Raw genomic sequence first — 54759 nt, 5'->3', positions numbered from 1 at the left:
ATCCAAAATCCTCCCGGCATAGAGAGTAATTGGCACCAGTTGACCAATGGCTTCTATGTTGTCCGCTAACGCCTGAAGCTTCTTGTCGCTCAGGAGGGGGAATTTCTCGGCAAAAGGATGGGCGGGAAAAGGTTCATCAATCCCTGGGTAATGGGGCGGGTTGGCTCTGGTATTGCTGGAGGAGGGACTGGTAAACATTGTTTTTAATCATCAGTAATCGGGTGGACTGAACCAGTAATTCCAGCGCTTGGGCATGGGATAGTTTGGTGGCGGCCCGCTTCATCTGTTCAAGTTCAAACTGTTGGGCAGTGGTGAGGGACATAAACCTCCTCCAGTAATTGATTAAAACCTGTAAATTCTTTGCCAGTTTCCACTTGCATCAATAGGGGCGGATCGGTGTGGAAATGGTATTCACACTCTTGCCCATAAAGCCAAAAACTGACAAATTCCAATTCCCCGCAATAGATAACCTTTGGGTTGCCGTTGGTGATGTGAACCAATGCTTTTTGCCCTAATCGGCTGATGATGTCAAATCGTTGCTGTTCAGTCATAGTGTTAGTTGAGAATTAGGATTTCGGGGCATTTCTTTTTGCCGTTGGACATGGAGCGACTGGCAGGAAGCTCGACAAAATTGCAACCGTCATAAAGGCGGCGGATTTCTGGGCAATCGTTGTAACTAACAGCCCATTGCTTGAATGGTTTTAAGCTTTTAAACAGCCGGTGATGATCTTCTGGTTCAAAGCTCATGTCCCCGGATTTGCCATACAATCCCCCAACTGCGTAATAGGGCGGGTCGGCGTAGACAAACCTGTTTGGGTTGATGTTGTCCAAGAAAAATTCAAAATCTTGGTCGTAAATATGCAACAAATTGGATAAATCCAACGCCTCTAATTTTTCTATTGAGGAAATTGTGAACCTACTCTTTGCGGCACAAGAGCTAAAACCACCACTCAGAGTGGCACCGGAGAAAGAACATCGATTGACGTAAAAATAAGCCGCCGCACCGAGGCTGTCGTCATAAAACAAGGTACTGCGATCCTTGTAAAAAAGATCCCTAGGATCGCTATGCTCCACCTTTTCCCAAACCCAATCGATCACTTCCTGGGGCCTTTTCTTCATCCACCACCAGAAATTTTGCAGGGGCAAAAAAGCATCGTTTCCGATTACTTCCTGTCCCCGATCCATGCAAGCTAGTTCAACATGACCACCGCCAAAAAACGGGCTGACCACCACGGTGTCTTGGGGGATGTGGGGCAGGATTTGTTTGATATACCGGCTCTTGCCGCCGGGATAACGCAATGGGGATTTGTTCATCGCTTAAACTCCTAGGCGGTTTTTGAGGGTGACTTTTTTGCCGTCGGCAATATGCTCAACGGAAACGTACTTTTCCATCACTTCCACCACCTGGGATGGGAGGGGTATTTCGCTGGGTTCAAAAATGTGGCCAATGCTGTTGGCGTGGATACGGTTATCCCCTAGCCATGAGTTGTGATAAATGCGCCCAACGTTGACTCCTTTTTTGAGGGCGTAGCTGTTGATGTTGGTGACATAAATCTCGGCTAGAAATTCCGGCGGGGAAATGTAGCAATCGGCTATTTGGTCGCTCCAAATCTGAATCAGTTGTCGGTCTTTTTTGGAGTTCACAGGCGCAATGGCAAGGTGATGAATTTCGATTAGGTCAATCACCTCGGAATTGTGGAGGTCAGGGAAACCGTTGCCGGAATCCCACTCTTCAAGATTCAATTCGACGGCCACATATCGCCATCCTTGGCGGGCTTGGGTTTGGGCAGAGTGGCCAAAGCCTTTAACTTTTTTAACGTTGCGCTTTTTGGGCTTGATGATGGGGCGAGGTTTCATAGTGCGTAGGAGGTGAGATTTTTGAGGGTGCCCATGGATGGGTCAAAGAGGACTTTGGCAGTCACTCCGCTTTTGCCGTCTCTGTTTTTGGCAATGATTAGCTCTAAAATCCCTGAATCAGGGGTGTCGGGATTGTAGTACTCGTCTCGATACAGCATGATAATCACGTCCGCATCCTGCTCAATGGCTCCCGAGTTTCTGATGTCGGACATAAGGGGGCGCTTGTTATTCCTGGCTTCCACCCCACGATTCAGTTGAGAAAGGGCAATGACTGGACAACCAAAAATCTTGGACAAGCTTTTCAAGGCGGAGGAGTAGCGGCCCAATTCCCCAGACCTGTTGTCACTCCCCTGATCGCCGATTAGTTGCAGGTAATCGACCACAATCAGCCCCAGGGAACCGTGCTGGCGACACAGGCTATGGCATTGGGATTCGATGTGTTGAACAGTGACGCAACTACCCGGGGTGTCATCGATGTAGATGGGTAGAGTTGAGAGGCGTTCGGCAGAAGCAACGAGGTCGTCAGATTTGTCAATGGGAACAGCGTTAGCGGTTAGTTGGGCTTGGGGAATGCGGGCCTCTGCTGCCCAAAATCGGCGGACGATGGAAAGGGCATCCATTTCCATGGAAAACATAGCAACGGCGGACTTCTGGGCCATCAACCTGGAGAAGAATTGCCCCACAAAGGTCTTGCCCATGGATGGCCGACCAGCAATCACGATTAATTTGCCCGGCCTTATTCCACCACCAAGGCATTGGTCGAGGTAGCCCAAGCCAGTGGGAACGCCTGGACTTGAGCCCCCCTCTAGCTCCTGGAATGCAACTGGGAGAAATTCGCTAATCGGTTTCAGCCCTTTGGCGGTGGACGTATCGGCGATCGCCGCTGTGAGCTTAGAGTCTGCCACTTTTTTCACTTCATCCCAGGGAATAGATGGATCCAGGGACATGGATTCCAGTTCCCGAAGGTCAGCAACAAACTGTCGTCGCTTGTATTTCTCGATGACCAGAGCTGCAAAGCGGTCAATATTTACGGCTGAGATGGTGCGGTCCAACAACTGAGTTAACTTCGCCATGCCCCCGATCGCCTCTAGGTGATGGTGGTCTTGGAGGTAAGTAGCCACAAACATCAAGTCGGTGGGCTGACTTTGGCTATGGAGGGTCACCATGGCCCGATAAATCACCCGATGGGCATGGACATAGAAAGCATCCGCTTCCAAAACATCCACAATTCTGGCGATCGCTGCTGGGTCTAGTAATATCCCGCCGAGAATGGCTTCCTCAGCCTCGATATTTTGCGGAGGTAGTTTATTGTCCACGGCTAGCCTCCCTTGCTTCCCGTGCTGCTTTTATTGCCTTTGCTGAAGCTTCCCGGTCGGGGATTGGCTCTATCTCCACAATGCGGGGCTGTTTTTTTTGCGGCGGCGGCGGGGCAGATTTGTTTTTTCTGAAATAATCTGCAAATTCTGTCCAAGGCTTGCAAGCAAGTTCGCTGCCAGGGTTTTGATACAAGTTGTTAGCAATTTTATTGGCGTATGCCTGGGGGTCATTTTTGTCTGAATTGGCTTGGGACAAGTATTTGTGAAATTCTTCCCAGACAAACACAGCGTCTTTGCCAAGTTCTTCTGCCAAGCTTCCCCATGGACCCTCTGTAATGAAATTTCTAACGCCGCTCATCTGCCTGGAAACTTTGACCACTTCTCTGGCCAGTTGCCTTGCCTGACCGTTGTAGAACGGATCATCAACAGCATCATCATCAGGTGAAATTTCCCATCTTCCTGATGTTCCTTTACTTGGATTCCCTTTATTGATTCCTTTGTGTCCCTGATTTGGGATAGGTGGTGTCCCTGATTTGGGATAGGTGGTGTCCCTGATTTGGGATAGGTGGTGTCCCTGATTTGGGATAGGTTCGGTATCCCTGATTTGGGATAGGTCAGGTAGCGGAATCCATTGCTCCCGTGGCGTTAACCAGTAATTTGAGGTCTTGCCCTTGTGGGTTTCCTTAACAATTAGTTGGTGTTTGAGTAGGGTTTTGATCGCCTTGTATGCGGTGTCACGATTCATGTGACAAGCTTTGGCCATGTTGTCTATCGACTCAAAACATCCATGTCGTCCACCGGCTCGGCGGGCAATGCGCCCATAAATGCGGAAGGCATAAGGGTCAAGCCCAAAATCATCTAGGTCTGATGTAATGAACGCCCCTGCGTCCCGGCCATCGTTAATTCGGTTCATGGATGATTTCCTCCGTAAAGCAATTGCAGCCACCTAAAGCCTCGGTAAATAGATCCCCTTGGACGGGCTGGGATTGAATATGCTTGCGCCAGTCTTCTAGGGTGATTCCCTGGGTTTTTCCGTTCACCGTTTGACGGAGGATGGCAACATCATCCCGGCCTAGGCATTGTCGGAATTGACGCTCCTTTTCTTCGTGTTCTAGATAAACCTCTGGCAGCTTCTCTAGCAGGTTGCGGTAATGGGCCAAGCCGGCCTTGACACAGAACCCTCCGCAGTTCGCATGGGCAAAACCGAGGTCATATAGGCGGGGTCTTTTGAGTCCATGCCGGGACAATTCCTGCATGATCGCTGTCCTGTCCGCCCAGCCAAACTCATCCCAACACAACGGGGCTTCAACCTTGAACGGCTCCCAATTCTGGGCGATCGCCGTTAATCGGTGGATTTCCTCAAAGCCAATGCCGAAGTAGAGTGTAGTGGTGGACGGGTCAAATTGCATTGATTTAATCCATTCCTGGCAGGGCTTTATTTTCAACAGGAAAGAGCAACCCTTTTCACCTTGGCGGTGGGATAGCCATTTGTTTTCAAAGTAAACATCCCATGGGGTTCTGCCATCTTTTAGGCGAATTAGCTTGCCTCCCACCACCAGGGCCGACTCTTCAAGAAAGCGGTAATTGTCTTGGTCCTCGACACCTGTATCAGCAAAGACTAAATAAAGGTTTTCGGTGCCGTATTTCTGGGCGACTCGCATGGCCGCCAACCATGAAGCAGCACCAGACGAATAAAAAGCAATATGGTTCATAAATCCTCCTAATTGCGGGTACTTGGTTTACGTTTTTTGCGGTTCTCCCAACGGCGATGATTGTTTTTGGATGCCCGATCATGGCTTGCCCGCTGAAATTCATCCTCTGCTTCCTCCCATGCTTTGAGATTCACAAAGCGGAGGCGCATTGATGGATGCCAAGCCCATACCGTGCCAAATTTGTAAATCTGCGGATATTGCCTGATGCGATAGGACATGGACTGGGGAGTGGTGTAAAGAATCTTGGCGGCGGCGGACATTTTCACCCAACCTTTTTTGATTTTCATGGGCTACACTTCCGCAATAAATACTTGGCCGCCTTGCTCTACCAGCACTTCAGCGGCGATTAAATCCCGCACCACCTTTTTGGCCCAGCCATAACTAATTCCAGTCTTTTCGGCAATTAGGTGTCGGTCACGAACGCCGCTGGCGACAAGTTCGATAACAATCATTTCGGTGCGGGCTTCCCGCAGGAGGGAGTGGGGGATAGTGGGCTGACGGCGAGGGCTTACCATTCTTAAGCGGCGGCTTTTAACGTAGTGGTGTTTCCAGGTCATAATGTGAATCTCTTGTTTTTGGGGAGGGCTACAAAGCCCCCCTTTTTTTTGTTGGTTAGCGTTTGAACGGGACAATTACTTCCTGTGGTCTTTCTTCCTCTATTCGTTTGGCGATTTCGTTAATTGCCTTACGCACTAGGCAGGAATGCCAAATTAAATCAGCGGCACAAAGAACTTTAGAGCGTTGCATTTTCGGGGAAGCCTCCTTGCTCCAGAATCTTGGCGGATTGGACAGTGAAGCGGCGGACAAATTCGGTGGGATTCATCCCCAGGGCGGAGGCTTGGCGGGCAATCAATAGGTAGTCATCCTGGGCGAGTTTGATTGAAATGGTGCGGGGTTTGAAATGGGCGTACACTAAGCTTTCTCCTTGGCTAGTTGTTGACGAAATGTTTCAATGTGGATTCGATAATTGCGGCCCATTTTTTGGTGGGCTTTTTTGTAGCTCCGAAGCTTTAATCTGTCCCGGATAAAGGTGGCAGAAACTCCCAAAATTTGGGCGGCTTCGGGCACGGTTTTCCAGCCATTTGCTTGTTCCTCCAATGCCTGGAGGCGGGCCCGCAATTCATCAATTTGTTGTTGTTGCGATAGAACTTTGCTCATGGCTACACCCAACTAACGGACTTATACCCCCGGCTTTGGCAGTATTTTTGCCAGGGTTCAACGGGTTGGCAGGTGAAGTTTTTCTCCCAAATTTTTAGGGCTTCCTCTGCTTCGGCAAGATTTGTCCACCGGCCAAATTTCAAGTTGTCCGGCAAAAAATAAACGGTGAACCCCCCATAGCGGCTGGCAATATGGGTTTTCACTAGCTCCGGTCGGCGATCTGGATATTTCGGGCGATCGGTAAGCATTGGTTAGCCCTCCTTCGTGCGACAGTTGCGACATTCTTTATGGACAAGCTGGAAATAAGCCAGCGCCTTGAGGGCTTTTGTGCCCCGGACTGGCAGATGCACAGTGATTTTTTCGTTACAAAACTGGCATTTGTATTCGAGAATTGCGCTTTGGGGATTTGTTAATATGCAACTCATTTTTTAGCCCTCAATAGTTTGTAGATAGATGCGGAATAGGTAAGGGCAGTTGGTCAGGCTGTAGTCAACTAAGCCAGTGACAAAGGATTTACTCAATTCGCTTTGTCCATTCCCGGCCCAATATTGATAAGCAGCAAAGGCTGACTGGATTTCGTGGGGGGCATATAGTAATTGCTGGGCCATTTCTTTGGCGGTGATTGCTCCATGGGAAAGGGAGTGACAGGTGAACACGCCATAGAGTTTTCCTTGTTGTTCCGCCTGTCTGATTTCAGCGGCCATGGGTGGTAAGTCGGCAGTGATAAACATTGATTTTTCCTCTTGTTTTTGGATGGGCTAGTTGGAGGGTAGTTATCCCTCAAAACTGTTGTTAATTTCGAGAATTCTTTGGTAGGCAACGGCGGCGCATTGGGGCACGACGGTATTGCCCAAAACTTTTAATTGCTGTCTAGCCAATCGGCTGGAAAACCTTGCATCCAAAGCACGAATGGTGGATGGAGGCGACGGGTTTTGTCGCCACCAAGAATCACCGCCGATAAGTGTTTGGTTTGTCCTGGTTTGTGGGCCACCAGTCCGGCTCGTTCCTGTGCCAATGGGGTAGGCAATAACGAACAGTCGCTTTCTGGCATGCGGCGCACCCATTTCTGATGCACGAAGACAACACCATTCCGCATCAAACCCATTTCGGGCCAGACTGCCGAGAATGCGTCCGAAGCCTCGCCCAAGCAAAGCTGGAACGTTTTCCAGGAGAAGGAATCTGGGTCGAACTTCGCAAGCAACCCGCAAGGCTTGATAGAACAGTCCTGTTCGTTCACCTTCCAGCCCTCTCCCGTGGGGATTACATTCGGAAGCGTCCTGGCAAGGGAAGCCTGCGGTGATGATGTCGAACTCTCCAAGCCGGGGATTGTAAGTTGTGATGTCATCGTGAATTGGTACTTCAGGAAAATTACGCTTTAGTATTTGCTGGCAAAACGGGTCAATCTCAATCATTTGAGTTGTCTTGATTCCGTACCAGGAGGCTGCTAGGCTGAAGCCTCCAATGCCAGCGAACAAATCGCACTGATTCATCGAACATCCAGCAATCTGCTGGGGGAGAATTCGTGTAGAAAGATTCGTCCGCTATCCAGAGACACAGCCTCCACTCGAAAATGTTTGGCAGTATGGGATATGCCCGTAACTTGCCAGGTAGAACCACGGCGATGAAGTGCAAACTTATCCCCGGGACGTAACTGGCAAGCGGGAATTTTAGGGGTTTCCATCGCCCTGTGATAAGCCTTGGCTGTTCCAAAAACCGCCATCGCCACCCTTAATCCGGCGATCCACTGTTGGGCTCGATTTCGGGTATAGGTGGGAATTTCACCCGGGGAAAATTTGCTGTCCATTTTTGATTTTTTGATTTTGCTTGTACTGGAAGTTGCTTAAATTCCTGGCGATCGCCTTTCGTTCCTGTTGGGCTTCTTGGCGATATTTGGCTAGGATTTCGTGGTAATCAGGGTCGCTGGGGGAGATTGGCATGGGTTTCCTCCTTTTGAAATTCCATGGCCCCGCAGTGGAGGCAGGTCCACACTGGTTTGGTGGAGCCGGGGAAGTCGAGAAAAAGGCAGTCTCCCCCACAGATTGGGCATGGTTCAGAGTTAATTGGGTTAGTCATTGGCAAACCCCACTACAGGAATAGGAATGCCATGGTCGGCATAAACTAACCCGCCTTTTGAATCCACAAGATCCGAGCTACCGTCAAAAACCAAAATTTGCTCAACTGTGAAAACTTCCTTGGCTCTGGGCAGATAAATAATCATTCCGGGCTTGATATTTTGGCTTTGAATAATCATGCGTAAAACCTCCAGAGGACAAGGGCTACGGCCATGGGTAGATTCAGCACCAGGGTGATTCCGAAGATGGAAAAGAAGTCAGTCATGGGTGTTTTCCTCCAATTACCCGATCGCCGTAGACGACATGGCCAAAGGGCTTAAAAACTTTGCGGAATCTGCGGTAATTCAGTCCGAAGTAAACCAGGACACAATCAAAATCAGCGGCTAGCTTTTGCTCTCCGTGCTGGTTGATAAAGCCAATGCGCCGATTCTTTCCAGCCCCCCAGAAGCAAATGGCCGTGGCGTATTGCTCAATCAATGCCCCCGTTCCTTTGTTGTGGACAGTGCCACTTTTCAGAAGGGCGATCGCCTCTGGGACAAGCTCCAGGTCAAGCCCAATACAAAGCTTTTTAAGGAATGGCAGTGGTTTGGAGTAGGGGGGGTTCAAAAACGTTTTCCCTTGCCACGGACAACTAAGGCTGTCGTCATCACGGGTGAAATGATTCTTGGCAGGAACGGTTTTTGCTTCATTGGCGCAGGGGTCGAGGTCTATTACCCCTAGCACTTCCACCACTAGGTCAAGGATGGGTTGGTCTTTGGTGTTGGGAGTGTAATTTTCGTCGGTGGGCTTAGTCATTAGTCCACCTCCTTATGTAGCTTGATCGGCAATTCCTTGGGGCGACTAAGCAGGTTTTCTTTGAAGTAAACGGCTGTGCCAGACTGCCGAGCTTGCCAGAGAATGTTTTCCACCCATGCCCATTCGGGAGTGAATGTCACTGTTGGGCCGTTGGTTTCTCCACCGATCGCCACCATGTCAAACATTCCGAGGTCGGTAAATTCGAGATTGGTTAGCAGTGGTTCAAGAGACAGCCATTTGACTGTGGCGTTAATGTTGGCAAAAGCATCCTGGGCAACTTTTACCCGTTTCTGTTCATCAACTGTGGTCCCAACCCAGCAGTTATCAGGAAAAGCACCGCCCAACTTGTCGCCAATTTCCTGGAGACGTTGAGGATATTTGGTCAAGAATAAATAGTTCCATTCCGGGTATTTGATAACCGAATCAAAGACATTCAAAATCCAGTCATCGGGAACCCATTTGCCAAATAAATCAGCCATGGAACAGACAAAAACATTCTTCGCCCAGAGCTTCGCCTGCTCTAAGTCCAGTCGGCGATCTTTGGCTTTTTGAACGATTTCTTGTTCAGTAAATTGGTGAGCGTGTTTAGGCGCATCCAATCGGTAAGGGTGAAAGACTGGCTCAAATCCTTTGGGGTAAACCGCCGCCATTCGGTCATTGGTGGCAATGCGTTCGGCATAGCAATAGTTACAACCATGGAGGCAACCAGTAACCGGATTCCATGTTGACCAGGCCCAATCAATGGATTCGTTGGCAGTATTGAATGAAGGCGGATTCTTGGGTTTGTTATGCCAAACATGGATGGTGTAGCCATTTTGATTGATGGTTTCAATCGGGTTCGGCTCAGGCTCAGGAGGCAAGGCTGATACGCTTGATTGGTCGGCCGTTGCCTCCGATGCAGGCTTTGGGATAATCGTCACCTTCCCATCAACTTTTCCGGCGGTGAAGTTGTTAGGATCTGGCTTGAATTTGGTGGTGGAAATTTTCTCCCCAACCTCTTTTAGTTGCCCTTGGGTTTCCTTTTTTCGGCGATCGGCTTCCTTGGCGGCTTGGTTGATGTCAAGCTCTTTATTCTTGACCTTTTCCGCTAGCTCCGGGGCGTGTTCCTGAATCTTTTTGGCTTTCCGCACATAGTCCCGGTTTGTGCCAATGGTCTTGGCTACTTTATGAGCCGTTTCCCGTTCTTGCCTTGGCTTAACCTGATCGCCCATTTCCACTGCAATTGTGGCCGCCGTTTCGGGGTTTAAACTACTAAGAGGTTCCACAAAATTTTGTGTAAGCTCTTGTTTTGGGTGATTCTCCCCGTAAAGTTTTCCAGCCTCAATCCTGGACTGTTTAGCCTCCTCCTCAAAAATGGCGTAGAGTTCCGTGGCTTCAGCCGCAACCATGGCTTTTTGTTGTGAACTTAGATGGCGACGTTCAGCGTTTTCCGACAGGACATACTGAATGGGATCGGAAGGATTAAACTCCTCAATATGAACGTCTTTTTCCAGAACGATAGAAGCACAGATACGGTTACGCCCATCAATCAAAAGCCGGTCTTTTGTGACCTTAATGGCGTTCTGAAATCCGTTTTTGTCGGCATCTTCCACTAGGCTGGCAAATTCATCCTCTGCCATAAAGGGAAGTAAGTTAGCCGCCCGATGAACACCATTGAGAGAGTAGAGAGAAATTGCCTTTTCTAAAAGGTCTTGCATTCGTTGACTATGCGACATCTTGATTGTCCTCCCATTCTTTTTTTGTCAAAAACAACTTGCGAATCAGGGACTTAAAACGCAAGGAGTCCGACAGCCAAGCTCCTTCAACACCGTGGGTCCAATCCTTAAACGCCTTTTCTATGTCGTTTGCTACGTCCTTTTCCCACTTGGCGGGACAGGTCACTAGGTAGGCCCATTGGCTTTTGTCGTTTCGCAATGAAGCCAAGTAAGCGTTATGGCATTTAACCGATTTGACCGCCTTGGCTAATACCTGCACATAGTCGAACCAGCTTTCCCTGTTCTCAAAATCAAGCCGTTTTAACCCACCAACGTTGCATCCCATAGTCGTTAGGCTGGTGGTGTAACGGGGCAAAACCTTTAATAGTTCAGGGGTGATAGCCCAATCTGTGACTTTATTAGGATCGTTGTGAACAAAGCACGGTGAACTGGGCTTGCCCTTCGACTTGATGATTTCTGCAATCTCGGCGATCACAGAGGGGTCTTTGCTGTCACCATGAATCAAATAAGTATTGTTTGTAGCCGGGAATGCCTTTTGCAGTTTGTCGAAGGTTGCCCGGTCTTTTTCTACCAGGATTACTATTGCCGATCCTTCCCCCCGCCTTGCCCGAATTGTATTGGCGTGTTTTTGGAGAATCTCTGGACTGGAATAGCCACTGAAATAACTTGGTGTTCCATCCCCTGCACATAGGTCGATGAAAAAGTAGGGAGAGCTTAGGAATCGAGTCTTGGGTGAGTTGACCGAGAACACTCCTGCCAATCGCCCTACAACCCTATTCAGCAAAATATGTTTGCCAAGAGTTCTATCTTGGCTTTGTCCAACAGCCATTAGGCGATCCCTCCATAGTTGGTTTTGAAGTTGTTCCAGCGGCGTAGTGCCGTATGGAGTTGGTTTTCTGTTTTCTCCCACTCAGTTCGATTTGGAACGGGTGGAAGGGTTGGGAGTAGTCGAGCGTTGTTAGTCATCAGATTTCCTCGCAAATTTTCTAATGGTTGCCAGCCCATGCTTTTGAATTGCCTCCCGGATAAACTCAGAGCGATTAAGAGAAAGCAAGTCTGCCGCCTCCTGCGCTAGCTGTATATCCTGGTCAGACAGCCTGAGCGTTGTGTATCGCCGCTTTATGCGACTTCCTTTGTGACTCATGTATGGTTCATCGTACAAGACTGTCGTATCGTACATAAAACACCTGCCAACCGTCAAGGGTTTGTGCTAAAACTTTTACAGGAGGTGTCTTATGTACAACACACTAGAAAAACCCCAGCCATCCGTGCGTCCCTTGCAAACAACGGATAAAGGAAAGAAAGATCTTGGAGAAAAGCTCCGAGTTTTTCGAGAAGAAAAAATGAAAATGTCTTTAAGGACTGCCGCCGATTACATCAGCGAGAAAACCGGCTACCCTTTCTCGTTCACAACATTGGGTGGTATTGAAAGAGGTGCTTGCAAAGCTGACGCTGACACCCTTCTCTTGTTTGTTCAGTCCGAGTGGGGTGGTATGTCGTTGAGCGAAATGTATTCTGTTTTAACTGATCGCCGTTTGGCCATGTGCGAAAAATCTGCATCGTACAAAGTCAACAAAAACAAAGAGGCGATCGCCGTTTGAGGATTATCAAATGGATGAAGATGGGACGCTAGGCAGTATCGAACTTGTAAAGCTAGCCAAACAAGAAACCAAGCAATTGATCAAGGCGATAGAAATTCAAGACATCGCCATGGGGAACAGTGCGCTTAAATCCCTGAAAAAAATACTGGATGCTTCCGTTAACGCTGTTGACTTTGATGAAATTTGGCACGACGGAGAGATCGAGTATGCCAATAAGGGATTCTGTTTCACCGGGAAATTTCTCTATGGAGACAGAGAAAAATGTCAGCAAGCAGTCATAGATAGAGGCGGAATAGTTCTCAAAAATCCAACATCCAGATTGGACTACTTGATTGTTGGTGGTGAAAAGAATCCTGATTGGGCCCACGAAAATTATGGGCGGAAAATTGAGCGGGTATTGGAGCTAAGGAAAGATGGCGGCACCCAGTACCCGCTAATTGTTTTTGAGCCTGATTGGGTGGCAAGTTTATGAAAAAAATAATTGGACTAGCCACAGGTGTGGCGATCGCCGTTGGGCTGTTAGAAGGGAAAGTGGCAACGGCCCAAGCCAACGATGGGAGCATAATGCCGACAGAATCTACCCGCATTCGGATAAGACAGCGGGCGTGTGATATGTATCGGCAAGGTTATAGCCAAGGAGAAATAAATGAGGAAGCAAAATATATTGCCAGAGTTAACGCCCCACCGCCACTGGAAAGCCAGTTTGTTCAAGAAATATCCCAGAGCATTGCAGATTTATTTGTTGAAGGGGAGGTGGTTATCGCCCTAACCAAAGAGTGTACCAATCGCCAATGACAGACCCGATCGCCAGCTTCGCCGTCTTAGCCATTCAACCAAGAATAACGCCGATGGAATAACAGGCGATGGCGGCACAGAAGAGACCAATAATCCAGAGGAGATTGCGTTGCTTGCGAGAAATAACAGAATCGTAATCGTCCAAAGCATCAACCCAGGAACTGACAATGTAACCCTTATGAACTTCTTCCCCTTGCTTGAACCACTTATCTTCCAACAACACCGAAGGATGGGCCATGGGTCCAACGTTGGAACCCTTGAGAGAGACAGCACAGAAAACAATAACCGTAAAAGCCAGGGAGCAAGTAGAAAGGCGAAACCAAGGACTGAGATCCGCTGCCAATCGAATCAAGACAGCAGAAAACCCAATAAAAATCTGCATCTTGGCATCCAGACCTTTTAGGTTAGCCGATGTTTTTTGAACACAAAACTCTGTGTATTTGTAAATCGTATCGAGTGAATTACCCATGAACCAAGAAACCCCAAACTCCGATAAATCCAATAATACTCCCCCACCCAAACCGGAAGTTAACAAAATTCAACCAGAAGCCGGGGACAAAAAACTTTATGGCGACAGAGATACTGCCAACTTCAACGAACGGAAAGCAAACTAGTCACCAATGACAGACCCGATCGCCAAAGCCAATGCCAGATTAGACCGAGTAAAAATCAGACAGAAGAATAATCGGCTATATTTGCGGGCCACACTGCCAGCGAAGGATGGCGGCGAACGATGGAAACAAACGGATGTGGCGACGGGGTGCCCTGCCAGCGAGAAAGGATATAAAGCGGCATTGGCCAAAGCCCAGAAGATGGAGAGCGACCTAATATTTGAACGATTCAACTGGGACGATTGGCTAGGGGAAAAGGAACAACGGTTAGTGGTTCCCTTGCGGAAAAATATCGAAACAATAATAAAAGGATTTGCCGATCGCCATTGGGAGATAAACCCCAGGACAGCAGCAAAGGAGAAGTATTTTTATAACGATTACGGGATTGCGTTTAACCAGTTGCCCTTGGATGAACCACTGACAGTGGCAGTGCTGAGGACGGCCTTGGTGCAGAGTGAGCCAGGCACCAGGGCCAGACAACGGAATCACCACGCTTATACCTGCTTGGCTAAATTTGCGGGTTTGGAGTTGCCAGAGGACTGGCCCAAACTGAAAGGAAATTACAAGCCAGGGGAAAGGCGTATCCCATCAGACCAAGAAATCCTAGAAGTGTGGGACAGGTTGCCACCAGGGAAATGGCGGTGGGCCTATGGCATGATGGCTGCCTATGGCATCAGGAACCACGAATTAGCCCGCTTAGACCTGGATCAATTCCCGATAATTTCCGTTAGGGAAGACAGCAAAACTGGGCGGCGACTAGTGTACCCATTGCACAAGGATTGGCCCGATCGCCTGGGGTTGGAAGTATTCAATCCGCCCAAACTGGATAGCGATGTTAATCCCGTTAATGGACACCGGGTAAATCAAGCCTTTACCAGAAACAAAATCCCTTTCACTCCCTACGGACTCAGACACGCCTACGCCATCAGGGCCGCCCGTTTGGGCATCAGTCCGGCAATAGTAGCCAAATGGATGGGCCACAGCCTCAGTGTTCATTACAAGACCTATCAGCGCTGGCTAGACCAGTGTGATTTTGACAAGGTTTGGGAGGGACTAGAATAAAAGTGATCGCCTCAATTACATAACAATCATATGAAATATTCAGAATATGAATGCAAAATCTCGGATCTATAAGCCAATCTCAACGGATTTCTGAACCAGTCGGAGGGAGAGATAATTGTCCAGCAAATACGGCAACTCGAAATCATGGCGGAACAGTATGGACTGTATAACCACTAGGGATAAATTAGGGAAGCCTAAAACCCAAATTCTGAAACCCAAGCCGAAGATGGGATTTGAACCCACGACCAACTGATTACGAATCAGCTACTCTACCACTGAGCTACTTCGGCACGACCTAATTCCTCTGCAAAATGATAACATTTTCTGTACCAGCTTTCCTGGGGAGAATTTATGCCGCCATTGGTCGTTGCACATTTGGGGCCAAGGGGAACCAACACGGAAACCGTCGCCCTGGTTTATGGGGAAGAGCATCAGGGGCGCACTGGGCAGGCGGTGAAATTTTTGCCCTGTCCTAGCATTGGTAAAACCCTGGAGGCGGCGGCCCAAGGCTTAGTAGATGTGGCGATCGTGCCGGTGGAAAATTCGACGGAAGGGGGCATTGCCATTACCTTGGATGGCCTTTGGGCGGCGGAAAATTTGAAGATACAACAGGAATTGGTGCTGCCCATCACCCATGTTTTGCTCAGCCGGGGAAAACTTTTAGCAGATTTAACTAGGGTTGTGTCCCATCCCCAGGCCCTGGGGCAATGCCAGAAATGGTTGAGCACCCATCTTCCCCAGGTGAGTTTAGTGCCGGCCAACTCCACCACCGAAGCGATTCAGATTATTGGCGATGATCCCACAGCAGCGGCGATCGCCTCTCCCAGGGCCGCCACCCTCTTTGATCTCCCTGTACTACACACAGACATTCAAGATTACCCCGACAATTGCACCCGCTTTTGGGCGATCGGGGCGGAGGGCCATTTAACAGGGAGCCATACCACCCTGGCGTTTAGTGTGCCCCGCAATGTGCCAGGGGCCTTGGTTACCCCTTTGGAACTCCTAGCCCAGAGAAAAATTAACCTCAGCCGCATCGAGTCCCGCCCCACGAAACGATCCCTGGGGGAATATGTTTTCTTTATGGACTTGGAAGCCAGCCAAACGGAACCCAGACTCCAAGAAGCTTTAGAAAAACTAAAACAATACACGGAAGTGCTAAAAATTTTTGGCAGCTACCCCACAAAAGTCCTACAATTGGCCGACCTCCAGCATTTCCACCCACCGGGTTGGCCTAGTCCCTTGCAACCATAGCCCTTTGTTGATTTTTCCAATCCTTGTTGTTTATGAGTGATCCCGTCGCCTCCATCAAAGCACTACTTGATTCAGAAAGTTTCAGTGATAAAGTTCGGGGTTTGAATCAACTGCGGGCCCTGGAGCCAGCCCAAGCATTTCCCCTGCTGAAACCTTTGGTCAACGATGCCAATCCCCGCATCCGCTATGCCGCTGTTAGCCAAATGGATCCGGTGGGTAATGCTGATTTGGAACAATCATTGCAAATGCTGCGCGATCGCCTGTTTAACGATCCAGAAATTGACGTGCAATCGGTGGCGGCGGATGTAATCGGAGGGCTGAAATTAACCGCAGCCTATCCCGACCTGAAAAAAGCCTATGAAGAAACCCCGGAATGGCTCCTACAGATGAGTATTGTGGCCACCCTGGGGGAAATGGGGGATAGCCGGGGCTTCGACCTGCTCAAAATTGCCCTCAGCTCGGAAAATAGCTTAATTCGCACTGCGGCCATTAGCGCCTTGGGGGAACTGGGTAACCCCGATGCCTTTCCCCTGTTGGTGCCCCTAGCCCAGGACGAAGACTGGCAAGTGCGTTACCGGTTGGCCTTGGCGGTAGGTCATCTGGAGCATCCCGATCGCCAAAGCTTACTGCAACAGTTAGCCCAGGATAAGGCAGAACAGGTGGCCAGCACAGCCCGGGAATTATTGGCCGCCTAGGCTGGGTTAAGCTGGAAAGTCCCTTGAACATGCCTGGGTTTATTTATGTTTTTCAGTGTTGTCATTCCCACCTATAATCGTTTGCCGATCCTGGAAAAATGCCTGCGGGCCCTGGAAAAACAGACCTTTAATCAAGACTTAATCGCAGGCTATGAAATCGTGGTGGTGGATGACGGCTCCACCGATGGCACCCTAGCTTGGCTGGCAGAACGTCGCCAGGAATTGCCCCATGTACGGTCATGGGAGCAGGATCACCAGGGTCCCGCCGCCGCCCGTAATCTGGGAGTGAAGCATGCCCAGGGGGACACCATCATTTTTATTGACAGTGATTTGGTGGTGACGGAGGTCTTTCTCCAAGCCCACGCTGAAGGTTTACAACGGGGCAAAGCACAATACAACTCGGATCGGGTTTTTACCTATGGGGCTGTGGTCAATACCTGTAACTTTGACTCTCCCGAATCAGAGCCCTATAAACTAACCGATTATTCTGCCGCTTTCTTTGCCACCGGCAACGTGGCGATCGCCAAGCAATGGTTACTAGAAGCAGGTTTATTCGACACCGGCTTTCAACTGTACGGCTGGGAAGATTTGGAATTGGGAGTCAGACTGAAAAATTTAGGACTCAAACTCGTTAAATGCCCCCGGGCAGTGGGTTACCATTGGCATCCTCCCTTTAGCCTGCAACAAATCCCCAAATTGATTGACCAGGAAGTACAAAGGGGACGCATGGGGGTTTTGTTCTACCAAAAACATCCCACCTGGGAAGTGCGGCTGATGATCCAAATGACTAGGCTCCATTGGTTGCTGTGGGGATTACTTTCCTTGGGAGGACGCTTGAATGAAAAAACAATGGCTCCTCTCCTCCAATGGCTCATTGACCATGGTCGACCCCAACTAGCCCTAGAGATCGCCCGAATTTTCCTCAATTGGTATAACGTCCAAGGGGTATATGCCGCCTTTGCAGAAAGCCAAAGCTCCCATTAAAACAGGTTGAAGCCCTGCAAATCTGATGGGTTTAGTTGGGTTTATGGGCAAAATATCAACAATTTTTCCCCGACTTACAAGGTTAATTCTTAAGAAATTTTGACTTAGGGGCACCGCTTTCCCAAAATTCCCTATCATTTAAGCTAATCCTGCTCATTCAATTTAGTTACACACTGTTACAGTGAATTGAGTCTTTTAGCTCAATAAAGGCTGCTTTTCCCCGTTGGTCAACCGGACTAACAACCCGTTACTGCTGAGCTCCTTGGTCAGAATGGGTATTTTCTAACTTAACTGTCACTTTGGAGACATTACATGGAAACTTTATCTTTGGTGTTGGGGGTAATCATCGGGCTAGTCGTTGGTTTTGCCGGTACCTATTTCACCCTGGTTACCAAACTTCAGAAAAAGTTGGATAGCACTAAAAGCAAATTGGGCCGTGCCAAAAGTGCCAGCGAAGATACCGAAACGCTCCAATTTCAGTTGGAGGCTCAAAAGGGAGAAACCCAAGCCCTCCAAGCTAGACTGGAGTCCCTGGAGTCCAACCATCGTAACCAGCTAGATGAGCTCCAAGCAACCCAAGCAGCAGCCCTAGCCCAGTTGACGGCGGAAAAAACAGCCCTAGAAGATGAGCTTAATTCCCTCAGGGAAAGCGGGCCCGCAGAGGGACAGTGGCCCCCCGACCAAAGCGATGAAGTTGTCGCTCTCCAAGCTCAGTTACTGGCCATGGAGCAGGAACACCAAGCCACAGTCCAGGCCCTCCAGAATCAATACCAAGCTGAAATTGAGGCCCTCCAGCAGTCTTCTCCCCCAGTACCAGAGCCTTTGACGGAGGATTTTGCTCCCCCGGCGATCGCCGAATTTACGGAAACCCCAGAGGCCGAATTTGTGCCGGCGGCTGAACCCGTCGCAGAATTCATGGAGGCCACCGTTGCCGAAGAAACAGCCCCGGATCAGGAAGAAAACTGGGTTGATGACTACGCCACTGCGGAACTAGAAGTAGAGCCCCTAGACCAACAGGAGCAACCAGGGGAACCGATGGCGGAGGAGGAAGGTTTTTCTACTTTTGATGCCCCTCCCACTGAAACCACCGACACAGAAGCGGAAGCTGACTTAGAAAATTGGGTTGATGCTCCCGCTGAAGCCGAGTCCTTCGAATCCTTTGATGGCGACCAAGTAGAAGCTTCCCTGCCGGATATGGATTTTGGCGAGGGGGAACAAAATCTTGGCCCAATGGATTTAGAAACCGAATTACCAGACATCAGCGAGGAGGGCATCACCGACCCCGGACAGCAATCGGCAGAGCTATTTGGCGGGGAAACGCTAGAAGCGGCGGCAACGGAACAAAGTGATGACCAATTTCTAGCCGAATTGAGTGGCGAAGAATCAACGCCAGAACTCCCTTTATTCACCGAGACGCCGGCGGAAACCCTGGGGGAATTGGAAGACTTCGGTGAAGATCTTTCCTTTACACCCGACTCCGGTGATGACTTGAATTTGTCTGAAGATTTACTGGCCAGTCTGGATACAGGCAGCCCAACCCCCGAGCTAAACACTGAAGAAATTCTGCCGGGGGAAGGAGGTGCTGAGGCCGATGACCTTGACTTTCTCTTGGAATTACAAACAGAGGATGCAGAGCTTTTCCCTGGGCAGAATGAAGATGAGTTCCTACCGGAATTTTCCAACGAAGAGCCCATCAGCGCCGGTTTTGCCAGCATGGAAATATTAGCTGAAGGGAGTGGCGATTTTCCAGACCTGTTGGAGGCCAACCCGGAAACCCATGGGGGAGATCCTTTCGTTAATATTTTGGATGAAGACCCTAATTCCTCTGACAACGATCTACTAGCCCTACTGCAAATCGATGAAAGCAGTGCAGACCAAGCTAAGTTACACCAGGGCGACGATGACGATCTTTTTCCCGGTTTAGCGGATATGCTCGGCGAAGACCCCTCCAGTGGCAGCGGCGAATTGGATGATCTGGATGCCCTGTTGGGTGATACTAGTTCTTCCGGCGGCGATGCTGGAACTTCAGTTTCCCTGGACGATTTTGACTTCGGCTCTAGCGATCACGATCCCTAAAATTTTTCCCCAACTTTACTCGTAAAAAATTGACCATAAAGCGGATAAACCCAGTGGGCCTATCCGTTTTTTTTGGCCGGGATAATTGGTTAATCAACTAATTCGCTATTAAATTCGTTGTAGGTGCGCTGTTTGAGCTCAACGGACTCCGACCGGGGCAACAGATCAAACAGATCCCGCAGCACATCATCCACCACTTCAAATTTCAGCACCCCTTGGGCATCAAATATTTTTTTGCCGTTTTTATCTAGGATCACCGTTTGGGGAACCCCACCGCTGTAATAGTAACCAGGTTCATCTCGACGGAAACGTTTTTGATCGGGAATACCATCAACAGATACGGGGATAATGCTAGCGACCCGGCCGTAAAATTCCTGCATGCGGGAAACAATGAAGGCATATTGTTTGCAATCTTTACTGTCATCGAGGTAGTAAACCAAAATGACTGGTAACTCACGCTCAAAGGATTCTTTCAAATTTAAGCGGGGCGGCACCAGGGAACCATTGCCAGCATAAACGACAAAAATGTTGCCATCGTAACGGTCATCTTCCAAAGCGGCGATCGCCGTACCGTGATCGGCCAAGGACAAAGGCAGAGTGCCCCAAAGGCCCAACAGTAGAACAGTAAAAGTAAAGGTAACTACGAGAAAGCGGCGACAACGGGCCAACCAAGGCAAACACACAGACATAATCATCGTGGAAAAAACTCAGTCTAAAATAGGGCAAAGCCTTTTCCAATGTAAACTTTCCCGTGTCTTCTAATTCCTATTCCAGCCAATCTCGACCCAGGCCGGGAGGATTACCTTCCCCTTTTGCGGATAGCTATTACGGTGTGTTGGAACTGCACCCTGCCGCTTCCCCGGTGGCCATCCGTCGAGCCTATCGGGAGTTGAGCAAGCGTTACCATCCAGACACTACTCTGTTGGCCCCGGACATTGCCACAGTCAAATTCCAGCGCTTGAATGAGGCTTACGCCGTTTTAAGCAATCCCGATCGCCGTTCTGTGTATGATTTGCAAATCGGCTATTCCCGGTGGAATGTAATTCAAGTACCGCCGGATCAACCCCAGGGGCAAAATTCAGCAACATCGACAACCCTAGGGAAAAATTCAGCCTATCTGGATGCCAGCGATCGCCCTTTGTCGGCGGGGGAGTTTTTTGCTTTGGCTCTGTTGGGGCTCACCTTGGGGGGATGTTTGGCCTTGGCCCTGTTGATTGCCTGGCTGAGGGGAGATCCTTTGATAATTCCCAGCTTGTTACCATGGTTTATCAACCTGGGATAAGGGAGTTTAATTACAACCCAAACCGATCCCGTTGTCCCTGACGGGTAGACTGTCCTGATCCAGGCCAACCGAAGGCTCCATCCCCCATTGATCTGAAGTTAATTTTAAAAAATCCTATGGCGTCCTCCCATCTTTTTTCCTGGTCCCAACGCTTGACTGTCATGGCTGTAACCTTTGCCTGGGGTCTGAGCTTGCCGGTGTTAGCCCAAACCAAGTCGGCGGTGCAATGGTACAACGATGGGGTCGATAAATTGGCGGCCCAAAATTTCTCCGGGGCGATCGCCGATTTTACTGAATCTCTCAAACTCAATGACCAGGATGCCGATGCTTATTACAACCGGGGCTATGCCAAACACGTTTTGGGACAGTACCAAGCGGCCATTACGGACTACAACCAGGCTATTAGTTTAAATCCCCAATTTGCCTATGCCCTAGGTAACCGCTGTTACGCCTATTTTTTATTGAGTCAGTACGACAAAGCCATTGAAGATTGCAGTAATGCCATCGAAATTAACGCCAATTACGCAGATTTCTACGTTTATCGGGGTAATTCCCAGTCCCAGTTAGGCAATGAAACCACGGCGATCGCCGACTATAACGACGCCATCCGTATTAATGCCCAACATGCCAACGCCTATTACAATCGGGCCCTGACCCATAACCGTCTCAAGCAAGACCAACAGGCCCTGGCGGACTATAACCAAACTATCCAGTTGGATCCCAATGCGGCTGAAGCCTATTTCAACCGGGGCCTAACCCAATACCGTTTGGGGGATGAATCGAAGGCGATCGCTGATCTGACCAAGGCGGCCTCGTTGTTCAGTGCCCAGGGGAAAGGGGACATGGCCCAAAAAGCGGAGGCTATCCTCACCCAAATCCGAGCCATTGAGGCTTAGCTTGTACTCTTGAAAATCTGTGACCAAAACTCGTCAACTCAACAGGCTTGCACTAACACATAGGGTTGAACAATTAGGGTTTGAAATTCCCGTTCTGGTTGATCATTCCAATCGGTTAATTCCTGCTCGGTTGGTTTATGGATCAGTAATTCACTAATCCAATGATTGACTTGGTTAACTTCATCCTTGGCGATCGCCAGGCCGACGGAGAGCAAATCTAAACTACCATCCACCACAATCACCGCATCCCTTTTGGCATGGGGAACGATGGTGCCCCAATCCATGGGGGCCAATTCTTCTTGTAACTGTTTTTGAATATCGGTCATTGATTTTGGATCAATAATGTCTGTCGGTATTTTGCCAATTGTTAGCATTTATTAAATTGGGCAAGGCTATCGTCCTAGGCTCTCTCTAAGCACAAGCAAGCATTAGTCTCAAGTTTACTAACCCCTAACTTTGGGGTTTTAACTTATCGCTGTACTGCTGGCGAAATTTACGCAGTTTGGGCAAATCGTGGACTAACACATAGGGATGGGCTGGGTTGCGTTGGACAAAATCTTGGTGGTAGTCCTCCGCCGGATAAAAAGCGTCAAAATCATTCACCTCCGTGGCGATCGCCTGGTCAAAGGCCTGACTTTCCTCTAGCTGATCGATGTAGGCTTGGGCCACCTGCTTTTGTTCGGGAGTGGTGGCAAAAATGGCCGAACGATATTGACGACCCTGGTCTACCCCCTGACGATTGACCTGGGTGGGGTCGTGGCCAACGGAAAAGAAAATTTTCAACAGTTCGCCGTAACTTACCTGGGCGGGGTCGTAGACGATTTCAATGGATTCCGCATGGTCAGTGCCGCCGCCGCTCACCCTGGCATAGTTGGCCGTCGCCTCAGTACCGCCGCTGTAGCCCGTTCTTACATCCGTAACCCCCCGTACTTCCTCGAACATGGCTTCCAGACCCCAAAAACAGCCCCCGGCAAAAATAGCCCTTTCGGTTCCATTGTTGGGACTAGATACCAGAGCCGTATCCACCACCGGATCCGGGATGACCTTAGAAAAAGGATTGATTAAGTAACTACCCACGGCGATCGCCACGCCCACCAGGGCCAGGGTGAACCAGAAACTACGCCGACGCAGAGATTGAGCCAGATTGACACTAAAAACTAACAATTAAATAACCTCCTTGGAATTTGGCCCCGGCCACTGCTTTGCCCCGTAAGTTACCGGGGAGGTCGATGTTGCGCCGTTGATCCCCTGCCTCGATGGTCAATTCCGGCCCCGACTGGGTTAACTTCACCTGACGCTTATCAAAGCCGGGCAAAAATATCTTTACTTGCCGAGCATTAACGTCAATTTCCAACGGTCGGGGGGCAGACCCCATGGCTTGGGGATTGGGTAACGCATCCATGAGAGGTTGCCAATTACCTTGGCTATAGGTAGGTAAAGCTGCAACGGTCAACGGATCGAACAGATTGGGATCTAAGCCACCATTGCCCAAGGGAGTTTGAATTACTCCCTTCACCGTTACCCCCACTTGCTGGGCCCCGCCCCAATAGCTCTGGGCTGTTTTTTGGGCCAGGGAGTCATTACTAGTTACTAGATAGGCTGCAAACCGACTCGGATCGGCGATCGCCGTTTTACCCTGCTGGAGCAAATTCTGGGGGCCATCGGGGTGGTTAAGCATTTGGTCTGGACTCCAGTTCACACTCAGCACCGCACTGGCCACTGGTTGCACAAAGGGGGAAAGGGTCTGCACCACTTCTGAATCTGCCAATACTTTCTGGAAGCGCCGCCAATACCAACTGGCAATTTCGGGAATGCCCAACATCCTCAGGGTAGAGAGGTTGCCGGGGCCGTCGTAAATCAGCACGTCATAGCGACCGCTGAGTTCGTATTCCCGCAGGGCATTGAGCACCAACACCTCGTCCATGCCCGGCAGCACCCCTAACTCTTCCCCATAGATATTTTTCAAAGCCGGCGATCGGAGATATTGGGCTTCCACTTCCTTGAGCTTTTCCCAACCCCTTTCCAACAGATGGGTAGAACTAAGCAGCAAACCATCAATGTTCGCCTCCACCCCCTGGGCGGTCTCCGACAGGGTCGCCCCCCATTGCCACGCCAAACTAGGATCTTGCCCCAGCACCAGCACCCTCTGACCCGCCTGGGCCAGCTTTTTAGCCGCGGCGATCGCCACCGTCGTCCGGCCAACGCCACCTTTTCCTAAAAAAGTTAGAACTAATGCCACAGCAATTTCCTAAAATCTAGCGAAAACAACCAATATTCCCGAATCAGACCGCAAAAAATACCTCAACGGCGATCGGAAAGGGTAGTCAAAACCAATGGGGGAGAGCGAAACCAATTATTAAATGGCTTTGAGTTCGTCCTCAAAAAACCAGGTGGCGGTGCGGTCATCAAAGGAAACCACTGCCCCGATGCCACTGCCATCCGTCATTTTAAAATCCTTAACGACACCGACTTTACCCAGTTTACCTACCACATCGGGGGAAACCCGGTCCCGCAGACGGTAAACCTTAACTTTTTGACCTATTTCAATCGTCATATTGCTTAAATAGTGGCTAAGTAAAGAAACATTGCAATCCCCCCCAGTTTAGCGGAATCTGCGCCCTCCCTTGCCCCTAGACTGGCGTCAAATCAGCAAAAAAATTGCGCCAGCATTTTGGCAGGAAAGCAGGGGAAAGCAACAGGGCCATAGATTTCCCCCCGATCATTGACGATGGCCCATCTCTGGCAATGATTTTGCTTGCCAATTATGCAGCTAACCTATTAACCCACAGAAGCCAAACGGAAAGCGGCCCCCAAACCAGCAGACATTTCAGCCGCGGTAATCTTGCCATCGTGGTCCCGGTCTAAAGCATCAAAAACCACATCGGTGCCGGCCCATTCTTCCCTGGTAATAAAACCATCCCCATCTAAATCGTAGGCATGGAAGATTTCCTCTGCCCCATGTTTGATGTGCTCTTGGCCGTCCAGAACCTTTAACCGTTCTTCCAATAAGTGCTCCAAAACTTCTAAAGCTTTGGTAAATCCGGCAATGCCTTCGGCCAGTTTTTCCGACGCCATGGGATCTTCGGCATGCATTTTGTCGAAGGTGGCCTTGTCCATGGCAATTTTTTCAATGTCCTGGGGCACTGTGGCTGGATCAAGTTTGCGGGGCAGATCCTCTTCGGTGTTGCGCAATTGGTCTAATAGCTGGGGGGAAATGGTCAACAGGTCACAGCCGGCCAATTCGGTAATTTCGCCGATGTTGCGGAAACTGGCCCCCATGACTTCAGTTTTGTAACCAAAGCGTTTGTAGTAGTTGTAAATGACGGTGACGGACTGCACCCCAGGATCTTCATGGCTGGCATATTCTTTGCCGGTCGATTTTTTATACCAGTCTAAAATGCGCCCCACAAAGGGGGAAATGAGGGTGACTTTAGCTTCGGCACAGGCGATCGCCTGGTGGAGTCCAAACAGTAAGGTGAGGTTGCAGTGAATGCCTTCTTGTTCCAACACTTCCGCCGCCTTAATACCTTCCCAGGTGGAAGCAATTTTGATCAGAATGCGCTTTTTATCAATGCCAGCTTTGGCATATTCCCCAATCAGGTAGCGGGCTTTGGCAATGGTGGCTTCCGTGTCGTAGGAAAGACGGGCATCGACTTCCGTGGAAACCCGACCGGGGATAATTTGTAGAATTTTGACCCCAAAAGCCACGGCCAAACGGTCAAAGGCTAGGCGGACAATGTCTTTGATGGAGGCATTTTCCCCCGCTTCGTCCTTAGCTTTGAGCAGGGTGCTGTCCACAATTTCCTGGTATCGGGGCATCTGGGCCGCCGCCGTAATCAAAGAAGGATTAGTGGTGGAATCCCTGGGGGTAAAGGTTTCAATGGCTTGGATGTCGCCGGTGTCGGCCACCACCACCGTAAATTGTCGCAGTTGTTCGAGGAGATTCTTACCCATAATGGCAATTAAAAAAGTTCAACGTCTTTCCCTCCAATGGTAATGGTGATTCCTGAAAGCGAGGCCTTGATTTAGGCTGATGAAAAATGTTTAACTGATTTTTCCATGCTGTCATTGTGAGCCAGCCCCGCTCCAGTCGCCCTAGGGCTGGGTAATTTCAGCAACAATGGTCAGTTTAAAGACCCACCCTGGGGAGTAATGATAAATTCTGCCAAAATTATCCAAATCTAGGCGTAAACATTTTTTGTACTGCTACCGCAACCTTTGCCATGGGCCAAAACTTAATCAAAGAACAATTACAAGGGGTTAACCTGTTTCTGATCGGCATGATGGGTAGTGGGAAATCCACCGTTGGCCCCCTATTAGCGGAACAGTTGGGGTATCGTTTTTTTGATGCGGATGTGTTGATTGAGCGGGTGGCCGGTAAGGCGATCGCCGACATTTTTGCCGAGGATGGGGAAGATACTTTTCGGGATTTGGAAACGGAGGTGTTGGGGCATCTGGCCGCCCAGACCAGAAGTGTGATTGCCACTGGCGGGGGAGTAGTGCTCAGACGGCAAAATTGGAGTTATCTGCACCACGGCCTGGTCATCTGGCTCGATGGTTCACTGGAGTTACTCTTAACCAGGCTCCAGGGAGATGAAGGCAGACCCTTGCTCCAAGTGGAAAATCTAGAAGAACGGTTAGGAGATTTAATTACCCAACGGCAACCTCTCTACGCCCAGGCTGACCTACGGTTTCCCCTACAGGCAGATCAGGACCCCCCGGCGATCGCCGCCGAACTGTTGGCCATTATTCCAGGGTTACTTAAACCCCAATGCAGTGCGGAACAGAATTGACCAAAAAATGTCGCCATGGCGGCCATGGTAAGATGATTTACTGACCTTTGACCTCCCGGAGAGGTGGCAGAGTGGTCGAATGCGCCCGACTTGAAATCGGGTTTGGGGAAACTCAACGTGGGTTCGAATCCCACCCTCTCCGCTTAATTGACTTGAATGAATCGGAATCTAATCCAGGGCGCTCTGGCAACGGCACAAGCAAATCCTGGGTAATTATTTTATAATCTAGTTTTTTTAAGAACTTTTTACGGAGTTTCAGCCTTAAAGCATCTTTATTCATCCTGACACCAACCGTTTTAACATCTAGTCTTTAGCCCGCAATTTAGGAAACAATGGTGAAGCCCCTCCGCTTAAACGATCGCCATCAGCAAATTCTCCGAGCCACCGTTCAGCACTACATTGCCACTGCCGAGCCTGTGGGGTCTCAAACCCTGGCCCAGGAGTATCAATTTGCCGTCAGTTCCGCCACCATTCGCAATGCCCTCGGACAACTGGAAAAAGCGGGTTTGCTTTATCAGCCCCATGTGTCCGCCGGCCGAGTTCCCTCCGATTCCGGTTACCGCATCTACGTAGATAATCTCCTGACCTGGAGCGATCGCCAGAGCCGCACCGTTAAGCAAAAGTTAGAAAATGAAATTAGCGGTGATAATTGGCACTTTGAAGCCCTAATCCAGAGAATGGGGCAAATTTTGGCTAGTTTAAGCGGCTACATCACCCTAATTACCTTTCCCCAAACGGAAACAGTGCAGTTGCGCCATCTACAATTGATGCTATTGCCTTCTGATCAAATACTAATCATTTTAGTTACGGATAGCTACCATACCCATTCCCTCACCCTGGATTTACCCGCCACCATGGAAGCAAAGGAGGAAGGGGAATTGGAACAGGAATTAGCAATTTTTTCCAACTTTCTCAACGCCCAATTGCGGGGTAAAAACCTTTCTGAGTTGAGCCATTTAAATTGGCAAGAACTAGACCAAAAATTTAGCATCTATGCCGATTTTCTCCAGGGTTTGCAACAACAAATCAAGCCCCTCCTGCAACGACGCATGGCTGGGCCCCTAGTAGTCCATGGAGTTTCCAAGGTAATTCAGCAACCGGAGTTTTCCCAGTTGGAACAGGTGCAAATGCTGTTGTCTTTGTTAGAACAGGAACAGGAGCAATTATTTTCCCTCCTATTTGACCCTGATGACTGTTGGGATAGTCTGGGCAATTTGGGCCAGGAAGCCAGTCTACTGATGGGGGAAATGGCCCCCCGGTCCCGTCCCGTGGTAACCCTCCGTATTGGGGCAGAAAATCCCTTGGAATCCATGCATCCCTGCACCTTGGTGTCGGCGATTTATCGTCAAAAAAAGGTACCAGTGGGAAGTGTGAGCATTCTGGGGCCTACCCGTATGGTGTATCAACAAACCATTCCCCTGGTAGAACAGGCCGCTGAATGTTTATCGGAAGCATTGAGCAAAAATTAGGCAGAGCCCCAGGCAACAGGTTAGTAACTTTTTCGAGTGCCATTAACCGTTCTACAAGGAACTGGAATCCAAACTTTGGCCAGCTTCTGGCGATAAGGGCAAATGTAAACCACATTCCTGTTTGAGACCGTGGAAACGGGTGTCCCTTTCATCTTCATCGTGGGCCGTCAGGGGCCGGCTAGAATGCCAATCCCCCACCGATACATAGCCTTGGTCAAAAAAGGGATGGTAGGGTAGATCGTGGGCTGTCAGGTATTCATAAATCATCTTAGAAGTCCAGTCCAAAATGGGTAATACCTTGTATTGATTGCCCTGGAGATCCACTGGTTTTAAGTTCTGACGGTGGCGGGTTTGGTCCCTCCTTAACCCCGTCAACCAGGCGATCGCCTCTAACTCTTTTAAAGCCCTCTGCATCGGTTCTACCTTGCGAATCTGGTCATAGCGATTGAGGGATTCCACATCCTTCTGTTGCCAGAGTTTACCGTAGAGCGCTTCCATGCGGGCCGGACTGAGGGGAGATTGGTAAACCTTTAAATTCAACTGCAATCGTTTGGTCAATTGATCGGCAAACTGATAGGTTTCCAACGGCAAATAGCCCGTGTCGATCCAGATAACAGGAATACTGGGCGCAATACTGGTCACCAAATGGAGCATCACCGCCGCCTGAATGCCGAAACTAGTGCTCATCACCAAGCCGGGGCCAAAGGTCTGGGCAGCCCAGGTAATGATCTGTTGGGCGGTGGCATTTTCCAGATCCGTTTGTAGGGTAGGTAGATCGAGCTTAGTCAGAGTATGGGACATCAGTGAGTGATGGAAAATATTTGGGTAAAGGTATTAGGTAACGGACAAAGCGCTGGCGGAGTTAGGGGGTGAGCATGGAGCTTAGATTAAACTCAACTCCCTTACTTATTGAGTAGTTACGGCCACTATTTCAGCCACGTCAGCCACTAATTCTGAGCCGAAGCCGCCTTTTGCTGTTCAGTTAGTAGTTCCTGGTCCCGGCGACGTTTTTTGGCATAGAGTTGAATTGAAGTGGCCATGGCAATGACCAAAGCCACAATTAACCAGGTGGTGGCATCCAGGGGCAAATTACCCTTAAACACTGCCAGTAGGACAATTACCACGAGCAAAATAGTCGGGGCCTCATTTAACGCCCGGAACTGTTGCCCACTCCATTGGGATTCTCCCTGGGCCAGCTTTTTCATCACCCGGCCACAGTAGAAATGGTAGAGCAAGAGTAAAGCTACAAAGGTGAGTTTGATGTGGAGCCAACCGGATTTGAGAATTTCTGGTTCCGTTGAAATGAGACCGATCGCCATGGCTACGGTAACCACCATGCCAGGGGTAGTGATGATGTTGTAAAGCCGCTTTTCCATCAACTCATACTGTTTTTTGAGGATAGTTTTGGCTGGTTCCGGCTCCTGGTCTGCTTCAGCGTGATAGACAAAAAGCCTTACTAAATAAAATAATCCAGCAAACCAAACAACAATGCCAATCAGGTGGAAGGCTTTAAACCAGTAGTAGGCCATGGTAAAAGTTGACGGTGGACAAAGAAGGGAGAAATACCAGCACTTGGGCATTCTCCAGGGACAGGGTAAGTAATCAGCCCATACCCAAGGGGGCCATTATATCGCCTTGCCCAGTCCCAAATCATTTTGCATTGCCCTATTCAAAGGCAAAGTCTTGTTCCCGACCCCGAGGAGACTTGGTTCAGCCATCAAATCTCTGCATTGACAATGGTGGAAACCAAGGGAGCGCATCAAAGCCGGTTGCATTGAAAGTGCCTTAACCATTTAAAGCCAACATGAAGTCTGAACCGCTGGCCATTGAATTCCCAATAAATTAGCAAAATTAGCTCACTTTTAGTGCAATTACTGCAAAATATTGACAACTTTTTGTCACCAAGTAACGCAAGTGAACAACATTCATCTACGCCCATATCACCCTTCAGATTTAAACAATATTATTCACATCTTCACTGAGGCTGTCCATCAGTTAGGAATTAAACATTATTCCCTAGCCCAACTGAGTGCTTGGGCCCCCTCCAAACCAGACCGGCAACGGTGGCACGATCGCCTGGAATCCATGGTGGTGGTGGTGGCTGAGCAGGGGGCAACAATTGTCGGCTTTATTGGCTACGATGGCGCTGGACTAGTTGACCTGCTTTTTGTCCATCCAGCCTTTACTCACCGGGGCATTGCCACTATGCTGATTCAAGCAGTGGAGCGGTTGGCCCTTGCTAACGGGGTAAGTCAACTTCAGACCAAAGCAAGTATGGTGGCTCGGCCATTTTTCGAGTCCAGAGGATTTGTGGTGATAGCGGAAGAAACCGTTACCATAAGGGGAGAAAATTTACGGCGATTTGCCATGGATAAAATCATCAAACCAACTCAATAGATTGTGGGACTAATGCTAGAACTCGTCCCTAAGCAAAAAGATAGGTAACCAGTTCCCCTGTCTTGTCAGACTGTGATCAAAAGAACATCTAGGTCTATCTAAGCTTGTCAGTATCTTTGGGAAAAATTAGGAAAATTTATCACATTTTAGATCATGATTTAAGTATTTTTCCACCAAACAATAGAAGATAAAATGCGAATTAATAATACTTTTTTCAACAGCTTGGTTGCTTTTCGATTAATGTTCTGGCAAAAGCAAGTCATAACGGCGATCGCCATCTATGGAGCCACCTACATTTCCCAATTATTTATTACCTATGCGGGCACTGCTTCATCGCCAATTTGGATTCCCACCGGTGTTGCTGTCGGCTTTTTATCCATTTGGGGCTATCCAGTCTGGCCGGGCATGTTGGGGGGATTGCTATTGGGGGAAGCCATGGCCCTGCATGCGTTGGAAAGCACCGCCAATTTGATGTTAACCGTGGCAGTTACCGGGGTAGTCGGTTTAGTCAATCTTTTTTCAGTCTACCTTAGTGATCGCCTCACAGCGGACAATTACCTATTTTCTAAAATCAAAAATATTATTAGATTTATTATTTTTGTTTGCTTTGGCAGTCGTTTACCCGCTGCCATTATTTGCTCACTTTTATTATATTCATTTGACAAAATTCCTTTCAATTTATATTCTGAAGTTGCCTACACCTGGTTATTGAGCGATGCCTTTGCGCTGTTGATTATCACTCCTTTTATTATTGCTTGTAATCATAACTTTAAATCGTTTATTAAGTTGCTACAAGAACAATGGCTAGAAGCAATCAGCATTGTTTTTTGCGTTTTATTAATTGTTAAAATTATTGCCAATGGTTATCCCATTGAATATCTACTCATTCCCTTCCTGCTTTGGTCAGCCTTTCGCTTCACCGAAGTTGGTTCTTCTTTATTAACAATTGTTGTTTCTGCTCTATTAGTATTAATCCTTGCCCTAGACCAAGAAAAAATCGCTATCAAAAATCAACTTTTATTGTTGCAGTCGATTTTGGCCTGCATTAGTATGACCACCCTGATTTTAAATGCGGTTCTCAGTGAAAATGAAAGATCAAAAAATCAACTGTTTACTACCAATCAAATATTAATAGAGCAAAATCAAAAACTCCAAGAACTCTATCAACAAAGGGAATTAGAAAGAGCCCAAAGGGAAAAAATTCTCATAGAATATAATGAATCGCTCCAAAAGCAAGTTGACCTAGTCAAAGCAAAAGAAATAGCTGAAAGTGAAGCTAAGGCCAAAAGCACTTTTGTGGCCAATATGAGCCATGAACTGCGTTCTCCCCTCAATGCCATTATTGGCTTCTCCCAGTTAATGTTGCGTACCCAAAACTTACCAATGGAGCAATATGAAAATGCAGGTATTATTCAACGTAGCGGAGAGTATTTATTAAATTTAATCAATAATATCCTTGATTTTTCTAAAATTGAAGCCGGCAAAACCCATTTAAACCGCTATCATTTTGATCTTTATCTCCTACTGGATGACCTGGAGGATATGCTCCATCTCAAAGCAGCTAATGAAGGCATAGAACTAATTTTTATTCGCGATCAAGATCTACCCCGATACGTTTATGGTGACGAAATTAAGCTAAGACAAATTTTGCTAAATCTCCTCAGCAACGCAATTAAATTTACAGTGGCAGGGGAAGTAGTGCTAACTAGTAACTTTAGGAATGTGGAACAAGGGGAATTGATCGATGAAGAGACAGAAACGGAACCCAAAAGTAAATATTGGTTAGACTTCACCATTAAAGATACGGGCAAAGGCATTAGCGAAGTGGAATTAAGTCATTTATTTGAAGCTTTTTCCCAAACAGAATCGGGGCGAAATGCCCAAGAAGGCACGGGATTAGGCTTAGCAATCACCCGTCAATTTATTAAGTTAATGGGAGGGGAGATTACCGTTAGTAGTGTGGTTGACCAGGGGACCACCTTTAGCTTTTCGATTTTAGTTGATTTGGGGGAAATAACTTTAAGTCGGGAACCCAACTCTGCGAAAAAAGTTCTCGCCCTCACCCCGGGACAACCTGTCTATAAAATTCTGGTGGTGGATGATAAGAGTGTGAATCGTCAATTACTAATTAAACTCCTCGCTCCCTTTGGTTTTGAGATCAAAGAAGCTAGTAACGGCCGGGAGGCGATCGCCCTCTGGGAAAGCTGGGAGCCCCATTTAATCTTTATGGACATGAGAATGCCGGTGATGGACGGCTATGAAGCAACCAAACACATCAAGGGTCAGGTCAAAGGCAATGCAACGGCGGTGGTGGCCCTAACAGCCAGTGTGCTAGAGGAAGAAAAGGCAATTGTGCTTTCGGCCGGATGCGATGATTTTCTCCGTAAGCCGTTCCGGGAAAATACCATTTTTGACGCCTTGACCAAACATTTAGGGGTAACATATGTTTATGAGTCAGCCCCAGACAAGAACGATGGCCAAGGAGACACAGCATTGAAACCAGAGAGTTTGCTAATTATGTCCCAGGATTGGTTGACTCAGTTATCTCATTATCTTTTGGAAGCTGACACTGAGCAAGTAATGAAATTGATAGCGGAAATTCCAGCCTCAGAGTCAGAATTAGAGCAAAATCTAACTAAATTGGTGCGTAAGTTTGAATTCGAAAAAATTCTCGATCTAATTGAGCCGTTATCGTAGTAATTGTCATGGAAAAAGCAGATGAAAACAAGGGAAATATTCTCTTGGTAGATGACTTACCCAACAACTTGCAATTGTTGAGTGATTTACTGATTAATTTGGGCTACACAGTGCGGAGCGTTACCAGTGGTAAAATGGCCCTGAGAACTTTGCAGGTTAAACGTCCAGATTTGATTTTACTGGATATTAAAATGCCAGACATGGACGGCTATGAAGTCTGTGCAATGATTAAAAAAGAAGAGGAGTTACAGGATATTCCCATTATTTTTATCAGCGCCCTGGGGGATACCTTTGATAAAGTTAAAGCTTTTGAATGTGGTGGCGTAGACTATATCACCAAGCCTTTTCAAATTGAAGAAGTGGTGGCTCGGATTGAGGGTCAGCTTACTATTCAAAGGCAACGGGTCGCCCTCAAAAGAGAGGTGAGAAAACGCCGGGAAGCAGAGGAAGTCCTCTACCAATCGAGGGCCTTACTTTCCAGTGTCTTAAATTCTGCTTTAGATGGTATTGCAGCCATGCAAGCGGTGCGTAACCCCCAAACGGGGGATATTGAAGATTTTCGCTGTTTGGTGATTAATCCCATTCTTTCCAAAGCTTTTAACCGCAGCCGGGAAGATTTAATTGGTCGGGTACTGCTGAAGCGTTTTTTACAGCGTTTAGATCCTCAACTTTTTGATCAATTTGTTAATTTGGTCGAGACAGGTACTTTCTTAACCCAAGATATTTATTTTCCCATTGCTGATTCTGATTGGTATCATTTTGTGGCGGTGAAGTTAGGGGATGGTTTTGCCGTAACGGTGCGAGATATTACTGATCGAAAAAGAATGGAATTGGAATTACAAGCAGCTAACCAACAGTTGCAATTATTAGCCAATATTGATGGTTTGACCCACATTGCTAACCGCCGTCGTTTTGATGAGTATTTAGCCCAGGAATGGCAAAGACATTGTCGTGAACAAAAACCATTGGCTTTAATTCTGGTAGATATTGATTATTTCAAAGCTTACAACGATTTATATGGTCATCAACAGGGGGATGATTGTTTGCAAAAAGTAGCCCATACTTTGGTGGATATTGCCAAACGCATTACTGATTTGGTGGCCCGTTACGGCGGCGAGGAATTTGTGGTGGTTTTACCTAATACGAATCAGCAAGATGCTTTGGCCATGGCAGAAAATATGATCGAGGCGATCGCTGCTTTGGCCATTCCCCACGAAGGTTCTTCAGTCAGTCAATATGTGACCATTAGCACTGGCATTAGTAGCATAATTCCCACCGCAAAAGACACCGTTGAAAGGATCATTAGTGAGGCAGATCAGGCTTTATACAGTGCTAAATCCCAAGGACGGAACCGGGCTTGCTTGGGGTGATTTTATGTCCTTAAAACTCTTTTTCTAGACATTTTAACCACTGATCAAGCATGAAAATGTTGAAATCCTTGTTGCAAAGATAGCTTTTCCTTTACCCCATTGCCAGAGGTTAAAAATACCTCCGTTCCTGCAACGATTTGGCCGATGACTCGAGGACAACGGTCAGGGGGTAAATCCAAAGGGGCGATCGCCGTTAGCCATTGTTCTGCTGCCATGGGAGGTAGAGCTAGGACCAATTCAAAATCTTCACCGCCATAGAGAGTCCATTCCCTGGCTGTTTTCAGGCCGACCCAGTCGGTTAATCCCTGGGGAATGGGGAGTTTTTCTACCCACAATTCTGCTCCCACTTGGCTGGCTCGACAGATTTGCAATACGGCATCAGCAAGGCCGTCACTACTGTCCATGGCACCAATGGTAGTTTCCAAACTTAGAAGAGAAGGCACTAGGTCTAAGCGGGGTTGGGGATGTTGGTGGGCCCTTTGCCATAAATTTCTCTGTTCCGTAGTTACCAACTCTTCCCGATGGCTATGGAGTAGGCAGGCTAAACCGGCCCGGGAAGCTCCGTGGTCTCCCGTGGCAATGAGCCAATCCCCTACCTTGGCTTGGTGACGATACAGGGCTTTACCCTGGGGTACTTGACCCAAAACCGTAATGCTAATGGTTTTTACTGGCGATCTGGAAACATCTCCCCCCAGGATAGGCGTCTGCCAAGGCTGTAAAGCAGCGGTTAAACCTTCATAAACTGCTAAAACCCAGCCCAAAGTAGTGGAGGGAGGTAATGCCAGGGCCACGGTGATACCAATTGGGGTAGCTCCCATAGCCGCTAAATCGGATAAATTGGCCGCCGCTCCCCGCCAACCAACATCAAAGGCCGAGGTGGTCTGCTCACTGAAATGGACATTCTCCACCAACATATCCGTGCTCACCACCAGGGCATCTTTACGAGGTAAATCCACAATGGCGGCATCGTCCCCGGTTAATTCTGCAGGGGAAAATTTTTGTAATTGGGTCAATAGGGCCTGTTCTCCCAACTCCCCTATGGTTTGCTCCGGCTGGGGCGGGATGGATCGGTCGGGTGGAAATGGTTGGGACAAAGACAGAGACGAAGTTTAGGTTTTCGATGAAAATTTGGCAGAAGCGCCCATCAACCATTAAAACAGGGACAGTGTTGATTTTTGAGCGTCTTCTCCTACCATGACTCTTTCCTCCGGTTTACCTCTGGGCAGTTTACGGCGTGTGCACCACATCGCTTTGAACGTTAAAGATATGGAAAAATCCTGCCATTTCTACGGCCATATTTTGGGACTAAAACCTTTGGTGGGGGAAGAGGTGCCCGTTACCCTTAAAACCATGGTGGAAGAAGGAAAAGTAAGCAATTTCATCACCCCCGACGGCACCGTAATTGACCTGTTTGCGGCACCGGATTTATCTCCCCCAGCGGTGGATCCCCGCCAATCCTTCACCCGCACCGATCACTTGGCCTTTGACATTGCCCCGGCCCAATTCGACCAGGCGATCGCCGTGTTGGAAGCCCATGGGATAACCATTGCGTCAGGGCCCGTGACCAGACCGACGGGTAGGGGAATTTATTTTTACGATCCAGATGGCTTCCAGGTGGAAATTCGCTGTGATCCCATGGGTTTATAAACGGATCTTGACAGTAGCGCCCTTAAAACTAGTAAAGCCATTTCTTGGCCCGTTCGATATGTTAAATCTGGAGAGAGATTTTCCTTCCTAGGCTCGCATGTTAGATAAACGCTGTAGCGGTATTTTGCTCCATCCCACCTCCTTGCCCAGTCGTTTTGGCATTGGGGATTTGGGGGACGGTGCTTTTCGGTTCATTGATTTTTTGGCGGACGCAGACCAGAGTGTGTGGCAAATATTGCCCCTGGGCCCTACCGGCTTTGGCAATTCCCCCTACCTTTGCTATTCTGCCTTGGCCATTAATCCTTGGTTGATTAGCCTCGATCGCCTAGCCGAAGAAGGATTTTTGCCTCCGGGTTTACTAGACCAAGCCCCCCCATTTACTAATCCCCGGGTGGATTATGACCAGGCGATCGCCTACAAATCCCAAGTTTTAAAACAGGCCTTTGCCCAGTTCCGTACCAACATAGACCCAGCCATTGAGCAGGAATTTGCTGAATTTTGCCAGGCCCAAAGTCATTGGCTAGAAGCCTACTCCCTGTTCATGGCCATCAAAGAAGCCCACAATGGAGCCGGTTGGCACCAATGGGATAAAGATATCGCCTGGCGGGAACCGGAAGCCCTGAAAGTCTGGGGCGATCGCCTGAAGGCAGAGGTTTTGTACCATCAATTTTTGCAATTTCTTGGTTTTCGCCAATGGCAAGAGGTCAAAGCCTACGCCAACCAACGGCACATAGCCATTTTTGGGGATCTACCCATCTACGTTGCCCACGACAGCGCTGACGTTTGGGCCAATCCGGAAAACTTTTGTCTCGACCCCGAAACCGGAGAAGCGGCCATGATGGCCGGGGTGCCACCGGACTATTTCAGTACCACAGGGCAACTTTGGGGGAATCCGGTGTATGATTGGGAAACCCTCAAAGCCACAGGATTCGCCTGGTGGATTAAGCGCTTCAAAGCCAACCTGCAATATTTGGACATTGTCCGCATTGACCATTTCCGGGGTTTTGAATCCTACTGGGGAGTGCCCCAGGGGGAAGCCACTGCAGAAAATGGCGAATGGTATCCAGCCCTCGGCCAAGAATTTTTCCAAGCTTTGGGCAAAGCCCTTGGCAATGATTTGCCCATTGTGGCCGAAGATTTGGGAGTCATTACCCCAGAAGTGGAAGCCCTGCGGGACGAATTTAACTTTCCCGGCATGAAAGTCTTACATTTCGCCTTTGACTCGGACCGGGGTAATTCCTTTTTACCTTTTAATTACAGCAATCGTAATGCAGTGGTCTACACCGGCACCCACGACAATGACACCACAGCGGGTTGGTTTTATGCCCGCTCCGAGGAAGATCAACAAAAGGTTCTAAATTACCTAGGTTGTATGTGCGAGGAAGGCATTCATTGGAGCTTGATTCGTCTGGCTTCTGGCTCCGTGGCCAATCTGGCTATTTTCCCTCTCCAGGATATTTTGGGTTTAGGCAATGACTGCCGCATGAACTTACCAGGTACTGTGGCGGGCAACTGGGGTTGGCGTTACCATCCTGACCAACTCAACGATTGGCTATCGGGGCATTTGAGTTTCATCACAGAACTTTATGGACGGCGCATTTACCATACGAACTAGGGTCAAACCGATTAGATTCAAAGGGAAAGAACCCTCTCTGAGCTAACCTCCATTGAAACAAGGCTCGGGCTTTCCCCGTCTGGGATAGGGGAAGTTTACCCCAGGGGTTATGCTCAACTACATTTGGTTTGCAATTATTTTGCTGTCGGTGGTGGCCGGGACAGTAACGGGCAAAATTGACGCAGTGACCGAGGCCGCCATTGACAGTGCCGGGACAGCAGTGGAACTTTCCATTGGCTTGATTGGCATTATGGCCCTGTGGTTGGGCATGATGAAAATTGCCGAAGCGGCGGGTTTAGTGGAACTAATTGCCAAGTTGGTCAGACCCATTACTCTCAAGCTATTTCCTGATGTGCCCCCCGATCATCCGGCAATCGGTTCCATTGTGCTGAATATGTCCGCCAATATTTTGGGACTAGGTAATGCGGCCACTCCTTTGGGCTTAAAAGCGATGCAGGAGTTGGAAGAAATTAACCCCCGCAAAGATACGGCCACTGATGCCATGTGTATGTTTTTGGCCATTAATACCTCTAGTGTGCAGTTAATTTTGCCTGCTACGGTGGTGGGCCTAATGGGCACTGCGGCCAACGACATTTTTTTCTCCACTATTTTAGCTACCACTTGTTCCACCGTCACAGCCATTATTGCAGCTAAACTTTTGGCTCGATTAAAAATCTTTGCTTTGCCACCCATATCGACCATCGAAGAAGGGGCAAATCTATAAATTTAAAAATTCTATAAACTTTTCTTGGACAACTTTATCTTGACATTCAGATCAGCTAAAAAATACTCTGATTAGTCGCTAAAATTTGGCAGCCAGTCTTCAGCCAAAATTTCTTCCATCGTAGCAATAGGTTCTGGGGGAAATAAATTCTCATTTAAGCCAGTCTTGAGACTGGTGATTTGCCGAGCATCTTCATAAATTTCTTGGGCAATTTCTCGAAAATAAGGCCTCAAACTAGGACTACGTTTGAGCAAACGTTTGAGTTGTTTCCGCTGTTCCAAAATTGTCACTTTCCATCCCCTTTGATTGTATTCCCGCTCCTGTGACCAATAGGCTAATTTTAGTAAGTGTTCATAAATGACCAACAAGCGACTCTCTAACTGATGCTTCTGTTCGTTGCCCAAATCCTGTAACTCCTCCACTAAGCTCTGCCAGTCTAGTCTGTCAATATCTCCTTGGTGGATCTGATTAATGGTATTTTCTATCCATTGATAGAAGTCAAGCTCGTAAATTTTAGTGGGCAATTTGGTAGCATTGGACATTGGACTTTCCCGATCTAGGAGTCTGTTTACAAAGTTTTAGCTTTTCCTCTAAGAACGTGTTTGAAAAGCCCCCCTGACCCGCCAAATTTGGGGGGAAACAGAGGCAAAGTCCCTGAGTATTGCCGGAGCTTTAGGGGGCAAAACAAGACTTTACAAACAGGCTCTAAATACTCCAGTGCTTAAAAAAAATGTCTGGTTTTACAAAAAAACAGGGGCTAGGGCGAACTTTTAAAGCATATCCTAAAGCTTCTTGACTATGATTCTAGCAAATGAAAAAAGGTTTGCGTCCAAAGCCTTGTTTAAAAACGGCTTATTTTCCGAGCTCTAGTGGATAGATCAGAATCAAGCAAGAGGAGTTTGAATCTAAATATCAACTAGTCGGTGCTCAAAATGCAAACTTCGGTTGTTCCATCTAATCTGCAACAATTGCCCGTCTTGATGCGTCAATGGAAGTCCTGTTGTTGGCCCAGATATTTGATGCTCGAATCCGTCGCCGATATTTTTAACACCGGAGCAAAATATGTTATTCCCTTTTTGCTCTGTGGCATTCCCTTTTATGGCCTAGTAGTCAAAAAAGTCAAAGTTTACGAAGTTTTTGTCGATGGAGCCCAGGAAGGTTTCACCATTGCCGTGCGCATTATTCCTTTCCTGGTGGCTATGCTAGTGGCGATCGCCATGTTTCGAGCTTCCGGCATGCTGGATCTGTTGCTGACGGTGCTTAGTCCAGTATTAAGCTTGATCAATTTTCCGCCCGATAACTTGCTTTTGGCCTTAATGCGTCCCCTTTCCGGCAGTGGTTCCTTTGGCTTGTTTGCGGATTTGGTGAAGGAACATGGCCCGGATTCTCTCACTGCTAAAACTGCGGCCACTATGTTTGGCTCTACGGAAACCACCTTTTACGTACTGGCGGTTTACTTTGGCTCAGTGGGCATTAAAAAAATTCGCTATGCCCTTCTGGCGGGGTTAATGGCCGACGTAGTGGGCATTTTTTCGGCGGTTTATATCTGCCAATTTTTGTTTGGTTAATGCTTATTGAATTAAACCAAACCCAGTTAATTTGCCATGGTATTTTGGCAAGCTTGGGCACAGAGATCCGCCACTTGCAAAGCATATAAACTTGCATCTAAATCCACGTAGAGGGGTTTACCCGTGGTTAAATAATCCAACACCCCTTCCGTATCCTGTTTGAACAGTCCCCGACGACTACCAACGGTAATTTCAGTTTCCGTTTGGGACTGAATTAGCTTCCCTGTTTCCCCGACGAAAATCAGAGTACCTCGATCGCCGTGGAGGGTAAAAGTCCGCTCGCTCTGATGAAACACTTCCCCTTTGCCGTAGATAACCTCCGCTTTTAAGCCACAGTCAAACTGAAGATAAGCTGTTGCTAAACAAGCGCGAAAATAATCTGGATCAGGTTGGGTCCAAAAACGACATTGGGCATCCACTTTCTGCACCGTACCGAATAAATCGGTGAATCGGCTGATGCGGGACAGGGCCGCCACCAGGGGAAAGCCGAATTGTTGATGGTGATAAGTCCAGCGCTGGGGAGCAGGATTTTGTCCCATGATGGTGCTGTAGCGGGCGTAGAAAACCTCGCCAATTTTGCCTAGGTTTTGGCGAATGGCTTGGTGTACTCCCCCCAACAGTTCAATATGTTCCACATGGAGTAATTTGTCCTTTTCCTGGGCTAATTGTTGTAATTTTTTGCCCATGGCATAGGTCAGAGCCAGGGGATATTCCAACACCACATGCTTGCCCGCCTGCAAGGCCGCTTCGGCGATCGCCCCGTGGAGCTGGTTAATGGTGGCAATGAGTACTAAATCTATCCCTGGGTCATTAACCAATTCCTGCCAAGATTGCCGGGGACTAACCCCAAAAGTATCCGCAAATTTAGCCGTATTGGCCTCACTGTTCCCCCAAAAGCTGACCAACCGACTACGGCGATCGCCTTGGAAAACTTCCGCTCGGCGTTGGGCCGCATAGCCAGTACCGACAATTCCTACCCGCACCGGCGTAGCAACAGCAAAATTTTCAGACATAGTACCTTGGGAAAAATCAAACAAGACCGGTTCAATCGATAGCTGCGAACTTGTCAGAGCTATTCCGTCAAGCCGTGTTGCAGGGCAAAACGAACCAACTCAGTGCGGCTATTGGTACCAGTTTTGGTAAATAAACGACTTACATACTTTTCGACGTTGCGGACACTGGTCTTTAACTGGGCCGCAATTTCCTTATTCATTAAGCCCTGGGAAACCAAATCCAAAACGCTCTGTTCCCTGGGGGTAAAATCCAGCTTGATCGGCGATGGGGTGGTGTGGATGCCACTGGGTTGGCCAATTTGCTCCTTCAAGGCGCGGATTTCTTGGTAAATTTCCTGCAGCTTAGCCGACTCACTGCCCGCATCGCTACTGGCCTGTTGGCGGGCTAGCAAATTGCGGACGATCGCCTCCAACTCATCGGGGTCAAAGGGCTTGGATAGAAAAGCGTCACAGCCAGTTTGATAACCCTGAATGCGATCGCCAGTCATACCGCGGGCCGTCAGGAACACCACCGGCAGGGATTGGAAGCGGGCATCTTCTCGGAGCTTTTGCAAAAACTGATAACCATCCACCTGGGGCATCATAATGTCGGAAATTACCAAGGCGGGCAAATGGTGCTGGAGGTAGTCCCAAGCTTCTGTGGCATTGGCTGCTAAGTCCACCTTAAAATCACCACTATCTTCTAGGAATGCCTGCACGGATTCCCGTACACCGGGTTCATCATCAACTAACAACAGGGAAATGGGTTCTGCCATGGCGGTAATGCAGTCATGCAAAGGGAAACAGGGCCGTTTGGTAGGAGGCGATCGTAGCAGGTTGCCAGACTGGCTGATTCCTCCCCCCATCAGCCTATCACGGGGGATAAACTCAGGAAAAACTAGCCTTTGGGGCATTAAACCCCAACCTATCCAGGGTTGGGTCGATCCATCCTAAGAAACCGTTGAAAAAACTCCATGCCAGTCCCTAAAGTTTGCTGGGGCTGGTCATCGCCCAAAAATTAAGGGTGTGGAAAAGCTTTTTGAACAGACTCTTAGGTAAAATCGCCCCTGTTAAAATGGCAAATAGTGAAAATTTCTGTAAATCCTTGCTAATGCGTATTTGGAGACGATGAAATATCCCACCTGGTTACGCCGCATCGGCGGTTACTTATTGGCTTTTGCAGTGGGCACTGCTTTTGGTATCGTCAATTTGCCCCATGGGGTGGCAGCGGCGGACGACTTGACCCCAACTTCCATGGTCACAGCCCAGGCATCGGTGCCCATTAGTACAGAAAGCTTTGTGTCGGCGGCCGTATCCCGTTCTGGACCAGCGGTGGTGCGCATTGACACGGAAACGGTGGTAACCCGTCGCACCGACCCCATTTTGGATGATCCATTTTTCCAGGAATTTTTTGGTAGATCTTTCCCTGTGCCTCCTCGAGAAAGACGCATTGCTGGCCAAGGTAGTGGCTTCATTATCGACAACAGCGGCATCATCCTCACCAATGCCCATGTAGTGAATAGCGCTAGTAAAGTGGTGGTGACTCTGCGGGATGGTCGTACCTTTGACGGCCAAGTGCGGGGCACCGATGAAGTGACAGATTTGGCCGTGGTGAAAATTGAGCCCCAGGGTTCCGCCCTACCAGTGGCCCCCCTTGGCACTTCCGGTAATCTCCAAGTGGGGGATTGGGCGATCGCCGTGGGTAATCCGGTGGGACTGGATAACACAGTTACCCTGGGAATTATTAGCACCCTTGGGCGATCGGCTGCCCAGGCGGGGATTCCTGATAAGCGGGTGGAATTTATCCAAACTGACGCCGCCATTAACCCTGGTAATTCCGGTGGCCCTTTGCTCAATGCCCGGGGAGAAGTGATTGGTATTAATACCGCCATCCGAGCTGATGCCACTGGGATTGGGTTTGCCATTCCCATTGATCAAGCTAAAGCGATCCAAAATACTCTCGCCGCTGGTGGTACGGTCCCCCATCCCTACATTGGGGTGCAAATGATGAATATCACGGTGGACCAAGCCCAGCAAAATAATCGTAATCCCAACTCCCCTTTCATTATTCCGGAAGTGAATGGCATTTTGGTAATGCAGGTACTCCCTGGAACCCCTGCTGAAAGGGCCGGTATCCGTCGGGGAGATGTAATTGTGGCGGTGGACGGTACCCCCATTAGCGATGGTGCCCGCCTCCAGCGCATAGTAGAACAAGCCGGTCTAAACAAAGCTCTCAAACTTGAACTGCTCCGAGGCGATCGCCGTTTAAGCCTAACCGTACAAACTGCCCAACTTCGTAATCCCACCAGTTAAGTTTCCCGTACCTCACCCATCCAACTTTCACCATGAAAAGACGTTACCTTTTAGAAGTAGGCACCGCCTCCCTAGGGGGCATCTGGCTCTCTCAGTATTTAGGATCCGCCCAGTCGAAACAACAGCAACCTCTACCCATGACTAAGACTCAAGAAACCTTCCCCATCACCAAAACCGATGCCGAGTGGCAAGCCCAGTTGAGCCCGGAAGCTTACAAAGTGTTGCGTAAACATGGCACCGAACGGGCCGGCAGTAGTCCCCTGGACAAAAACTACAAAGCCGGTATTTATGAGTGTGCGGGTTGCGGCACCCCCATGTTTACCTCGGAAACTAAATTTGACTCTGGTACGGGCTGGCCCAGTTTTTACCAACCCATTGAAGGGGCAGTGGGCTACACCACCGACCGCTCCTTTTTTATGACCCGCACCGAAGTCCATTGCAGTCAGTGCGGCGGCCATCTAGGTCACGTTTTTGACGATGGCCCCCAACCCACCGGCAAGCGCTATTGTATGAACGGTGTTTCCCTCAAATTTGTCGGAGCTTAAAACTAGTTTTTATGGCGATCAGTACCGTCTAAACTGCATAGAAGTTCCATTGCTAGGATTGGTGAACAGTGTAATTTTTTAACAATCTGTTGACCATTCCTATGCGACTTGCAAAACCCCCATAGACTATGAACAGTCATCCCCTCCTCAAATTCGAAGTTTCTCAACTCAGCATCGCTGAACGCATTCAACTTGCGGAAGACCTCTGGGACAGCATTTTGGATTGTGACGATAAGTTATTTTTGATGGATGCTCAAAAGCAAGAGCTTGATAGCAGATTGGCAAACTATCAACAGGACACGACCACTGGATCAAGTTGGGATGAAGTGAGACAAAGACTTGGTATTTCTCAATGACTTACAGAATTATCATAAAAAAACATAAAATCTATTCTTCTCTGAAATAAATATGTAACACTTATTTTTCCCTTTCTTTCAAAAATTTTACCCTTACCACTAGTTTTGTAATTCCGTGGCCTCTCACCGTTCCCAACCCCACTCCGTTCGCCGTTATCAGAAAGTTAAGCCCCGCCAATCTTCTAAGGGCGGTTTGGTGATGGGAATGATACTGCTGGGTTTGGTGGGGGGAGCCATGTGGTATTTCAGCCCCAGCGGTGGTTCCAAAAGTTTGCCGCCCGTTAACCTAGGGGCGATCGCCGATAAGTTGCCCCAGGGCATTAACCCCAAAACCCTTGTAGTAACCCAACGGGTGGACAATCCCATTGCCGGTAATACTGCATCTTTTTCTGGAGATGGAGGAGAAAGGTTAGATAATTTGGCTCGTACAATTGTTTACCAAGGTAATTCCGTTAAAGAATTGGCTGCCTTAATCAGTCCCTTGGCCAACAATGACTGGGAAAAAGCCCGCTTAGCCTATAGCTGGATTACCCAAAATATTGCCTACGACGTGCCCATGGCCGAAACCCGCAACATTGATGACCTCCGACCGGAGACGGTGCTTGCTCGGGGGGAAACCATCTGCTCTGGTTACTCCAATTTGTATCAGGCCCTGGCTAAGGAATTGGGGCTAGACGTGGTAATTATTGAAGGCTTTGCCAAAGGGGGAGATGTAATTGTGGGGGATGACCCCGACGTTAACCATGCTTGGAATGGGGTCAGCATTGACGGCCAATGGTATTTACTTGATACCACCTGGGGAGCGGGCATTGTTAATGACGGTAAATTTGAGGCTAAATTTAACCCGACCTATTTCGCCACGCCGCCGGAACAGTTAATTGTTAGCCACTTTCCCCGGGAAAGCCAATGGCAGTTACTGTCCCAAACCTACGATCGCCAAACGTTTGATACCATGCCAGCCCTCACCCCCAGATTTTTCCGAGATGGCATTGCGTTGGTCAGTCACAAGAAAAATAACATTGTGGCCGGCGGGGATTTGGAAGTGACCCTCCGCACAGGTAGCGATGTGCAAGTGCTGGCCCAATTGATGGATAACAACGGCCAGCCCCTGGATAAGCAATATACCCTCAGCCAAAATCACCGGGGGCAGGTGACAGTCAATGCCGCCTTTCCCCAACCAGGAGATTATCAGTTATTAATTCTGAGCAAAAATTCCCAGGAAGAAACCTATTACCAGGCGATCGCCTACGATGTGACCGCCCAGGGAGTAGGACAACAATTTCCCCGCACCTATGGGACGTTTAGCGAAAAGCAAGTGCGATTAATTTCTCCCCTGGGGCGGACTTTACCCCAAAACCAGGCCAGCTATTTCCAGATTCAAGTGCCGGGGGCAGAAACAGTGGTATTGGTGGACGAAAATCGAAGGGAACTAATTCCCCTTAATCGCACAGGAGATATTTTCACCGGCTCGGAGATCATTAGCTTTGATAACGTAACCGTAGCGGCCCACTTTCCCGGCAGTAACCAGTTTTGGAGCTTACTGGAATACGATTAGTTAGCTCGTGTTGTAGTTGTAAAAGCTGCCCTAACCCAGGGAGGCCAGGGGGTCAGGAATGGTATCGGAGGGCGCTTCAAATTCCCCGATTAAAACGTATTCCAACCGCAGTTTTACCCAAACAATAAAAGACTTATTAGTGGAAATAATCGCTACATTTTTTTCGGGAGCTTTTGTCTTCGCTTCTGTCAGTTCCGGTGCATTGATAAAGGCTGGTTGAATTACTTGCCAAAAGTCAATTTCCTTATTTTTTTCAGCATAATCCCGCCGCCGTTCTTTGAGTACTTCTTCAAAGGGTTCCTCTTCCAGGAGAAACTTCTGACTTGCCAAAGCGTAATAATAGGTAGCCATATAACTTGTTTTATAACTAATAAATACTAACTGACTATGCCAATGGAGAGGGCTGTTAATGCCCAACTTTCCACCCTACCATGGGCTTGACGCTAAAATGGCAGGCCCAACATGGCCAATTTCATTTCCCGCACCGCCCTTTCTATACCTACCAGAATGGCTCGGCTCATGATGCTGTGGCCAATGTTCAATTCTTCCATGCCCGGTAATTCCGCCACAGGGCGCACATTCCAATAGGTCAGTCCATGGCCGGCATTGATGCGTAGCCCCAGTTCCAGCGCAATATCACAGGCGATCGCCAGGGTGCCCAATTCATGGGCTTGGTCGTCGGCAGTGGGGGCATTGGCATATTTACCCGTATGCAGTTCGATAAATTTGGCTCCAGTTTGGGCGGCGGCTTTTAGTTGGGGAGGATCACCATCAATGAAGAGGCTGACGGGGATATTTTGCCCTTGCAGTTGGTCTACTACTCCAGCTAGATAACTCAAATTACCGGCCACATCTAGGCCCCCTTCCGTGGTGACCTCTTCCCGCCGTTCCGGTACGAGGGTGACGTAGTCTGGCTTTAATTGGAGGGCAATTTCCACCATTTCCTTGGTGGCAGCCATCTCTAGGTTTAAATGGGTACGCACCGTTTGGCGCAATATTTCCACGTCTCGTTCTTGGATGTGGCGACGATCCTCCCGTAAATGGGCGGTAATGCCATCGGCTCCAGCTAGTTCGGCCAACACAGCGGCGGCGATCGGGTCTGGCTCCACCGTTTGACGGGCTTGGCGAATAGTGGCTACGTGATCGATGTTGACCCCCAATGTTAGCAAGGCAAACCTCTCAATGATTTTGTTGATCTAAGCAGACTTACTATTTTAAGGGAATTTACGGCCAATCCCTAGTTGCAGTCATAGTCCATGGCATCGGTGGAAATGTCTGATTTAATAGGGGGGTTGGCATAGTATCCCCCTTGCAGAGATCGGTATGGAAATTGGTGTTCCCAAGGAAATTAAAGACCAGGAATTTCGGGTGGGGCTGACCCCCAGTAGTGTGCGAGCATTGGTGGCCCAGGGCCATGAGGTCTTTGTGGAACAAGGGGCCGGAGTAGGTTCTGGTTTCCCCGATGGGGCCTATGCAAAGGTGGGAGCCCATTTGGTGGCAACGGCCAAAGAAGCTTGGCAGAGGGAATTGGTGGTGAAGGTGAAAGAGCCTCTACCCAGGGAATATGAATATTTAACCCTGCCGAAGTTGTTGTTCACCTATCTCCATTTAGCAGCGGAACGTGCCCTGACCGAAGCTCTAATTAAATCCGGCATTACGGCGATCGCCTACGAAACGGTGGAACTAGCCAATGGTCAATTGCCGTTGTTGGCTCCCATGAGTCGCATTGCCGGGCGGTTGGCGGTGCAAATGGGGGCCCATTACCTGGAAAAGCAACAGGGTGGCCGGGGAGTTTTATTGGGGGGCGTGCCCGGAGTCAAAGCAGGACAAGTGACTATCCTCGGGGGCGGCGTTGTCGGTACGGAGGCGGCCAAAATGGCGATCGGGCTGGGGGCCATGGTAACTATTTTGGACGTTAATGTGGATCGTTTAAACCAATTAGGAGAATTGTTCGGCTCCAGGGTGGATCTGCGCTATAGCAATGCCAGCGAGATTGATAATTTACTACCCCACACCGATTTGTTAATTGGAGCGGTGTTGGTAACTGGAAAAAAAGCCCCTGTGCTGGTCTCCCGATCCCAAGTGGAGCAAATGTTACCAGGGGCAGTAATTATGGATGTGGCGATCGACCAAGGGGGCTGTGTAGAAACCTTACGGGTAACATCCCACAGTGAGCCCAGTTATGTGGAGGTGGGGATAGTCCATGTGGGTATTCCCAATATGCCTGGAGCCGCTCCCTGGACAGCTACCCAAGCTTTAAATAACAGTACTTTGCCCTATGTGTTGAAACTGGCCAATCTAGGGGAAAAAGCTTGGGAAAATGATTTACCCTTAGCCAAGGGAGTTAATGTCCAAGCAGGAAAATTAGTGCAATCGGCGGTGCAAACTGTCTTCCCTGATCTGTAATGGCTAGTTTAGATCAACAGGATTTGCCCCTAGCGAATACGCTGAAAAACCTTGCCCAACAGCGGGACACGCCTTTTTACGCACCGGGCCATAAACGGGGTCAGGGTATTGCCCCTGGATTCAAACAATGGCTAGGGCCAGCCCTGTTTCAAGCTGACTTGCCGGAATTACCAGAGTTGGACAATCTCTTTGCTCCCAGTGGGGCGATCGCCAAGGCCCAAGAGTTAGCGGCGGACTTATGGGGAGCAGAACGAACCTGGTTTTCCGTTAACGGTTCTACGGCAGGCATTGTGGCGGCAATTTTGGCCACCTGTGGGGATGGGGATAAAATTCTTCTGCCTCGGAATGTGCACCAAGCGGCGATCGCCGGAGTCATCCATGCCGGAGCCGTACCAATATTTTTAGAACCGGAAGTTAACCCCGATTGGGATTTGGCCCTGGGAATTAGGTCAGAAACCCTGAGCAAAGCATTACAAGAACATGGGGATGCGAAAGCGGTATTTTTGCTCCATCCTACCTACCATGGCGTTGTAGGAGACCTACAAAAATTAATTGAGTTAAGTCATGGAGTTAACCTGCCAGTCATTGTTGATGAAGCCCACGGTGCCCATTTTGCTTTCCATCCATCCTTACCTAGACCCGCTCTAGAATTAGGGGCAGATATTGTCATTCAATCCACCCATAAGATGTTGGGCGCTTTAAGCCAGTGCGCCATGGTCCACGTCCAAGGTAATTTGATTAACACCCAAAGAATTGGCCAATGTTTACAATTAATTCAATCCACCAGCCCCAGTTATATTTTACTCGCCTCCCTCGATAGTGCCCGGCACCAAATGGCCAATGTTGGTCGGGAAATGATGGCAGAAGTGTGGGAATTTACCCTCCATTACCGACAACAATTAAAGCAAATTACTGGACTAAATTTATTAGAAATTGCTCAACCTAGCCCCGGAGCTTTGACTCTCGATCCCACCCGCATCACTGTGGATGTTACCCCCTGGGGAATGTCAGGATTTGAGTTAGATGATCTGTTGCGGGAAAAGTTTCAAATTACGGCGGAACTGCCCACCCTAAGACAACTAAGTTTCATTGTCAGCATTGGCAATCAAGCCCAGGATTTAGCTCGTTTATTGCAAGCCTTAACTCGATTGGCTCCCACAAATTTTCAACAACCTTTTCACTTAACTTTACCTGCGTTACCTAGTACAAACCTGGCTATGATTCCCCGTCGGGCGGCCTACAATGCCCAAAAATTGGTACCAGTTAATGAAGCCATTGGGCAAATTAGTGCCGGTCTGCTTTGTCCCTATCCCCCCGGTATTCCCGTCCTTGTTCCTGGAGAAATTATCACCCCAGAGGCGATCGCCTTTTTGACAGAAGTTTTAAGTTTAGGCGGTACAATCAGCGGACTGGCTAGTGAGGAATTAACCCATTTAGCTGTGGTAAATTAAACCAAGATTGATAAATTAAAAATCAGAAGTCTTGAACGGCAATGGCAGGTTTACCACTACAAATATCTGGATGGTTATTCGGCTTTGCATATTACTCTTATCCTTCAGAAAGTTACTTTTATTCCATGTTGGCGATCGCCTGTGAAATCAGACTGTCTTATTCTTCGGTTAAATCACTGATGCCAGTAATTGCGTCCAGAATAATCGTTAACTTTGCCTGCAGTTGATTGAATTGATGATCCATTCGATCTAATCGTGATTCTAGATGATCAAATGATCAAACTGATCAAACCGAGCGTCCATATGCTTTTCCATAACCGAAAAGACTTCACTTATACGCCCGTCTGGTTTCACATCTAACTCAAGGGTTTTTATTCTCTCTACAGCATTGATCAATTAACTTCTCAATTGATTGATGTATTTATTTTGTTCCTGTTCGCTCATAGGGCAAACTCCCCTGTTCAGCAGTTGATAAGTTTTATTGATACCCGATCGTAGATGAGATTTTATTGCATATCGGCGATCGCCTGGCGGGCCATAGAAGCAATACCTTGGTCAGTGGCTTTAGGTAATTGATAATATTTACCCCCAGCTTTCTGGGCTAATTCCTTACCGAAGCCGGTGGAAACAAACTTTTTCTCCGTATTGATAACCAACAATTGCATACCTAAACCCCGAATGCGGGCAGCAATTTCCAACAATTCTGCTTTAATATCTGGCTTTTCCCCCTCAGGAATTTCGTCTCCTAGGGAACGGGCTAGAGGTATGTTGCCCCGACCGTCGGTAATGGCCACGATTACCACTTGGCCAATATCCCCGGAGCGTTTGGCATTCATGCCCACATTGACCGCCTGCATTAAGCCGTGGGAAAGGGGAGAACCACCGCCACAGGGCAACGTTTCCAGCCGTTTTTTGGCCATGGCAATGGAGCGGGTGGGGGGCAGGAGAACTTCGGCATTTTCTCCCTGGAAGGGAATGAGGGAAACTTGATCTCGATTTTCGTAGGCTTCCGTGAGCAATTGCATCACTGCCCCTTTAGCAGCCTGCATTCTGTTCAACGCCATGGAGCCGGACGCATCCACCAAAAAGACAATCAATGCCCCCGCTTTCCGTACCAGTTTTTTACCCCGAATATCCCCTTGTTCGACAATTACTTGGCGATCGGGATGGCGTAGGCGGCGGGATTTTTGATAGGGGGAAGCGGCTCGCAATGTAGCATCCACGGCAATGCGGCGTACTTTTCCCTTGGGCAAAATTGGTTTGAGGTAACGACCCCGGTCATCGGAGAAAATTACCGAACGGCTACCGGATTTACCCTGTTTTTGGGCCATCTGGGCAAAGTACAGCACCGACGGATCTAGACTGACCCCTTCCGGATCAAAAATAAATTCTTCCGGGATGCTGGGGGGCTCTTGCTCTGCTTCCGGTTCATTGTCCTTGTCGTCTTCCTTGTCGTCCTGTTGGTCTTCTTGCTCGTCTTCCCCTTCGTCCTGATTTTGGGGCGGTGGGGGGGGCGGTGGCGCCTGGTCTGGGGGAGGGGGATTATCCATCAACACACTGCGGGGCACTATCACTAATTCCACTGCTTGCCGTAGATCATCAGCCTGCACATCACTGCGTCCATCCAAAGCGGCGATCGCCTTAGCTACCCGCATGGCAAACAATTCTCCCCGATGGCCCTGGAGTCCCCCCCGGATCGATTCCTCCACTAAGTAACCCACTTGCTCCGAGGTTAGACTTACTTCCTTGAGCCATTCCCGGGCCAAAATGATGGTGGTTTTGAGGTCGTCCAATTCAGCGTCGTATTGGTCAATAAAACTAATGGGAGAATCGGCATAGGCTAGCACCTGGTCCACCGCTGCTACCCGTTGATCCAATCCCAAAATACCGTCTGCACTCAAGGCGATCGCAATGCGGTCCAGTAAATGTCGCCGCAACGGCCCCTCTTCGGGGTTATAGGTGGCAATCAATAAAGGTTGGCAGGGATGCTGAAAACTAATGCCCTCCCGTTCAATCTGGTTTTTGCCTTCCGTTAGCACCGTTAGTAATTGGTTGGCAATTTGGTCGTCCAACAAATTCAACTCGTCGATATATAAAACTCCCCGGTGGGCCTGGGCCAATAACCCCGGTTGAAATACCGCTTCCCCCTGTTTAACGGATTTTTCCACATCCACCGACCCCAGTAATCGATCTTCCGTTACCCCCAACGGAATTTGGATAAAGGGAGCGGGAATAACTTGGGTTTCCAAGTGATCCAGGGGAACATCGGCAAATTTTTCCAGGGTTTCATCATCCCAAGTGCCAGGATTTTTCGGATCGCACTGGTAACGATTGCCCTTAATAATTTCAATGGGGGGTAACAGGGTGTGAATTGCCCTGGCCATGACCGATTTCGCCGTGCCCCGTCGTCCTGCAATTACAATGCCCCCGAGCCCCGGATCGATCGCCCCTAGTAGTAGGGCTAGTTTGATCGCTTCTTGGCCAACGATCGCCGTAATCGGGAAATTTAAGGGGATAAAAGGGGTCAGGGTGGTCATGGAGAATAAACTTTACCGACGGGAGACATAGTTGAGCAACAAGTTAACATCATCCCTGGTGGGGCAGGACTTCTGCAACTTTTTTCGGATTCATAGAATAATGGGGGTTAACTTGGGCAAAATCTCTAGACTTGTGAACTTTGTGGATGATCTCAGTGAATTTCCCCGCCAGCATCAAAACCATTGGGGAATAACCACCCTAAATAATTGCCGTCCGCCAGGAACTGGGCCCCTATGCTAGTTACCGATACCCTCCTGCTGGACTATAAACGTTGTCAACGCCGGGCCTATCTCAACACCCACGGCTCCAGTGAGGAACGCCGCCCGGAGCGGGATTTTTTGCTCAAACTACGCCAAGAAAGCCAGAGACATATCCAAGAAGTTCTGGAAGAACAGTTTCCCCATTACCGGGAACCGGAAACCCCCACCCACCTAGGCCAGGAGCGGGCCCAGGAAACTAAAACCTTAATGGCCCAGGGAGTGGATTGCATTTTTCGGGGTTATCTTTACCACAGTCTGCCGGTCAATTTAAACACCGACAATAACGGCCATTTGCCAGTACTGGAATTGTTGGGCCATCCCCATCTGTTGGTTAAAATTGCCGGTGAATCCCGTTGGGGCCCCTGGCAATATCGGCCAGTGAGTATCCAGTTAGGCCGTCGGCCAAAACCAGAATACAAGATTTTAGCCGCTTTCTATGCCCAGTTGTTAGCAGTGCATCAGGGATCGTTGCCCCGTTGGGTGGAAATTATTCTGCGGCGGGGTAATTCTTACTCGGTGGATTTGTGGGAATGGTTGCCCCGCTTTCACCAAACCCTAGCCGACTGTGTGCAAACCCTAATTCATCAACGGGAGCCGGAGGTATTTATTTCCCGCCAACGGTGTAATCTCTGCCACTGGTATGACCATTGCTACGCCATTGCCCAGGAGCAGCAACACCTTTCCCTCGTCCCCGGAGTCACCCCCAGCCGCTATGAATCCTTGCAAATGGTGGGAGTCTTGACCATTGACTCCCTAGCCCGACTCCAGGCGGCCCAGGTGGGGGAATTAATGGGCTCGACGATCGCCAGGCAGTTACAGCAACAGGCCTTGGCCTTGGTGGAAAAACGCCCTCTCTTAAAAACCACAGAGGCCGCCCCCCTGCCCCAGGCGACGGTGGAATTATACTTCGACATCGAAGCGGAACCAGAACGAAATTTGGATTATTTGCTGGGGGTAGTGGTGGTGAATCGAGAGGAAAAAACGGAAAAATTCTATGGTTTTTTGGCCCATAATCCAGAAGAAGAAGGCATTATTTGGCAAGAGTTTATTGATTTAATTCAAAGTTATCCCGATGCTCCTATTTATCATTTCTCCGAATATGAACGGGAAACCATCAAGCGCTTGGGTAAACTCTACGGCACACCGCCTAAATTGCGGGAACAAATGTTAGATCAATGCGTAGATTTGCATCACTACGTCACCAACCATGTGATTTGTCCAGTGGAAAGTTATTCCCTCAAATCCTTAGCTAGTTGGTTGGGTTTTCAGTGGCGGGATGCCCAGGCCAGCGGCGACCAATCAGTCTGTTGGTATGATAATTGGTTGACCAGTGGCGATCGCCAATTTTTAGAATTGATTTTGCGTTACAACGAAGATGATTGCCGGGCTACTTGGATATTAAAGGATTGGCTCAGTCAATTTTTAGCAGCGTAGTTTGTTGAACATTCACAGATTTGATCAACGGCTTGGGCAAAATTATTTCAACATCTTCATGGTCAAGGTTAGAATGCCAACCAGTGGACTTATTTTAACTAAGAATGAGGCAGTTATGCTACCATGGGACAAAATAATTCGTCAATTTATCTGTCATCAAAACAATTATGTCCTATAGTCTTGATTTGCGATTGAAGGTTATACAGTTCATAGAAGAAGGCGGTGGTGTAACCAAAGCAGCTAAAACATTCAAAGTCAGCAAGGCAACCATTTATCGTTGGTTGGGCAGGGAAGATTTAGCCCCCACCAAGGTGGAAAATCGCCGCCGAAAAATAGATGTGAAGGAATTAGAAGAAGACGTCGAAAAAAATCCCCACACCCCATTGATCGAAAGGGCTCAAAAGTTTGGTGTGACCCCTGCCACTCTATGCTATAGATTCAAGAAAATGAAAATTACTAGGAGAAAAAATGGCTACTTTATCAAGAAAGAGAGAAAGAAAAACAATGATAATGTCAGGGATAACTAAACAATTGACAGCAAATTTCCAATTAACTTGATACAGATGAAACAGTCACAATACTTACGTAAAAATTTTGCTGTGCTACTCAGATACCTTAGCCGCTCTGTTAAGCATAAATATCCCTCTTCCATCAATCTAGGCAGATGAATGGCAGAATATGTCCCATGAATTGACCAAATATCTTAATCGATCTAGCTCATTAACTTTATTAAAAAGCTTGGTCAACTCAT

At 48.6% G+C, this 54759-nt stretch carries 65 protein-coding genes and 2 tRNA genes (1 of these 67 only partly in view); 29 read left to right on the top strand and 38 right to left on the bottom strand.

Annotated features, from left to right (window positions below):
- The 21 genes from H6G45_RS06450 to H6G45_RS06355 all read right to left on the bottom strand — a co-directional run.
- Positions 1-198, bottom strand: partial view of a hypothetical protein gene (locus H6G45_RS06450; RefSeq protein WP_190597642.1) — the 5' portion only. 189 nt of this gene lie to the left of the window's left edge; 198 of the gene's 387 nt are visible here — the first part of the coding sequence; its start codon is at positions 196-198; its stop codon lies off the left edge, out of view.
- Positions 137-322 carry a photosystem I reaction center subunit XII gene (locus H6G45_RS06445; protein WP_190597641.1) on the bottom strand — a complete coding sequence of 62 codons (186 nt, stop codon included), beginning with the start codon at positions 320-322 and terminating at the stop codon, positions 137-139. The genes H6G45_RS06450 and H6G45_RS06445 overlap by 62 nt, the downstream gene beginning before the upstream one ends.
- Positions 294-551, bottom strand: a complete 258-nt coding sequence (locus tag H6G45_RS06440; protein ID WP_190597640.1) for a hypothetical protein — start codon at positions 549-551, stop codon at positions 294-296. Before H6G45_RS06440 ends, H6G45_RS06445 begins: the two co-directional genes overlap by 29 nt.
- A 4-nt stretch (positions 552-555) precedes the next feature.
- Positions 556-1314 carry a DNA adenine methylase gene (locus tag H6G45_RS06435; protein ID WP_190597639.1) on the bottom strand — a complete coding sequence of 253 codons (759 nt, stop codon included), beginning with the start codon at positions 1312-1314 and terminating at the stop codon, positions 556-558.
- 3 nt (positions 1315-1317) lie between these two features.
- On the bottom strand, positions 1318-1857 hold the full coding sequence (locus H6G45_RS06430) for a hypothetical protein (RefSeq protein WP_190597638.1): 540 nt from the start codon (positions 1855-1857) through the stop codon (positions 1318-1320).
- Entirely contained in the window at positions 1854-3173 is a 1320-nt protein-coding gene (gene dnaB / locus H6G45_RS06425) for a replicative DNA helicase (protein ID WP_190597637.1), read from the bottom strand. Before dnaB ends, H6G45_RS06430 begins: the two co-directional genes overlap by 4 nt.
- Positions 3163-4086 (bottom strand): helix-turn-helix domain-containing protein, encoded by a 924-nt coding sequence (locus tag H6G45_RS06420; RefSeq protein ID WP_190597636.1) that lies wholly within the window; start codon positions 4084-4086, stop codon positions 3163-3165. Before H6G45_RS06420 ends, dnaB begins: the two co-directional genes overlap by 11 nt.
- Entirely contained in the window at positions 4073-4885 is an 813-nt protein-coding gene (locus H6G45_RS06415) for a phosphoadenosine phosphosulfate reductase family protein (RefSeq protein ID WP_190597635.1), read from the bottom strand. Before H6G45_RS06415 ends, H6G45_RS06420 begins: the two co-directional genes overlap by 14 nt.
- An 8-nt stretch (positions 4886-4893) precedes the next feature.
- Positions 4894-5172 carry a hypothetical protein gene (locus H6G45_RS06410; RefSeq protein ID WP_190597634.1) on the bottom strand — a complete coding sequence of 93 codons (279 nt, stop codon included), beginning with the start codon at positions 5170-5172 and terminating at the stop codon, positions 4894-4896.
- A gap of 3 nt (positions 5173-5175) precedes the next feature.
- The gene (locus H6G45_RS06405; protein ID WP_190597633.1) at positions 5176-5442 is read right to left on the bottom strand and encodes a hypothetical protein; all 267 of its coding nucleotides are present in this window, start codon (positions 5440-5442) and stop codon (positions 5176-5178) included.
- A gap of 55 nt (positions 5443-5497) precedes the next feature.
- Entirely contained in the window at positions 5498-5632 is a 135-nt protein-coding gene (locus tag H6G45_RS19810; RefSeq protein ID WP_277922711.1) for a hypothetical protein, read from the bottom strand.
- Positions 5619-5798: a hypothetical protein gene (locus H6G45_RS06400; protein WP_190597632.1), complete on the bottom strand. Its 180-nt coding sequence runs from the start codon at positions 5796-5798 to the stop codon at positions 5619-5621. The genes H6G45_RS19810 and H6G45_RS06400 overlap by 14 nt, the downstream gene beginning before the upstream one ends.
- The gene (locus tag H6G45_RS06395; RefSeq protein WP_190597631.1) at positions 5798-6043 is read right to left on the bottom strand and encodes a hypothetical protein; all 246 of its coding nucleotides are present in this window, start codon (positions 6041-6043) and stop codon (positions 5798-5800) included. The genes H6G45_RS06400 and H6G45_RS06395 overlap by 1 nt, the downstream gene beginning before the upstream one ends.
- A gap of 2 nt (positions 6044-6045) precedes the next feature.
- A complete protein-coding gene (locus H6G45_RS06390; RefSeq protein ID WP_190597630.1) occupies positions 6046-6291 on the bottom strand; it encodes a hypothetical protein in 246 nt (81 codons plus the stop codon).
- Between the two features lie 180 nt (positions 6292-6471).
- Entirely contained in the window at positions 6472-6774 is a 303-nt protein-coding gene (locus tag H6G45_RS06385; protein WP_190597629.1) for a hypothetical protein, read from the bottom strand.
- Between the two features lie 42 nt (positions 6775-6816).
- Positions 6817-7533, bottom strand: coding sequence for a DNA (cytosine-5-)-methyltransferase (dcm, locus tag H6G45_RS06380; RefSeq protein ID WP_190597628.1), 717 nt, complete (start codon positions 7531-7533; stop codon positions 6817-6819).
- A 288-nt stretch (positions 7534-7821) separates the two neighbouring features.
- Complete coding sequence (locus H6G45_RS06375; protein ID WP_190597627.1) at positions 7822-7980, bottom strand: hypothetical protein; 159 nt, start codon at positions 7978-7980, stop codon at positions 7822-7824.
- Positions 7981-8108: 128 nt separating this feature from the next.
- A complete protein-coding gene (locus tag H6G45_RS06370) occupies positions 8109-8294 on the bottom strand; it encodes a hypothetical protein (RefSeq protein ID WP_190597626.1) in 186 nt (61 codons plus the stop codon).
- A gap of 82 nt (positions 8295-8376) precedes the next feature.
- Positions 8377-8910, bottom strand: a complete 534-nt coding sequence (locus tag H6G45_RS06365) for a DNA N-6-adenine-methyltransferase (RefSeq protein WP_190597625.1) — start codon at positions 8908-8910, stop codon at positions 8377-8379.
- Positions 8910-10625, bottom strand: a complete 1716-nt coding sequence (locus tag H6G45_RS06360) for a DUF5131 family protein (protein ID WP_190597624.1) — start codon at positions 10623-10625, stop codon at positions 8910-8912. The genes H6G45_RS06365 and H6G45_RS06360 overlap by 1 nt, the downstream gene beginning before the upstream one ends.
- Positions 10615-11454, bottom strand: a complete 840-nt coding sequence (locus H6G45_RS06355) for a hypothetical protein (protein WP_190597623.1) — start codon at positions 11452-11454, stop codon at positions 10615-10617. Before H6G45_RS06355 ends, H6G45_RS06360 begins: the two co-directional genes overlap by 11 nt.
- Before the next feature lie 406 nt (positions 11455-11860).
- Here H6G45_RS06355 and H6G45_RS06350 point away from each other — a divergent pair, with 406 nt between their 5' ends.
- The 3 genes from H6G45_RS06350 to H6G45_RS06340 are packed head-to-tail and all read left to right on the top strand — an operon-like array spanning position 11861 to position 13021.
- Complete coding sequence (locus H6G45_RS06350; RefSeq protein WP_190597622.1) at positions 11861-12226, top strand: hypothetical protein; 366 nt, start codon at positions 11861-11863, stop codon at positions 12224-12226.
- 10 nt (positions 12227-12236) lie between these two features.
- The gene (locus tag H6G45_RS06345; RefSeq protein WP_190597621.1) at positions 12237-12698 is read left to right on the top strand and encodes a BRCT domain-containing protein; all 462 of its coding nucleotides are present in this window, start codon (positions 12237-12239) and stop codon (positions 12696-12698) included.
- Positions 12695-13021, top strand: a complete 327-nt coding sequence (locus H6G45_RS06340) for a hypothetical protein (protein WP_190597620.1) — start codon at positions 12695-12697, stop codon at positions 13019-13021. Before H6G45_RS06345 ends, H6G45_RS06340 begins: the two co-directional genes overlap by 4 nt.
- 34 nt (positions 13022-13055) lie before the next feature.
- On the opposite strand, the gene H6G45_RS06335 is transcribed toward H6G45_RS06340, so the two are convergent.
- Positions 13056-13490: a hypothetical protein gene (locus H6G45_RS06335; RefSeq protein WP_190597619.1), complete on the bottom strand. Its 435-nt coding sequence runs from the start codon at positions 13488-13490 to the stop codon at positions 13056-13058.
- On the opposite strand from H6G45_RS06335, the gene H6G45_RS06330 reads away from it, so the two are divergent.
- The gene (locus H6G45_RS06330) at positions 13489-13635 is read left to right on the top strand and encodes a hypothetical protein (RefSeq protein WP_190597618.1); all 147 of its coding nucleotides are present in this window, start codon (positions 13489-13491) and stop codon (positions 13633-13635) included. The genes H6G45_RS06335 and H6G45_RS06330 overlap by 2 nt on opposite strands.
- A 6-nt stretch (positions 13636-13641) precedes the next feature.
- Positions 13642-14694: a site-specific integrase gene (locus H6G45_RS06325; RefSeq protein WP_190597617.1), complete on the top strand. Its 1053-nt coding sequence runs from the start codon at positions 13642-13644 to the stop codon at positions 14692-14694.
- A gap of 218 nt (positions 14695-14912) precedes the next feature.
- Here the strand turns inward: H6G45_RS06325 and H6G45_RS06320 are convergent.
- Positions 14913-14984: transfer RNA gene (locus tag H6G45_RS06320), tRNA-Thr, on the bottom strand.
- A gap of 61 nt (positions 14985-15045) precedes the next feature.
- Between H6G45_RS06320 and pheA the strand changes: the two genes are divergently transcribed.
- From pheA to H6G45_RS06300, 4 genes are all read left to right on the top strand, one after another.
- On the top strand, positions 15046-15945 hold the full coding sequence (gene pheA / locus H6G45_RS06315) for a prephenate dehydratase (RefSeq protein WP_190597616.1): 900 nt from the start codon (positions 15046-15048) through the stop codon (positions 15943-15945).
- 32 nt (positions 15946-15977) lie between these two features.
- Positions 15978-16640 (top strand): phycobilisome degradation protein NblB, encoded by a 663-nt coding sequence (gene nblB / locus H6G45_RS06310; RefSeq protein WP_190597615.1) that lies wholly within the window; start codon positions 15978-15980, stop codon positions 16638-16640.
- A gap of 45 nt (positions 16641-16685) precedes the next feature.
- Positions 16686-17624 (top strand): glycosyltransferase, encoded by a 939-nt coding sequence (locus H6G45_RS06305; RefSeq protein ID WP_190597614.1) that lies wholly within the window; start codon positions 16686-16688, stop codon positions 17622-17624.
- 312 nt (positions 17625-17936) lie between these two features.
- Positions 17937-19700, top strand: coding sequence for a hypothetical protein (locus H6G45_RS06300; protein WP_190597613.1), 1764 nt, complete (start codon positions 17937-17939; stop codon positions 19698-19700).
- An 89-nt stretch (positions 19701-19789) separates the two neighbouring features.
- Here H6G45_RS06300 and H6G45_RS06295 read toward each other — a convergent pair whose 3' ends face one another.
- Positions 19790-20395 (bottom strand): thylakoid membrane photosystem I accumulation factor, encoded by a 606-nt coding sequence (locus H6G45_RS06295; protein ID WP_190597612.1) that lies wholly within the window; start codon positions 20393-20395, stop codon positions 19790-19792.
- Positions 20396-20451: 56 nt separating this feature from the next.
- On the opposite strand from H6G45_RS06295, the gene H6G45_RS06290 reads away from it, so the two are divergent.
- Positions 20452-20982 (top strand): DnaJ domain-containing protein, encoded by a 531-nt coding sequence (locus tag H6G45_RS06290; protein WP_190597611.1) that lies wholly within the window; start codon positions 20452-20454, stop codon positions 20980-20982.
- 116 nt (positions 20983-21098) lie between these two features.
- Positions 21099-21878, top strand: coding sequence for a tetratricopeptide repeat protein (locus tag H6G45_RS06285; RefSeq protein WP_190597610.1), 780 nt, complete (start codon positions 21099-21101; stop codon positions 21876-21878).
- 38 nt (positions 21879-21916) lie between these two features.
- Here H6G45_RS06285 and H6G45_RS06280 read toward each other — a convergent pair whose 3' ends face one another.
- The 5 genes from H6G45_RS06280 to H6G45_RS06260 all read right to left on the bottom strand — a co-directional run bounded on the left by H6G45_RS06280 (position 21917) and on the right by H6G45_RS06260 (position 25832).
- Entirely contained in the window at positions 21917-22204 is a 288-nt protein-coding gene (locus tag H6G45_RS06280) for a DUF2288 domain-containing protein (protein WP_190597609.1), read from the bottom strand.
- Between the two features lie 124 nt (positions 22205-22328).
- Positions 22329-22973: a peptide-methionine (S)-S-oxide reductase MsrA gene (gene msrA, locus H6G45_RS06275; protein WP_190597660.1), complete on the bottom strand. Its 645-nt coding sequence runs from the start codon at positions 22971-22973 to the stop codon at positions 22329-22331.
- Positions 22974-23028: 55 nt separating this feature from the next.
- Positions 23029-24117: an ArsA-related P-loop ATPase gene (locus H6G45_RS19955; RefSeq protein WP_190597608.1), complete on the bottom strand. Its 1089-nt coding sequence runs from the start codon at positions 24115-24117 to the stop codon at positions 23029-23031.
- A gap of 117 nt (positions 24118-24234) precedes the next feature.
- Complete coding sequence (locus H6G45_RS06265) at positions 24235-24432, bottom strand: DUF2862 domain-containing protein (protein ID WP_010871443.1); 198 nt, start codon at positions 24430-24432, stop codon at positions 24235-24237.
- A gap of 224 nt (positions 24433-24656) precedes the next feature.
- A complete protein-coding gene (locus H6G45_RS06260) occupies positions 24657-25832 on the bottom strand; it encodes a transaldolase (protein ID WP_190597607.1) in 1176 nt (391 codons plus the stop codon).
- Between the two features lie 269 nt (positions 25833-26101).
- Between H6G45_RS06260 and H6G45_RS06255 the strand changes: the two genes are divergently transcribed.
- The 3 genes from H6G45_RS06255 to hrcA all read left to right on the top strand — a co-directional run bounded on the left by H6G45_RS06255 (position 26102) and on the right by hrcA (position 28140).
- Positions 26102-26671 carry a shikimate kinase gene (locus H6G45_RS06255; protein WP_190597606.1) on the top strand — a complete coding sequence of 190 codons (570 nt, stop codon included), beginning with the start codon at positions 26102-26104 and terminating at the stop codon, positions 26669-26671.
- Positions 26672-26728: 57 nt separating this feature from the next.
- A tRNA-Ser gene (locus H6G45_RS06250) sits at positions 26729-26813 on the top strand.
- Between the two features lie 190 nt (positions 26814-27003).
- The gene (gene hrcA, locus H6G45_RS06245) at positions 27004-28140 is read left to right on the top strand and encodes a heat-inducible transcriptional repressor HrcA (protein WP_190597605.1); all 1137 of its coding nucleotides are present in this window, start codon (positions 27004-27006) and stop codon (positions 28138-28140) included.
- Between the two features lie 51 nt (positions 28141-28191).
- On the opposite strand, the gene cysH is transcribed toward hrcA, so the two are convergent.
- The gene (cysH, locus tag H6G45_RS06240; RefSeq protein WP_190597604.1) at positions 28192-28941 is read right to left on the bottom strand and encodes a phosphoadenosine phosphosulfate reductase; all 750 of its coding nucleotides are present in this window, start codon (positions 28939-28941) and stop codon (positions 28192-28194) included.
- A 146-nt stretch (positions 28942-29087) separates the two neighbouring features.
- Positions 29088-29720: a protoporphyrinogen oxidase HemJ gene (gene hemJ / locus H6G45_RS06235; protein ID WP_190597603.1), complete on the bottom strand. Its 633-nt coding sequence runs from the start codon at positions 29718-29720 to the stop codon at positions 29088-29090.
- A gap of 334 nt (positions 29721-30054) precedes the next feature.
- On the opposite strand from hemJ, the gene H6G45_RS06230 reads away from it, so the two are divergent.
- The 3 genes from H6G45_RS06230 (at position 30055) to rre2 (ending at position 34604) form a co-directional block, all read left to right on the top strand.
- A complete protein-coding gene (locus tag H6G45_RS06230; RefSeq protein WP_190597602.1) occupies positions 30055-30537 on the top strand; it encodes a GNAT family N-acetyltransferase in 483 nt (160 codons plus the stop codon).
- 192 nt (positions 30538-30729) lie between these two features.
- Positions 30730-33234, top strand: a complete 2505-nt coding sequence (hik12, locus tag H6G45_RS06225) for a high salinity-induced biofilm formation sensor histidine kinase Hik12 (protein ID WP_190597601.1) — start codon at positions 30730-30732, stop codon at positions 33232-33234.
- Between the two features lie 8 nt (positions 33235-33242).
- Positions 33243-34604, top strand: coding sequence for a high salinity-induced biofilm formation responseregulaton Rre2 (gene rre2, locus H6G45_RS06220; RefSeq protein WP_190597600.1), 1362 nt, complete (start codon positions 33243-33245; stop codon positions 34602-34604).
- Positions 34605-34648: 44 nt separating this feature from the next.
- On the opposite strand, the gene thiL is transcribed toward rre2, so the two are convergent.
- On the bottom strand, positions 34649-35698 hold the full coding sequence (gene thiL, locus H6G45_RS06215; RefSeq protein ID WP_242018076.1) for a thiamine-phosphate kinase: 1050 nt from the start codon (positions 35696-35698) through the stop codon (positions 34649-34651).
- A gap of 100 nt (positions 35699-35798) precedes the next feature.
- On the opposite strand from thiL, the gene H6G45_RS06210 reads away from it, so the two are divergent.
- The 3 genes from H6G45_RS06210 (at position 35799) to H6G45_RS06200 (ending at position 38590) form a co-directional block, all read left to right on the top strand.
- Positions 35799-36251, top strand: coding sequence for a VOC family protein (locus tag H6G45_RS06210; RefSeq protein WP_190597599.1), 453 nt, complete (start codon positions 35799-35801; stop codon positions 36249-36251).
- A gap of 97 nt (positions 36252-36348) precedes the next feature.
- Positions 36349-37866: a 4-alpha-glucanotransferase gene (gene malQ / locus H6G45_RS06205; protein ID WP_190597598.1), complete on the top strand. Its 1518-nt coding sequence runs from the start codon at positions 36349-36351 to the stop codon at positions 37864-37866.
- Positions 37867-37975: 109 nt separating this feature from the next.
- Positions 37976-38590, top strand: coding sequence for a nucleoside recognition domain-containing protein (locus H6G45_RS06200; RefSeq protein ID WP_190597597.1), 615 nt, complete (start codon positions 37976-37978; stop codon positions 38588-38590).
- A 71-nt stretch (positions 38591-38661) separates the two neighbouring features.
- Here H6G45_RS06200 and H6G45_RS06195 read toward each other — a convergent pair whose 3' ends face one another.
- Positions 38662-39132, bottom strand: coding sequence for a DUF29 domain-containing protein (locus tag H6G45_RS06195; RefSeq protein ID WP_190597596.1), 471 nt, complete (start codon positions 39130-39132; stop codon positions 38662-38664).
- A gap of 390 nt (positions 39133-39522) precedes the next feature.
- Between H6G45_RS06195 and H6G45_RS06190 the strand changes: the two genes are divergently transcribed.
- On the top strand, positions 39523-40158 hold the full coding sequence (locus H6G45_RS06190) for a spore maturation protein (RefSeq protein ID WP_228016674.1): 636 nt from the start codon (positions 39523-39525) through the stop codon (positions 40156-40158).
- 26 nt (positions 40159-40184) lie between these two features.
- Here H6G45_RS06190 and H6G45_RS06185 read toward each other — a convergent pair whose 3' ends face one another.
- The gene (locus H6G45_RS06185; RefSeq protein WP_190597595.1) at positions 40185-41171 is read right to left on the bottom strand and encodes a Gfo/Idh/MocA family oxidoreductase; all 987 of its coding nucleotides are present in this window, start codon (positions 41169-41171) and stop codon (positions 40185-40187) included.
- Between the two features lie 59 nt (positions 41172-41230).
- Positions 41231-41926, bottom strand: a complete 696-nt coding sequence (gene rre1, locus H6G45_RS06180) for a two-component system response regulator Rre1 (protein WP_014407067.1) — start codon at positions 41924-41926, stop codon at positions 41231-41233.
- Positions 41927-42278: 352 nt separating this feature from the next.
- Here rre1 and H6G45_RS06175 point away from each other — a divergent pair, with 352 nt between their 5' ends.
- From H6G45_RS06175 to H6G45_RS06160, 4 genes are all read left to right on the top strand, one after another.
- On the top strand, positions 42279-43463 hold the full coding sequence (locus H6G45_RS06175) for an HhoA/HhoB/HtrA family serine endopeptidase (protein ID WP_190597594.1): 1185 nt from the start codon (positions 42279-42281) through the stop codon (positions 43461-43463).
- A gap of 32 nt (positions 43464-43495) precedes the next feature.
- Positions 43496-44008 (top strand): peptide-methionine (R)-S-oxide reductase MsrB, encoded by a 513-nt coding sequence (gene msrB, locus H6G45_RS06170; protein ID WP_190597593.1) that lies wholly within the window; start codon positions 43496-43498, stop codon positions 44006-44008.
- A gap of 128 nt (positions 44009-44136) precedes the next feature.
- Entirely contained in the window at positions 44137-44364 is a 228-nt protein-coding gene (locus H6G45_RS06165; RefSeq protein ID WP_190597592.1) for an addiction module protein, read from the top strand.
- A 115-nt stretch (positions 44365-44479) separates the two neighbouring features.
- Entirely contained in the window at positions 44480-45919 is a 1440-nt protein-coding gene (locus tag H6G45_RS06160) for a transglutaminase domain-containing protein (RefSeq protein WP_190597591.1), read from the top strand.
- 30 nt (positions 45920-45949) lie between these two features.
- Here H6G45_RS06160 and H6G45_RS06155 read toward each other — a convergent pair whose 3' ends face one another.
- Both H6G45_RS06155 and H6G45_RS06150 read right to left on the bottom strand, forming a co-directional pair.
- Complete coding sequence (locus H6G45_RS06155) at positions 45950-46270, bottom strand: MgPME-cyclase complex family protein (protein ID WP_190597590.1); 321 nt, start codon at positions 46268-46270, stop codon at positions 45950-45952.
- 92 nt (positions 46271-46362) lie between these two features.
- Positions 46363-47088, bottom strand: coding sequence for a pyridoxine 5'-phosphate synthase (locus tag H6G45_RS06150; RefSeq protein WP_190597588.1), 726 nt, complete (start codon positions 47086-47088; stop codon positions 46363-46365).
- A 154-nt stretch (positions 47089-47242) separates the two neighbouring features.
- Here H6G45_RS06150 and ald point away from each other — a divergent pair, with 154 nt between their 5' ends.
- On the top strand, positions 47243-48325 hold the full coding sequence (gene ald / locus H6G45_RS06145) for an alanine dehydrogenase (RefSeq protein ID WP_190597587.1): 1083 nt from the start codon (positions 47243-47245) through the stop codon (positions 48323-48325).
- The gene (locus tag H6G45_RS06140; protein ID WP_190597586.1) at positions 48325-49776 is read left to right on the top strand and encodes an aminotransferase class I/II-fold pyridoxal phosphate-dependent enzyme; all 1452 of its coding nucleotides are present in this window, start codon (positions 48325-48327) and stop codon (positions 49774-49776) included. Before ald ends, H6G45_RS06140 begins: the two co-directional genes overlap by 1 nt.
- Positions 49777-50282: 506 nt before the next feature.
- Here the strand turns inward: H6G45_RS06140 and bchD are convergent.
- Positions 50283-52313 (bottom strand): magnesium chelatase ATPase subunit D, encoded by a 2031-nt coding sequence (gene bchD, locus H6G45_RS06135; protein WP_190597584.1) that lies wholly within the window; start codon positions 52311-52313, stop codon positions 50283-50285.
- Between the two features lie 234 nt (positions 52314-52547).
- Here bchD and H6G45_RS06130 point away from each other — a divergent pair, with 234 nt between their 5' ends.
- A complete protein-coding gene (locus H6G45_RS06130) occupies positions 52548-54008 on the top strand; it encodes a TM0106 family RecB-like putative nuclease (RefSeq protein ID WP_190597582.1) in 1461 nt (486 codons plus the stop codon).
- 167 nt (positions 54009-54175) lie between these two features.
- Positions 54176-54535: an IS630 transposase-related protein gene (locus H6G45_RS06125; RefSeq protein ID WP_190597581.1), complete on the top strand. Its 360-nt coding sequence runs from the start codon at positions 54176-54178 to the stop codon at positions 54533-54535.
- The last annotated feature ends 224 nt before the right edge of the window (positions 54536-54759 follow it).

It is taken from the genome of Synechocystis sp. FACHB-383 (genome assembly GCF_014698605.1).
GTDB lineage: Bacteria > Cyanobacteriota > Cyanobacteriia > Cyanobacteriales > Microcystaceae > Synechocystis > Synechocystis salina.
This window is presented reverse-complemented; position numbering and strand designations above follow the sequence as displayed.

Coding starts and splice junctions, on each gene's coding strand:
- H6G45_RS06375 (WP_190597627.1), bottom strand. CDS start 7,980: ATGCCAATCTCCCCCAGCGACCCTGATTACCACGAAATCCTAGCCAAA.
- cysH (WP_190597604.1), bottom strand. CDS start 28,941: ATGTCCCATACTCTGACTAAGCTCGATCTACCTACCCTACAAACGGAT.
- H6G45_RS06415 (WP_190597635.1), bottom strand. CDS start 4,885: ATGAACCATATTGCTTTTTATTCGTCTGGTGCTGCTTCATGGTTGGCG.
- H6G45_RS06420 (WP_190597636.1), bottom strand. CDS start 4,086: ATGAACCGAATTAACGATGGCCGGGACGCAGGGGCGTTCATTACATCA.
- H6G45_RS06385 (WP_190597629.1), bottom strand. CDS start 6,774: ATGTTTATCACTGCCGACTTACCACCCATGGCCGCTGAAATCAGACAG.
- H6G45_RS06395 (WP_190597631.1), bottom strand. CDS start 6,043: ATGAGCAAAGTTCTATCGCAACAACAACAAATTGATGAATTGCGGGCC.
- H6G45_RS06405 (WP_190597633.1), bottom strand. CDS start 5,442: ATGACCTGGAAACACCACTACGTTAAAAGCCGCCGCTTAAGAATGGTA.
- H6G45_RS06295 (WP_190597612.1), bottom strand. CDS start 20,395: ATGATTATGTCTGTGTGTTTGCCTTGGTTGGCCCGTTGTCGCCGCTTT.
- H6G45_RS06440 (WP_190597640.1), bottom strand. CDS start 551: ATGACTGAACAGCAACGATTTGACATCATCAGCCGATTAGGGCAAAAA.
- H6G45_RS06390 (WP_190597630.1), bottom strand. CDS start 6,291: ATGCTTACCGATCGCCCGAAATATCCAGATCGCCGACCGGAGCTAGTG.
- H6G45_RS06260 (WP_190597607.1), bottom strand. CDS start 25,832: ATGGGTAAGAATCTCCTCGAACAACTGCGACAATTTACGGTGGTGGTG.
- H6G45_RS06255 (WP_190597606.1), top strand. CDS start 26,102: ATGGGCCAAAACTTAATCAAAGAACAATTACAAGGGGTTAACCTGTTT.
- hik12 (WP_190597601.1), top strand. CDS start 30,730: ATGCGAATTAATAATACTTTTTTCAACAGCTTGGTTGCTTTTCGATTA.
- hrcA (WP_190597605.1), top strand. CDS start 27,004: ATGGTGAAGCCCCTCCGCTTAAACGATCGCCATCAGCAAATTCTCCGA.
- H6G45_RS06350 (WP_190597622.1), top strand. CDS start 11,861: ATGTACAACACACTAGAAAAACCCCAGCCATCCGTGCGTCCCTTGCAA.
- H6G45_RS06265 (WP_010871443.1), bottom strand. CDS start 24,432: ATGACGATTGAAATAGGTCAAAAAGTTAAGGTTTACCGTCTGCGGGAC.
- hemJ (WP_190597603.1), bottom strand. CDS start 29,720: ATGCCCAAGTGCTGGTATTTCTCCCTTCTTTGTCCACCGTCAACTTTT.
- H6G45_RS06340 (WP_190597620.1), top strand. CDS start 12,695: ATGAAAAAAATAATTGGACTAGCCACAGGTGTGGCGATCGCCGTTGGG.
- bchD (WP_190597584.1), bottom strand. CDS start 52,313: ATGACCACCCTGACCCCTTTTATCCCCTTAAATTTCCCGATTACGGCG.
- nblB (WP_190597615.1), top strand. CDS start 15,978: ATGAGTGATCCCGTCGCCTCCATCAAAGCACTACTTGATTCAGAAAGT.
- H6G45_RS06285 (WP_190597610.1), top strand. CDS start 21,099: ATGGCGTCCTCCCATCTTTTTTCCTGGTCCCAACGCTTGACTGTCATG.
- H6G45_RS06335 (WP_190597619.1), bottom strand. CDS start 13,490: ATGGGTAATTCACTCGATACGATTTACAAATACACAGAGTTTTGTGTT.
- H6G45_RS06130 (WP_190597582.1), top strand. CDS start 52,548: ATGCTAGTTACCGATACCCTCCTGCTGGACTATAAACGTTGTCAACGC.
- rre1 (WP_014407067.1), bottom strand. CDS start 41,926: ATGGCAGAACCCATTTCCCTGTTGTTAGTTGATGATGAACCCGGTGTA.
- H6G45_RS06325 (WP_190597617.1), top strand. CDS start 13,642: ATGACAGACCCGATCGCCAAAGCCAATGCCAGATTAGACCGAGTAAAA.
- H6G45_RS06200 (WP_190597597.1), top strand. CDS start 37,976: ATGCTCAACTACATTTGGTTTGCAATTATTTTGCTGTCGGTGGTGGCC.
- ald (WP_190597587.1), top strand. CDS start 47,243: ATGGAAATTGGTGTTCCCAAGGAAATTAAAGACCAGGAATTTCGGGTG.
- rre2 (WP_190597600.1), top strand. CDS start 33,243: ATGGAAAAAGCAGATGAAAACAAGGGAAATATTCTCTTGGTAGATGAC.
- H6G45_RS06210 (WP_190597599.1), top strand. CDS start 35,799: ATGACTCTTTCCTCCGGTTTACCTCTGGGCAGTTTACGGCGTGTGCAC.
- pheA (WP_190597616.1), top strand. CDS start 15,046: ATGCCGCCATTGGTCGTTGCACATTTGGGGCCAAGGGGAACCAACACG.
- H6G45_RS06430 (WP_190597638.1), bottom strand. CDS start 1,857: ATGAAACCTCGCCCCATCATCAAGCCCAAAAAGCGCAACGTTAAAAAA.
- H6G45_RS06365 (WP_190597625.1), bottom strand. CDS start 8,910: ATGACTAAGCCCACCGACGAAAATTACACTCCCAACACCAAAGACCAA.
- H6G45_RS06355 (WP_190597623.1), bottom strand. CDS start 11,454: ATGGCTGTTGGACAAAGCCAAGATAGAACTCTTGGCAAACATATTTTG.
- H6G45_RS06300 (WP_190597613.1), top strand. CDS start 17,937: ATGGAAACTTTATCTTTGGTGTTGGGGGTAATCATCGGGCTAGTCGTT.
- H6G45_RS06370 (WP_190597626.1), bottom strand. CDS start 8,294: ATGATTATTCAAAGCCAAAATATCAAGCCCGGAATGATTATTTATCTG.
- H6G45_RS19810 (WP_277922711.1), bottom strand. CDS start 5,632: ATGCAACGCTCTAAAGTTCTTTGTGCCGCTGATTTAATTTGGCATTCC.
- H6G45_RS06185 (WP_190597595.1), bottom strand. CDS start 41,171: ATGTCTGAAAATTTTGCTGTTGCTACGCCGGTGCGGGTAGGAATTGTC.
- dcm (WP_190597628.1), bottom strand. CDS start 7,533: ATGAATCAGTGCGATTTGTTCGCTGGCATTGGAGGCTTCAGCCTAGCA.
- H6G45_RS06175 (WP_190597594.1), top strand. CDS start 42,279: ATGAAATATCCCACCTGGTTACGCCGCATCGGCGGTTACTTATTGGCT.
- H6G45_RS06155 (WP_190597590.1), bottom strand. CDS start 46,270: ATGGCTACCTATTATTACGCTTTGGCAAGTCAGAAGTTTCTCCTGGAA.
- H6G45_RS06140 (WP_190597586.1), top strand. CDS start 48,325: ATGGCTAGTTTAGATCAACAGGATTTGCCCCTAGCGAATACGCTGAAA.
- malQ (WP_190597598.1), top strand. CDS start 36,349: ATGTTAGATAAACGCTGTAGCGGTATTTTGCTCCATCCCACCTCCTTG.
- H6G45_RS06280 (WP_190597609.1), bottom strand. CDS start 22,204: ATGACCGATATTCAAAAACAGTTACAAGAAGAATTGGCCCCCATGGAT.
- H6G45_RS06345 (WP_190597621.1), top strand. CDS start 12,237: ATGGATGAAGATGGGACGCTAGGCAGTATCGAACTTGTAAAGCTAGCC.
- msrB (WP_190597593.1), top strand. CDS start 43,496: ATGAAAAGACGTTACCTTTTAGAAGTAGGCACCGCCTCCCTAGGGGGC.
- H6G45_RS06330 (WP_190597618.1), top strand. CDS start 13,489: ATGAACCAAGAAACCCCAAACTCCGATAAATCCAATAATACTCCCCCA.
- H6G45_RS06190 (WP_228016674.1), top strand. CDS start 39,523: ATGCAAACTTCGGTTGTTCCATCTAATCTGCAACAATTGCCCGTCTTG.
- H6G45_RS06360 (WP_190597624.1), bottom strand. CDS start 10,625: ATGTCGCATAGTCAACGAATGCAAGACCTTTTAGAAAAGGCAATTTCT.
- H6G45_RS06125 (WP_190597581.1), top strand. CDS start 54,176: ATGTCCTATAGTCTTGATTTGCGATTGAAGGTTATACAGTTCATAGAA.
- H6G45_RS06195 (WP_190597596.1), bottom strand. CDS start 39,132: ATGTCCAATGCTACCAAATTGCCCACTAAAATTTACGAGCTTGACTTC.
- H6G45_RS06410 (WP_190597634.1), bottom strand. CDS start 5,172: ATGAAAATCAAAAAAGGTTGGGTGAAAATGTCCGCCGCCGCCAAGATT.
- H6G45_RS06445 (WP_190597641.1), bottom strand. CDS start 322: ATGTCCCTCACCACTGCCCAACAGTTTGAACTTGAACAGATGAAGCGG.
- H6G45_RS06305 (WP_190597614.1), top strand. CDS start 16,686: ATGTTTTTCAGTGTTGTCATTCCCACCTATAATCGTTTGCCGATCCTG.
- H6G45_RS06165 (WP_190597592.1), top strand. CDS start 44,137: ATGAACAGTCATCCCCTCCTCAAATTCGAAGTTTCTCAACTCAGCATC.
- H6G45_RS06435 (WP_190597639.1), bottom strand. CDS start 1,314: ATGAACAAATCCCCATTGCGTTATCCCGGCGGCAAGAGCCGGTATATC.